The following is a 56301-nucleotide window of genomic DNA, read 5'->3' on the forward strand; positions in this document are numbered from 1 at the left end:
AATTTAGGGGTGGCTTTTTTTATGTGTTGGGAAACAGGAGCTAGGAGGCTCTTGTTTTTTGTTGTTATTTGTCGGTTGGTCGATACCCTTTGTCGAATCGCTGATATATTTGAATTTGCGCTGATATATGGTGAGAAGTGGTCGATATATTTGAAAAATCGCCGATAAAATTTCATTCACCATTTTATACGAACTACCCTTGGCAGTTCACCATAGTTCTTCTTATAGTTTTATAACATTTCCCGTTTACCATGGCATGAGAAAGCCGCTCTAATTAAGGTTTGCTACCATATGTACAATTGGAATTTCTTTTAGAAGTAGTTAAGGAAAAGTTAAGAAACCGACTTTATTATATGCATTGTATACGAAAGTGTACATGTTTTTGAAAAGATGAAGGAGGAAATTTTCTATGAAGAAGAAAAAAACAGTTGGATATTTAGTAGCTGCCGGGGCTTTATCACTAGGAATCATAGGAGGAGCAAGTATCCCTGCGTTTGCGGCAACTAACGATGCAAATACTACATCAGAGGCGGAACAAACGACAAAAGGAAATCAGAATCAAAAATTAGATGAAGCAACAAAACAAAAAGTACAAACGATTATGGAAAACGCCAAAAAGCAATTAGCCGAAATAGGTGTAACTCTTCCGGAAAAAGGGAAGCGAGAAGAGATGTTTGCGAATCTTGATGAAGCAACGAAAGAGAAAGTAAAAGCGATTATGGAGCAGAAGAAATCCGGTACATTAACGCACGACCAAGTAAAAGAGAAATTAGCGGAATTAGGTGTGAACCTTCCGGAAAAAGGGAAGCGTGGTGAAATGCTAGCAAACCTAGATGAAGCAACGAAAGAGAAAGTAAAAGCAATTATGGAGCAGAAGAAATCCGGTACATTAACACATAAGCAAGTAAAAGAGAAATTGACGGAATTAGGTGTAAATCTTCCTGAAAAAGGGAAGCGAGGAGAAATGTTTGCGAACCTTGATGATGCTACAAAAGAAAAAGCAAAAGCGATTATGGAGCAAAGAAAAGCAGGAACATTAACGCATGAACAAGCAAAAGAGAAATTGTCAGAACTAGGAGTGAACCTTCTTGAAAAAGAGAAACACGAGGAAATATTCGCTAATCTTGATGATGCAACGAAAGAAAAAGCGAAGGTTATTATGGACAAAGCAAAAGCACAATTGACTGAGTTAGGTGTTGATTTTCCAAGTAAGGATCGTAAATTTTTAATGGAAAAAGGCGAATAGCGAATTGAAATATAGAAAAAATGCAAACGATTGATAGAAGTCTCTTTCGTGTGGGCAACCGAAAGAAACACTAAAAATCTTATTTTAAGGATAGATTTCTCTCTTAAAGAAATCTGTCCTTTTTTATCGGAAATTAGAGAAATATATGAGGTTCTGTTATAATATAAGAGGAAATATTTTTTGTATGTTATATAAAAAAACATATTGATTATTTCTAAAAATTCAATATAATGAACAATAACTACCAAATTCGACATCAAGAAGTGATGATGAGGACACGATCAATTTTTTACGATTCTCAGAGAGGGAAGCCTTTGGCTGTGAGCTTCCTAATACGAAGAAATGGATTACCACCTCTGAACTGCAGCAGTGAATGAACATCTAGTAATTGCTTGCCGGCAAAAACCGTTATCTAGACTTGAGAAATTGGTGAAGTGTGTTTTATTTTATCAATTAAACAAGGGTGGAACCACGAATATAACACTCGTCCCTTTTTTAGGGAGGAGTGTTTTTTTATTTCATTTTTGCATCACACTAGAATTGGAAGGAGGAAATGCGGTATGCATCATGATGAGAAAAACAAAATTGGTTTAACTGTAGCGCTATCTATCGTTGTAGGGACTATTATTGGATCTGGTGTGTTTATGAAGCCAGGGAGCGTACTAGATTACTCAGGGAGTTCTAATATGGCAATTCTCGCTTGGGTAATTGGTGGATTGTTAACATTAGCTAGTGGTTTAACGGTAGCTGAAATTGGGGCGCAAATTCCGAAAAATGGTGGATTGTATACGTATTTAGAGGAAATTTACGGGAGCTTTTGGGGATATTTATCCGGCTGGATGCAAACAATTGTATATGGTCCAGCTATTATTGGGACATTAGGTTTGTATTTTAGTTCTTTAGTGGTTAACTTTTTCTATTTAGATAAATCATGGAATTTACCGATAGCAATTGGAACAGTTGTATTTCTTGGTGTTGTAAATAGTATTGGAACAAAATATGGGGGGATTGTCCAAACCGTTACAACAGTTGGAAAGATGATTCCGATCGTATTGATTGTTGTGTTAGGTTTTTGGAAAGGGAATAGTGATATCTTTAATGTAGTTGTACCAATATCAGAAAATCAAAGTATTGGGATGGCGATTTTAGCAACGCTATTTGCGTATGATGGCTGGATTTTACTTGCCTCTATCGGTGGTGAAATGAAAAATCCAACTAAGTTATTACCGAAGGCAATGACGGTAGGAATTTTAATTGTAACAGCTGCTTACGTATTAATTAATTTGGCATTATTAAACGTGTTACCAGCAACGAAGATTGTAGATCTTGGGGAAAATGCGACAGCGACAGCGGCAGGTATGCTTCTTGGAGAATATGGCGGAAAAATCATTAGTATCGGTATTATTATTTCTATTTTCGGTTGCTTAAACGGAAAGATTTTAACATTCCCGCGTATTCCAATGTCAATGGCAGAACGCGGACAACTTCCATTTTCTAAGTTTATTGCAAAAGCTCATGAGAAATTTAAAACACCTGCAAATGCAATTACTTTTGAAATTATATTAGGAATTATTTTAATGATTATTAGTGATCCGAATAAGCTATCTGAGATTTCCGTATTTATCATTTATATTTTCTATGTAATGACATTTATCGGTGTCTTCATTTTACGAAAACGCAATAAAGGGAAAGAACGTGCATACAGCGTACCGTTATTCCCAATCGTACCAATTTTAGCGATTTTAGGGTCATTATTCGTAATTGGAAGTGCGATTATTAATGATCCAGTAAGCTGTTTCTTATCAATTGGCATGGTGTTTACAGGACTACCAATTTACTGGTATTTAAATAGGAAAAAAGAAACTCAAGTGTAAAGAATGAGGATGATATAGATAAAAAACGCATGGAGCATTCATGCGTTTTTTTATTATTTTTATTCTGTTATTCATGAGAGGTAAGAGTTTCATCGTCTTGAAAATATTTGGTTTTAGTCAAAATCATTTTCTTCTTCGATTTTTAAGATTTTTCCTGTTTTTGCGAGTATTTCTACCTCGAATAATCTGTTTTGTGGTGTCAAAATGAATATTTCATAAAGTGAAACTTTAATCAGTGGGGGGTTTCTTCATCCCCCACTGATTATTAGTTGAACGAATCGGGCTTTTACGGGCAGTTTATCTCCCACCTACCTTCTTTGCTTTCGCTGAATTTTGAGGTGGGAGTATTACTGCCCGTTAATGCGGGATAAACTAAGACCCCATGTTCTAAATCCATGTCTACATGTAGAATTTGCCCAGGTATTTGTTTTAGGGCGATTTCTTTTGCTTGTTGTAGAGTGATTCTTTGTCTAAACATAGGTGCTGGGTTACCATGATAGGCATTTCTATACATTGAAAAACCCCCCTCATTTAATCATGTTATTTATCCATATGTATTAGACAAGGCAGTGGTGCAAATAGATAAATTCCATTTCATCTTTCCTTATTTTTGTTCTTCATTTTAGTTGTAAAAAATTTCTAAATGCATATAGGAGAATTTACACTTGATTGCTTTTGTTATTTTGGTTACTATTGTTGTAGTAACCAAAAGTGAACGAGAGAAAGTGTGGGGAAAAACTTGAATTTTCGTGTATATATTTTAGCCATTGCGGCATTCGTAGTCGGGACGGTTGAGTTAATTATTGGAGGAACGCTCGATTTAGTAGCGAATGATTTAGGTGTATCTATTAGTGCGGCAGGTCAACTTATTACAATATTCTCGGTGGTATTTGCTCTATCGGGACCTATTTTATTAGCGGTGACAGGGAAAATTGAGCGAAAAACATTATATATCGGGGCATTATCTATTTTCTTAATGGGTAATATCATTTCAGCATTTAGTGTGAATTACGGAATGTTAATGTTCTCAAGGGTTATTTGTGCGGCAAGTGGATCACTTATTATCGCGTTATCTGTAACATTAGCATCTAGTGTAGTAGAACCGCATTTCCGTGCACGTGCAATCGGAATTATTTTTATGGGGATTAGCGGGTCGCTTGTACTTGGTGTACCATTAGGTCTTGTACTTGGGAATGCATACGGATGGCGTGCGCCGTTTGTTTTAATTTCGGTATTAACGGTTATAGCAATTGCTAGTATCTCTTTATTTTTAACAAAGGTTCCACCGGTAGCTGTATTGTCTGTAAGAGAACAAATTGCTACTTTGAAAGATAAAAAAATCGTGAGTGCACAGTTAACATCGTTCTTATTTTTAACAGGGCATTTAACACTGTATGCATATTTAACACCGTTTCTAAAAGATGTGATGCATGTGGAAGCAAACTGGATTAGCGTGTTTTACTTTATTTTTGGTATTGCAGCAGTAATCGGCGGCGGATTTGGTGGTTGGCTTGCAGATAAATGGGGATCGAAGAAAAGTATTATCTCTATTATTATCGTCTTTGCATGTGCCATCTTTATCTTGCCGATGATGACATTCTCATTCCCGTTATTTATCATCATGATGGGACTTTGGAGCATGTTAAGCTGGGCGATTTCACCAGCTCAGCAAAACTATTTAATTGAAATTGCACCGGAATCAGCGGGTATTCAACAAAGTTTAAATAACTCAGCGCTTCATTTAGGTATCGCACTTGGCTCAACAGTGGGCGGAGCTGTTATTGAACAATCGTCTGTTATATATAATGCTTGGGTAGGCGGCGGTTTTGTGATTTTAGCATTACTTTGTGCAATTTTCTCAATTACGAGAGGACAATCTACTCATGTGGCAAAGAAAGAATCTATCGTTTGATAGGTTCTTTTTTTGTTGGGATTATGTAAAATATTGTTAATTAATAGAAAGTTCACTAAAAAGGAGTGATAGATATGATGAATACAATGGTATCTAGTATAGGAACTTTTTTGACGTTAATCCCTATTCTTTTAATTGTATTCGTTTTTCGATGGATTCGGCTTATGTATATCAATTCTGAAGAGCAATTAAAACAAAATGAAAAGATCATCAGATTGCTGGAGGAGATAAAGCAGCAAAACGAAAAATAGCAAAGGACAGCTCCTTTGCTATTTTTAATATCTCAACTTCATTAAAATGCTTCGTATCTCTTCATCATTCATAAAAAGATCGTTATGCTTCTGTGTAATTTTTGCAAGAGCAACATCATGATAGAAGAACTCTGTAAAGAACTTCACGAATGGCTGGGACATTGTTTTCATTGCTTGCCATGATTCTTGCTCTACCCCAGCAAATAAAATTTCACGATCATCAATAATAAGAAGTAAGTAGCGTTCTAGTGCGTTAGGTTCTTCCGTTGGGATAAGAAAATGAACGTTTTCAAGTTTTGTTTCTACATTACCGACTACAAGTGCCTCAATATCAACGCCTTGTGTTGTTTTTGTTTCAAGTAAAGGAAGATACTCCAAAAATGTATCATTCCAAGCGGAAATACGGATAGAGTGTTTCGCTTCTTCTACTAATTGTTTACTTTGTATTTGAATAGAAGATTGCATTTTTAAACTCCAAACGCGGTCATCTGTGAAGGATCTTTTTGAAATGTTTGTTTGAAGTTCTTTAATATTTGATTGAAACTCTGTCGTTAATTTTTGAATAGCAAGGTCTAGTGGCAGGGCGGTATATAACTTTTTCTTTTCTGAGACGGAATCCATGACCATTCCTTTATCGATGAGGCGCGCTAATACCTCATATATTTTTGCCTTTGGAACACCTGAATGTTTTACAATGGTTGTTGCATCTAGTGGCTCAACGCTTGAGACTACGACTTCATATGCCTGGCTTTCATATTGTGAGAAACCGAATTTTTGTAACATAATGCCTCCCGAACAAGATAGATTCTATATCTATACTAAGAATAAAGAAGTATATGCATTTACACAAGTGCTTCACTTTTTAACCAGGAAAAAGAAAGAATAGAGCCCGAATGGACCCTATTCTTTCTTGTCTATTTAATTATGAAGTGCCTTGAACATAAGTGCACCATTGTTTTCAGTAACAGTTAATGTACCGTTAATTGCTTGAGTTGAGAACTGCTTTGTTTGAAAGTAATCTTTTGAACCGAGTTTTTCTAATATGGTATTTAAATCTTGCTCGCTTAGAGATGAATCAATAGAGTGAATAACAGTCTTTATTGTAGAATAAAAGGCATCGATTTCTTCTTTAGATGTACCGGACCCAGCGATAGCAACAGCCGCAATACCACCAGTTGCTTTATAAATGGAAACGCCTAATCCAAATCTGGTATTAAATATTCCGTTATATGTTGCGATTTGTGCTGTTTCCGTAAAGAGTTTAACGTTGCTAATGCTAATGCCATTTGAACTGCCAACTGAGTTAATTGCATTTACTAGCTTTTGCATAATTTGTGCTGTATCTACTGAAGCTGGTGGTGGAGTTGGATTAGGTGGTGGAGTTGGGGTAGGTTGTGGGGTTGGACTAGGCGTTGGGGTTGGTTTAGGTGCTGGTTCTGGCTTCGGTTCAGGTTTTTCCACTGGTTTTGGATCCTTCTGCCATATGTCGCACGCTGTCGTTCCAAATAGAAGAGGAATAGCTAATAAAGTAAGAAACAACTTTTTCATGTGTCCACTTCCTTTCAAAGGGATAAGGTGATTAAAAAAGGGTAACATCAATATATGCACAACAGATGGAGAAGGATTACTGCGAATAAGCATATTATGAAAAATAAATTAAAAGTATAGTTATGGTTAGTAAAGTCGGAGAGAGTTTTGTACAATAGAAATGAAGCAAATATAGGAGGGAAACGATCATGGCAATTGTTGATGTATCGATTATTCCAGTTGGAACAGGTAATACAAGCGTAAGTGAATACGTAGCAGAAGTACAAAAAGTGTTAGAGAAAAATGCGGATCGCGTGAAGTATCAATTAACACCGATGAATACAGTAATTGAAGGAGAGCTTCCTGTATTACTCGAGGTGATTCAACAAATGCATGAGGTACCATATACAAAAGGTGCAAAGCGTGTAGCGACAACAATTCGTATTGATGACCGTCGTGATAAAGAAAGTACGATGGAGAAAAAATTAAATTCTGTTCGTTCGAAATTATAAGAGAAAAGCAGCGGATTTCGCTGCTTTTTTGTATGGATAAATTAGGCAAGACAGTGGTGGCCGTGATACACTTTTTTATTATGGATGGTGAAGGTGCAGGAAGGAGGCAGAAGAGATGAACAACAAATTTAATGAGCAGTTTGATGGCTTACTTGAAAAGTATACGGAATTATTGCTAGGAGAAAGCAGTCAAGAACGAAAAGAACAGGTGCAAAAGTGGGCGCTGTACTCTTACATTGCCAAGACGATGCCAGCTTTAGTTAAGCATTGGAATGAGACGTATCCAGATGGAAAAGAAGAAATGGTGAACTTAATTGCGGATATTAAAAGACTAAATGAAGAACATCGAAAAGATAAATAAGAGCTGATAACTTGGAAAAGTATGTGAATGGCTACTAAAAAAAGCTTGAGGGTGAATAGACCTCAAGCTTTTAATTTATTCGGCTGCCCGTAAAGGTCCGATTGGTGAGGGCTGATTAAAGTTTCACTTTATCCAACAAAATAACTATCTATAAAGGAATTGCTTTATGGTGTCGGAGTTATTTCTAAACGCCAGTCATTGCATTGCATGATACTCCCTGGCGGATATTCAAAATCACACTCACTAATAAATAAGAAGCCGAGTTTTTTGCAAATAGCGTTTGAAGCAGGATTACGGATGGAAGGAAAAGCATGAATGAATCTGTGCTTTTGGTCCATTCTAGCATGAGTGATAGCTTGTTCAATGGCTTTTGTTGCGATTCCTCTACCTTGAAATGCTGGTAGGACACTCCATCCAATTTCGTACACGGTTTCTTCTTGCCAGTAGTTGTCCCAATAGCCAACACTACCAACAATTTCGAGTTGCGGGAGTAGGACGATGTTAAACATACGTCCGGTCCCAAGTCTACTAATCTTAAGGTATCGTTCGTGACGGGCAAGGAGTTGTTCTTCGGTTTCAGGACCTCCTAGGTATTCTAACATCTCAGGTGTATTCATAAGACGAAGTAAAGTAAGGTTGGCTTCGTTCCAAGGTTTAATCTGAACTTGTTGTGCACTCATTCTTTCTGTCATTTTTCACACTCCAAATTATAAATTTCCATCCCGACAAAATTGTATGTGCTATGCAGATGAGTACCTTTAAGTGAAACTGGGATCTTATGTTTTTATACTTTCTATGCTTATTTCAACAGAAATCTTCTCTTACCTTTTACACTACTTAATTTTTATAGGAGTGAATTAAGTGCACTCAGGGTCTTATATTTGTATTCATCTTCAGTTACGTTAATATTTTTATATAATTTATAGAGGGAAGTAAGAGGTATGACGAGTAGTGTCGAATTTTTATTTTTAGGTTAGTTATTCACTTGTTTTTCTAGTTTCTTTTTAAATATCGAAAATTTTTTTAAAATATTTAAAAGCGACATTATAGGCTTTTAAACATTTTTATAGTATTTTATAAATTATCTAAATAATTATTTGTATCAAATAATTTTAAACAATGATATAATTTTGAAGAGGGGTAAAAAACAGATAAAGTACAGTCATAGGGGTGAATTACATGGAACAATTAATGCGCAATTCGTTTCTTTTTTTATCAAAAAATAAAGCGTTAACAAAACTGGCTAAAAAGTACGGTTTACGCTTTGGTGCAGGGCGCTTTGTCGCAGGGGAGACAATTGATTTAGCTGCTGCAGCTATTAAACAATTAAACAAGCAAGGCCTTTGTGTAACAATCGATTATTTAGGTGAGTTCGTTGATAATGAAGCAGAAGCAAATGAAATGGCGAGCCAATCGATTGAAGCAATTCGCGCAATTGGACGAGAAAAACTTGATTCACAGCTTTCTTTAAAAATGACTTCTATGGGATTAGATATCTCAGATGAAATCGTAATGAATAATATGCGCCGCATTTTAGAAGCTGCAAAAGAAAACGGTGTGTTTGTTACGATTGATATGGAAGACTATACGCGTTGCGGGAAAACAATTGATATCTTTAAGCAATTAAAATCCGAATACGATAATATCGGTACTGTTATTCAAGCGTACCTATATCGTACAGAAAAGGATATTGAAGATTTAAATGCATATAGCCCAAATTTACGTCTTGTAAAAGGTGCTTATAAAGAGCCTGAAGAAGTTGCGTTCCCGGACAAGAAAGATGTAGATGACAATTATAAAAAAATTATTAAAATGCACTTATTAAATGGAAATTATACTGCAATTGCTTCACACGATGAGGCGATTATTGAATATACGAAGAAACTTGCCGAAGAACATAATATTTCACGTGATCAATTTGAATTCCAAATGCTATATGGTATTCGTACAGAACGTCAACTTGAGCTTGTAAAAGAGGGCTACAAAATGCGTGTTTACGTGCCATATGGAAATGACTGGTACGGCTATTTCATGCGTCGCCTAGCAGAACGCCCAGCAAACGTTGCGTTCGTTTTAAAAGGAATGATTAAAAAATAACCAAGGAGAAAAATACTCCTTGGTTATTTTAATTGCTTGAATGCGTAATGTGCCATCTTTTTCGTATCTGGATATAACTGAGTACGAGTAGAAGACAGTACAACGTTAATAACTCGTTTACCATTTTTTTCATCGACTGTTACGACCGTATATTTTCCTAAAGCAGATAAACCACTTTTACTTCCAATTGCATATGGGTCATCGTAAAGTTCTTCGCGGCCATAGTTTGCGATTTTTGGAGACCGCTGTGAAGTATGTAATGTTGTGCGCGTTGTGTTCATATAATCTAGCACAATCGGATACTTCAATGCTTCTTTTGTAATGATTGCGATGTCATAAGGGGATACTTTATTGCCCATTGCATCAGCTCCGCTCGCATTTTTAAAAGTCGCATGCTTTGTTCCGAGCTCTTTGGCCCTCGCATTCATCATTTTTACAAATTCCTCTTTTGATCCTGCAATATGTTCCGCAATGGATTCAGAAATGGGATCGGCACTGATGATGAGCATCAGTTTCAGCGCTTCATCTCTTTTTAATTTTTCGCCGGCACGAAGCTTAATTTTCTTACTTTGACTCTCTGTTTTTATCGCGTTCTTTGTGATTGTAATTTCTTCATCTTTTTTCACATTCTCTAATAATAGAAGAGTTGTCATCATCTTTGCTATACTTGCTGGATAAGAGCGCTCTTGTTCACGTTTTCCATATAGAATTTCGCCAGTATTGGCATCAATTGTAATGGCGTATTTGCCTGTAATAGCAGGCTGATTAGCTCTTACGTCTTTTTGCCTGTTTGCATAAGAGCAGAAGATCATACTTGTAAACAGTGTAGCAATCATCACAATCATGATTATTGTTCGTTTCATTACTTAGTCCCTCTTTTACTTATGTATACAAATAAATTGGGCAGAGAAGCAGCCCAATACTCATTATGCCACGTTCTCTGCCCAAAAATATAGCGGAAGTTCAAAAAGTCCGGTAAAGATAGCTTTCGCATTTCTTCGTTACGTCGCCAGTCCGGTACTCATGTAGTTCCAGCTACACTCCGTATCCTCCCGGCTTCCGCGCCTCGAACTGCTCGGCTCTCTTTATCCTCCTTTTTGAACAAGCACATATAGGATTATTTTTCACCCATGTTATGCTTTTTGTATTGCTGGTTGTTACCTTGGCGACCTTTTTCGATACCGCGATCTACTGGTCCTGCATTTCCTGTTACACTTGCTGCGCTAACACCTGCTTTTGAAGGGTCTTTCTTAAGTTTTCCCATATATATTCCTCCGCTTTCGTCAAATTCTAAAAAAGGAAAAAGCGTATTTTATCGCGAAAATACACAGTTATAGGGTAACCGAATAAAAGAAAAGTATTTATTTCAGAAAATTTTATCAATAAATATATTGCGAAAATTTAAACAGTATCATATATTTATTAGTAGAGGCTCACTCATTGATTGCGACTTATGTCGAAAAATTGAATGAGCATTCATTCAAGAATAGGGGGAGAAATGAATGTTCCAAATTAAAAAGGCTGCTGTTCTCGGTTCTGGCGTAATGGGCTCAGGGATTGCTGCACATTTAGCCAATATCGGTATACCAACATTACTGCTTGATATTGTGCCACAGGCGCTTACGAAAGAAGAGGAAGCGAAGGGGCTTACATTAGAACATAAAAGTGTGAGAAATCGTTTTAGTAACGGGGCACTGCAAAAATTAGTAAAGCAAAAGCCAGCTCCTCTTACGGTGAAAGATAATTTAGCGCTGATTGAAGCAGGGAATTTAGAAGATGACCTTGAGCGTCTTGCTGATGTAGATTGGATTATTGAGGTTGTTGTTGAAAACTTAGATATTAAAAAGAAATTATTTGAAAAAGTAGATGCTGTTCGTAAACCTGGCTCGATTGTGAGTTCAAATACATCAGGTATTTCAGTTGAAAAAATGGCAGAAGGTCGTTCAGATGACTTCCAAAAACACTTCTTAGGAACGCACTTCTTTAACCCACCACGTTATTTAAAACTTCTAGAGATTATACCGACAAAGGAAACAGATCCACAAGTGTTAAACTTTATGAAATTATTTGGTGAAGACGTTCTTGGAAAAGGCGTTGTTATCGCAAAAGATACACCTAACTTTATTGGAAACCGCATCGGTACGTACGGATTACTTGTAACATTGCAAGAAATGATTAAGCGCGGTTATAGCGTTGGGGAAGTTGATTCTGTAACAGGTCCGTTAATTGGTCGTCCGAAGAGTGCAACGTTCCGCACGTTAGATGTTGTTGGTTTAGATACATTCGTTCATGTTGCGAACAATGTATATGAAAATGTACAAGAAGAAGAGCGCGATGTATTTAAAGTACCAGCTTTCATGCATGACATGCTTGAGAAAAAATGGCTTGGAAGTAAAACTGGTCAAGGCTTCTTCTTAAAACAAGGAAAAGAAATTTTAGAATTAAATCCTGAAACGATGGAATACGAAGCGCGTAAAAAATTAAAAGCTGCTTCCGTAGAGTTAAGCAAACAAGAAAAAGGATTAGCGAACAAATTGAAAGCGCTTGTATACGCGAAAGATCGCGCAGGAGAGTTGTTATGGAACATCATTACACCAACTCTTTTATACTCTGCAAAGCTTCATAAAGAAATTGCTGACGATATCGTTGCAATTGACCAAGCGATGAAATGGGGATTTGGCTGGGAGCAAGGACCGTTTGAAATTTGGGATGCAATTGGCGTAGAAAAATCCGTTCAGAAGATGGAAGAGAACGGAAAAATTGTTCCGGCATGGGTGAAAGACATGTTAGAGAAAGGATTTAGTACTTTCTATAAACATGATAACGGCGAAAGCTATTACTATGATAACGGCGAATACAAATTGATTGAACGTAATAAAAAAGCAATTTCCCTTAAACAATTAAAAGAGAAAAATGGCGTACTAAAGAAAAATAGCGGTGCAAGCTTAATCGATTTAGGAGATGGCATCCTTTGCTTAGAATTCCATTCGAAGAGCAATGCAATTGGTATGGATATTACGCAAATGATTAATTACGCTGTTGATGAAGTAGAAAAAAATTATAAAGGGCTTGTTATCGGAAACCAATCTAAGAACTTCTGCGTTGGTGCAAACCTTGCGATGATCTTAATGGAAGCACAAGATGACAACTACTTTGAAATTGAGTGGGTTGTGAAGAACTTCCAAGATGCAATGACAAAAATTAAGTACAGCTCTAAGCCGGTCGTTGCAGCGCCATATGGCATGACGCTTGGTGGCGGTACAGAAGTTTGTTTACCAGCAGCTAGCATTCAAGCTTCTAGCGAAACGTACATGGGATTAGTAGAAGTTGGCGTTGGTTTAATCCCTGGCGGTGGCGGTAACAAAGAACTATATATTAAACATTTAAACAAGATGGCAAACGGTGTAGAGTTTGACCTACAAAAAGTTGCGAATAAAGTGTTTGAATCAGTTGCGATGGCAAAAGTTTCAACATCTGCACAAGAGGCTGTTTCTCGCAACTTCTTAGGCGATAAAGATGGTATTAGTGTGAATGGTGATCACTTACTATACGATGCAAAACAAAAAGCTCTTGCTTTATATGAAGCGGGTTATAAAGCACCGATTCGTAAAAAGATACCGGTTGTTGGTGAGACAGGATATGCGACGCTTTTACTTGGAGCAGAAGCAATGCACTTATCTGGTTACATTTCCGAGTATGACTTACACATTGCGAAAAAGCTCGCATATGTCATTGCTGGTGGAAAAGTGCCGTACGGAACAGAAGTTGATGAGCAATACTTATTAGATGTAGAACGTGAAGCATTTATTAGCTTAGTAAGTGAGATGAAATCACAAGCAAGAATGCAGCACATGCTTGTAAAAGGAAAGCCATTACGTAACTAATAACGAGGGGAGATATCGTTCATGAGAGAAGCTGTCATTGTTGCGGGAGCAAGAACGCCAATTGGTAAGGCAAAGAGAGGTTCATTAAAAACAGTTCGTCCTGATGATTTAGGAGCATTAGTAGTAAAAGAAACGTTAAAGCGTGCGAATAACTATGAAGGACCAATTGATGATTTAATTTTTGGTTGTGCGATGCCAGAAGCAGAACAAGGCTTAAATATGGCGCGTAATATCGGCGGATTAGCAGGACTTTCTTACGATGTTCCGGCTATTACAATTAATCGCTACTGTTCTTCAGGTTTGCAAAGTATCGCTTACGGTGCAGAGCGCATTATGCTTGGTCATTCTGAAGCTGTATTATCTGGCGGAGCTGAATCAATGAGTTTAGTTCCAATGATGGGGCACGTTGTTCGTCCGAATAGCCGACTTGTAGAAGCGGCTCCAGAATATTATATGGGCATGGGACATACAGCAGAGCAAGTTGCTGTGAAATATGGAATTTCTCGAGAAGAGCAAGATGCATTTGCGGTAAGAAGTCATCAGCGCGCAGCGAAAGCTCTAGCTGAAGGGAAATTTGCTGATGAAACAGTACCTATCGATGTAACGCTTCGAACTGTTGGAGCAAATAATAAAATTCAAGAAGAAATGATTACCTTCTCACAAGATGAAGGCGTAAGAGCAGATACGACATTAGATATCTTAGGGAAATTACGTCCAGCATTTAACGTTCGCGGTTCTGTAACGGCTGGTAATTCTTCACAAATGAGTGATGGAGCAGCATCCGTTCTTCTAATGGACCGTGAAAAAGCAGTGAGTGATGGCATGAAGCCACTTGCAAAATTCCGTTCATTTGCGGTAGCGGGTGTACCACCAGAAGTAATGGGAATTGGGCCAATCGCAGCAATTCCAAAAGCGTTAAGATTAGCAGGATTAGAGCTATCTGATATCGGTTTATTTGAGCTAAATGAAGCATTCGCATCTCAATCGATCCAAGTTATTCGTGAACTTGGTCTAGACGAAGAAAAGATAAATGTAAACGGCGGTGCAATCGCACTTGGACATCCACTTGGTTGTACAGGAGCAAAATTAACATTATCTCTTATTCATGAGATGAAACGCCGCAACGAGCAATTCGGTATCGTAACAATGTGTATCGGCGGCGGAATGGGAGCTGCTGGGGTGTTTGAGCTACTATAAAAAACGGAAATGACCGAACATTCTAGCTATCGGGGCTAGATAAACAAAGAGTGGAAGTAACTAAAGGGTATAAAAAACAAAGGGAGAGCCAGCTTCTCTGAAGACGAGAGAAGCGGCTTATGAAAATATGGAGGAGGAATTTTTCATGGAGAAAACAGTAGGAAGCGCAGTTAAGGGCGGTAGCTTTTTAGTTGATGAGATTACGATTGATCAAGTATTTACACCAGAGGATTACAGCGATGAGCATAAAATGATAGCGAAAACAACAGAGGACTTTATCGTAAATGAAGTTCTGCCAGAGCTTGAATATTTAGAGCAACATGAATTTGATCGCTCTGTTCGCTTATTAAAAGAGGCAGGAGAACTTGGTCTATTAGGTGCTGATGTACCAGAAGAGTATGGTGGAATCGGTCTTGATAAAGTAAGTTCAGCGTTAATTGCAGAGAAATTCTCTCGCGCTGGCGGTTTCGCAATTACACATGGTGCTCACGTTGGAATCGGATCCCTGCCAATCGTTTTATTCGGTAACGAAGAGCAAAAGAAACAATATTTACCTGCCTTAGCAACTGGTGAAAAATTAGCTGCATACGCATTAACTGAGCCAGGATCTGGATCTGATGCATTAGGTGCAAGAACAACAGCTCGTTTAAATGCAGAAGGCACACATTATGTATTAAACGGTGAAAAACAATGGATTACAAACTCTGCTTTTGCTGATGTATTCGTTGTATATGCAAAAGTTGACGGCGAGCACTTCACAGCATTTATCGTTGAGAAAGAATATCCAGGTGTATCTACAAGTCCTGAAGAAAAGAAAATGGGTATTAAATGTTCTTCAACTCGTACGTTAATTTTAGAAGATGCATTAGTACCGAAAGAAAATGTACTTGGTGAAATTGGTAAAGGTCATGTAATCGCGTTCAACATCTTAAATATCGGTCGTTATAAATTAGGTGTTGGTACAGTTGGTTCTTCTAAACGTGCGTTAGAAATTTCAGCACAATATGCAAATCAACGTCAACAGTTTAAACAACCAATCGCTCGTTTCCCATTAATTCAAGAAAAGTTAGCGAATATGGCAGCGAAAATTTATGCAGCTGAAAGCTCCGTATACCGTACAGTAGGCTTATTTGAAAGCCATATGAGTACATTAACAGAAGAGCAAGTAAAAGACGGTAAAGCTGTTGCAGCTTCTATTGCTGAATATGCAATTGAGTGCTCTTTAAATAAAGTATTCGGTTCTGAAGTGTTAGACTATGTAGTAGATGAAGGCGTGCAAATTCATGGTGGTTACGGATTTATGGCAGAGTACGAGATTGAAAGAATGTACCGCGATTCTCGTATTAACCGTATTTTCGAGGGAACGAATGAAATTAACCGCTTAATCGTACCAGGTACGTTCTTACGTAAAGCAATGAAAGGTGAATTACCACTTCTTCAAAAAGCACAAAAATTACAAGAAGAGTTAATGATGATGATGCCTGAAGAAGTAGGCGATGAGCCATTAGCACTTCAAAAATATTTAGTAAATAATGCGAAGAAAATCGGTTTAATGGTAGCTGGATTAGCTGTTCAAAAATACGGTAAAGCATTAGATAAAGAACAAGAAGTTCTTGTTAATATCGCGGATATCGTAAGCAATTTATACGCAATGGAATCAGCTGTTCTTCGTACAGAAAAAGCAATTAAAGCAACTGGTCTTGAAAAGAATAAACAAAAAGTATTATACACAGAAGTATTCTGCCAAGAAGCGTTCAACCAAATCGAAGCAGATGCAAAAGAAACAATTATCGCAGTTGAAAATGGTGATATGCTACGCATGATGTTATCAGCGCTTCGCAAATTCACACGCCACACGCCGCTTAACGTAATTCCGAAGAAGCGTGAAATTGCAGCGAAGATTTTAGAAGATGAGCGTTATACAGTTTAATAAGTAAGGGGAAGCAGTAGCCACGTTTGGCTATTGCTTTTTTGTTGTTCTTTGTCGGAACGTCGATATCCTTTGTTGAATCGCCGATATATTCGGATTTGCGCTGATAAAATTTCATTTACTTTTGTCTACCACGCTGAAATATTGATATGTGAATCGTCACTGTCACCTTATGTATATATTAATCTTCGCTAATTACTCCATATCTCATTTTATCTCCCATCCACGAACTGACATCTCTCCATTTTACATTTTTCGCAGAAATCCAGCTTACTTCATATGGCGGCACCTTGTTAGGTTGCCAACCGATATCATCTGCCCAATAAAATAAATTGTTTTGTAATAGAAGAGATACACCGAAAATGATTGAATCATGATTTTCAGGTGGCGGAGTTAAATGAAATTGTGTGACACCTTCAAATAGTAATTCTATTGCGGAGGGATTCTCATATTGTCTTTGAAAAAGTACTCTTACGTTTGTACTAGATGATATCCTCATAGATAAATTCTCACCTACACAGCTATCTGTCCACATATATAATTCTTTCAAACAACTATCGTGGAAACCTCCAAATAAATGAAGGAGGTTATCAATATCTTCTTTTGTGTTGATTGTATTCCAACTCATATAGCACCTACTTTATACATATATTCACTCGGTTTTACTTCATTTCTATTGTACTAAAATTTTAAGTGATTGGATAAATTTAACTGATAAATTTGCTCATTAGAAGGTAATTTGTGTTATGAAAAAATGTTAAAAATAATTTACAACATGTTAAAAATAAATTACTGTAAAATATAGAAAATAATGTAAAAATGGAGGTTCTATGAATCAGAGAGGAACGTTACGAAATAATCTGATGGTATTTCGGGCAGAGAAACGTTGGTCACAAATGGAATTAGCAAACCGAGTGGGTGTTAGTAGACAAACGATAGCTTCTATTGAAGCAAATCGATACAATCCGTCTCTTATTTTAGCTTTTGAAATCGCCCATGTTCTTGGCAAGGAATTTCATGAAGTCTTTCAATATACGATAGAGGGGGAAGTGGAATGATCATTGTAATTGGCAGCATTGTATCAATTGTAGCGTTAATTGGAGTATTCTATTCTACTCGTTTTGAAAAGAAAGAAGGAAATGATGAAAGAGGGGACCAAATTACTGGGAGTGCTGCAAAAATCTCGCTATTTGTTTTTTTATTGTCTTACTTAATTATTTTTTTAATTGGTAACCTATATACATTGACAAGCGAACAATATAAATTAGCAAATGCATGTTTATTGGCCGGAGTGTTAAGTTCTTATGCACTATCTATTTTAGTTTTAAGAAGATATTAAAAACCTTAGAAGTAATTCTAAGGTTTTTTCTCTGCATACAATCCAAAAATAAATAAATACTAAATGATGAATGACCAAAGAAAGGAAGGGAATTATTATGCCAAATTTAACAGAGCTTGAGCTTGAAAATTTACGCCATCTTATTGGGGGACATGCGACAGTTGCGAACAAATTAGACCAGTATGCACAGCAGTGTACAGATCCTCAATTGAAGCAAATGCTGCAGCAAGATGCGCAAGCTGCAAGAAATACAAAACAGCAATTAATGTCCTTTTTAGGCTAGGAGGGTACCAATTATGAATGAAAAAGATATGGTAAACGATTATTTATCAGAATTAAATGCTAGTTTGACTAGTTATGCGAATTATATAGCAGAGTCAAATAACGAACAGTTACATCAAACACTGATTCACATTCGAAACCAGGATGAGATGAGACAACGTAATGTATATAAATATGCATTGCAAAAAGGGCATTATAAGCCAGCTGCTCCTGCAAATCCAGCGGTTATTCAGCAAACGAAAAGTCAATTAAGCGCACAGTAATGAATAAAAAAAGCGAGTGAATTATCCTCTGATATTCATTCGCTTTTTTATTTATCCCGCATTAACGGGCAGTAATACTCCCACCTCAAAATTCGGCGGGAGCAAAGAAGTTAGGTGGGAGATAAACTGCCCGTAACAGCCCGATTGGTTCAACTAATAATCAGTGGGGGATGAAGAAAACCCCCACTGATTAAAGTTTCACTTTATATATATGTCAATAAAGATGTATAAAATATTTTTCCAGTTGTAACAAATATGACGAAAACAGAGTAGCGTGTTTCACAAAATATACATAAACTTTGCTCAATATTTCACAAATAATCTATGGTTTCTATAGTGAGAATCTCTATAATAAAAAGTGTAAAGAACAAACAAAAACATTACAGAAATACTTAGGAGAGATTCTGATGAATAAAAACACAAGAAAAATCGCAATTATTGGTACTGGATTAGTTGGATCAAGCTGTGCGTATTCAATTGTGAATCAAGGCGTCTGCGAAGAGTTAGTATTAATTGATATAAATCATGAACGTGCAGTTGGAGAAGCGATGGATTTATCACATTGCATTAACTTTACAAATACAAGAACAAAAGTATATGCAGGTACTTATGAAGACTGCAAAGATATGGACATTGTGATTATTACAGCAGGCCCAGCCCCAAAACCAGGACAAAGTCGTTTGGATACTCTAGGAGCAAGCGCAAAGATTATGGAAAGTGTTGTAGCAGGTGTAATGGAAAGTGGATTTGATGGCATTTTCTTAATCGCATCAAACCCAGTTGATATTATTACTTATCAAGTTTGGAAATTGTCTGGATTATCAAGAAATCGTGTGCTTGGTACAGGAACATCTTTAGACTCTTCACGTTTAAGAACAATTTTATCTGAAATGCTTGAAGTGGACCCTCGTAGTATTGACGGTTACTCATTAGGTGAGCATGGTGATTCCCAAATGGTTGCTTGGTCTCATGTTACAGTTGGTGGGAAACCAATCTTACAAATTTTAGATGAACAAAAAGAGCGTTTTGGCGAGATTAACTTAGATGAAATTGTAGAAAAAACTGCAAAAGCTGGTTGGGAAATTTATAAACGTAAAGGAACTACTTATTACGGCATTGGTAACTCACTAGCTTATATCGCACGCTCAATCTTTAATGATGATCACCGTGTAATTGCTGTTTCAGCCATTTTAGATGGTGAGTATGGTGAATATAATATTTGCACAGGTGTACCAGCAATTATTACAAGAGATGGTGTGAAAGAAGTCGTTGAACTAAACTTAACAGAAGCTGAAGAAGGCCGATTTGCACAATCAAATGATATTTTACGTGACTATATGAAAATAATTGGCTACTAAACTAGGAGAAGGTGAAGCAGATGAAGGAATATATAATGTCTCGTGTCTTTAAAGGTTCTGCCGGAATTGCACAAGGTATTTTCGTATCCCTTGGAATTGGTTTACTTATCGAAAATATTGGAAGAATTGTTGATATTCCGATGTTAATTACAATTGGAGTTGTTGCGAAATCACTGATGGCACCAGCAATTGGAGCAGGGATTGCTTTTATGCTTGGAGCGAACGGCCTTGTCATTTTCTCAGCGATGGTTGCCGGGGCGATTGGAGCAGGATCCATTTCGATTACTGAAGCTGGTCTAATCATTAAAACTGGTGAACCAATCGGTGCATTATTAACAGCAACTTTAGCAGTTTATATCGGTAAACGATTAAGCGGAAAAACAGCTTTAGATATGATGCTCGTTCCATTTGCAGCAATATTAGGTTCTGGTATAGTCGGCATTTGGTTATCTCAAAATATTAGTCCTGTTTTAAATACAGTTGGTGCATTTATTAAAGATAGTTCAGCTGGTAGTCCATTTATTGCTTCTATCGTACTTGCGGTTGTTTGGGGACTGTTACTAATCTCACCAGCGTCATCAGCAGCTTTAGCGATTGCACTTAGCCTAGACGGCGTTGCAGGCGGTGCAGCACTTGCAGGATGCGTCGCTCAATTTATTGGATTCTCTGTTATCTCAGCAAAAGAAAACAATTTAGGTGGTATTTTAGCACAGGCACTTTGTACTCCGAAAGTCCAATTGCCGAACATTACTAAAAATCCAATGATTCTCGTCCCAACTGTCGTCGCCAGTGCCATTGTGGGCCCTGTATCTGCATTGATTTTCCAGCTAGAAGCAGGTAAAGAAATTGCAGGTCTTGGATTAAGTTCTCTGATTGCACCAATTAATTTAATTTCTAGCCAAGGGTTCGGTGTTGTACCGGCGATGGTTATCACTTATATCGTAATCCCAGTAGCTGTTTCTTATATAATATATATCGCATTAAAAAAAGCGGGTCGAATTCATTCTGGCGATATGACTGTGCCACAATCTTAATCGTCAAACAATGTATTGCACTTAAAAATCTCCTTTACAATAGATAAAAGCAGACTGAAGAAGCCACAGTCTGCTTTTTTGTTTACATTTTATGATTTTGTTTTACCGGTACTGTCACCGTCTCTTTTACTAATACTAGCTGAATATCAAAATATAGTATGCTTGCTAGCGTCATTCCAGAAACGGCATCTACGAATGCATGCTGTTTCGTAAATAGCGTTGATAAAATGATGAGTGTACCAAAGAAAGTAAGAATATAATATTCAAAAACATGTTGTTCTCGTCGTTTAAAGGCAGCTAACATAATGACAAATGTTGTAAGCACATGAATGCTAGGGAAACAGTTTACGGGTTGATCAATGCTATAAATATAGCGAACTAGTTCGGAAAATACGTCTGTTCCAACGATGGTTGGACGCGGTACAGTCGTTTGCCAAAAGTAATAAATAGAAAAACAAGCAAGCTTTCCAAGAATTACACTACTTAAAGTGACATAATATTGCTTTCGATCAGCAAAGCAGTAATAAATAAGTGCACCGTATAAGTATGGAAACCACAGCAAATAAGGAATAATAAATACTTTTACAAACGGAATCCAATCATCTACTACAGTTGTAACGTTTACAGCGTGAACAGTAGATTTATTTAATACATCGTACAGGGGACTTACGAGTACGAGTAGAAGTATATAACTTAATGGAACAAAAGATGAAAATTTATATTTTTTCATGAGTATCTCCTAGTATTTAGTAATGTAAGTAAACCCAGTTGATTATAATATAGAAACTCTAAATGAGCTATCGATTTTACTTACATTTTCTTGAATTTACCTTACATTTTTGTCAATTGACTTAATAAGGGGAGGGTGCTAAATGAAGCGTTTCTTTTATTTTTTCGTTTTTATATTGTTATGTCTAGTGGGTGCTGGATGTGCAAAGGATAAAGAAGGAGAGAAATTAGAATATAACGGGAGAGCACTCGTAATTGGAGTTGTTGGTGAAAATCCGAAAGATACGTTTAGAAATATAAAGTTTGAAAACATAAAATTAAACGAAATGAAAAAGAAATCCGGAGAAGTAGATGGTTTTCTTATAATGAAAGAGTACTTTCAAGAAGCGTCGAAAGAGCAATATAAAGACTTGTTTTTATCGTTAAAGAAACCAGTGTTTTTTATTGGCTTACAAGATAAATCGTATTCGATTTTTCTTAAAAAGAATATGGAGTATAATAACGCCCCGAAAGATGCGAATGCTATGTACACGCAAGGTTTCGCAAATATTGGAAGTGGCGAAGGGCAACAATGGGGAATTGGTTTAACGAACGGTGGTAATGCAGACGAAAGTATTCATAATATGTATATCGTAGTATTTCAAACAATTGCAGATTATTTGAATAGATAATGAGGAGCCTCTGTAGAGGGCTTCTTATTTTTTCTTTTTAAATAAACGTTTGTTTAAGACGTATGTTCGCTTTTGGAGTAGTTAATCTACTAATCAAACGTTTGTTTAACATATATGTTCGATTTTTAAATGAAAACGAAATGAGAGGAAAAAAATTTTATATATAGAAATGGCGGAAAATAGGGAAAATTTGCAGGACAAACGAAAATTGTGACGAAATAAGTCAAAGTTTAGAAAAGAATCGTTTGAAATAATAAAACGTTTTCTATATGATAAAGATAAAGGTTAGCAAAAAGTAGGTGAATTTATGACAGTAACATTTTATTCATATCCAAAGTGTGGCACATGTCAAAAAGCGAAAAAATGGTTTGAGGCAAACGATGTAGCATATGAAATGGTTCATATTGTTGAAAATCCACCGTCAAAAGAAGATTTGCGTAATTTACATGCGAAAAGTGAATTGCCATTAAAAAAATTCTTTAATACAAGTGGAATGCGTTACCGTGAACTTGGCTTAAAAGATAAGTTAAAGGAAGCAAGTGAGGACGAAATGTTCGAGCTTTTAGCATCTGATGGCATGTTGATTAAACGTCCAATCGTAACAGATGGCACGAATGTAACACTTGGTTTTAACGAAGAGCAGTTTGAAAGTGTGTGGAAAAAGTACCAATAAGGTATTTTTACATAATTAATACATTCACTGGAGGTACAGTCATGAGCATTCCAAATCATTTACGTTACTCTGAAGAACACGAATGGGTAAAAGCTGAAGGCAACCAAGTTGTTATCGGTATTACTCATTTTGCACAAAGCGAGTTAGGCGATATCGTATTCGTTGAACTTCCTGAAGTAGGTGCAACACTTGAAGCTGACGAGCCATTCGGAAGCGTAGAATCTGTTAAAACAGTTTCTGAATTATACGCACCTGTAAGTGGTAAAGTTGTAGCAGTAAACGAAGAATTAAGTGACCAACCAGAGCTTGTTAACGAATCTCCGTACGAAGGTGCATGGATGGTTAAAATTGAACTTTCTGATGAAAGCCAATTAGAAAAGTTATTATCTGCAGAAAAATATGCAGAAATGACAAACCAAGACTAATTCTAGTCAACAAAAAGGATAGCCTGTGTGCTGTCCTTTTTGTTTTGTATTGTGGAACGAAAGAGCGCCTCTACGTCAGAAGCTCCATCCCCCTCACATTCTGAACGAGCCGCCTCTGCTTTTCTTTGCAAAAATAAACAGGAAACAACATGAAAATATCGAATATACTATATACTAAAGTAAGGTTGTTTTATAGTATATGGTGATCGGGTGATGACATATGGTCTATGTAGAGAAAGTCATTATTGTCGAAGGAAAATCAGATAGAAGAAAGATTGAATCTATTATTCGTGAACCAGTGGAAATTGTTTGTACAAATGGTACAATTGGTTTGTCGAAAATGGATGAGCTCATTGATCAGTTTTTTGATAAAGAAGTATATGTGCTAGTGGATGCTGATGCTGCAGGTGAAAAACTTAGAAAACAATTTCGAAAAGAATTCCCGCAGGCCGAGCATATTTACATCGATCGTTCGTACCGTGAAGTGGCGACTGCTCCTTCTAATCATTTAGCGAACGTATTATGGGGAGCTGACATTGACGTTTATACAGAATATTTACGGTAAGGAATGATAGAAGTGATTGACTGGACAAGTGCTGAAGCTACAGCTCTAATAGCAGACCAAGAAAAAACAGTGTTATATGTATATACACCGATGTGTGGAACATGTCAATTAGCAAAGAAGATGTTAACAGTGGTAGAAGCGACTATATCTGAGTTGGAAATAGGAATGCTGGATTTAAACTATGCGCCACATTTAGCGCGAGAGTATGAGATAGAAAGTGTACCTTGTTTACTCATATTTGAGCGTGGAACACTTGTGAAGAAAATATATGCATTTCATTCGGTGGAATATTTATATATAGAATTACAGTAGGCGGCAAAGTTTTTGCCGCCTCGACATATTTCTTGGGAAATATGCCTGAACGATAGAAGGGATACGTTATTTGTCGAGAGAAAGTAACAGGATTGCTGTTTGAGAAGATGGAATGGTATTTAGTAGAAAGTGAGATGAAGGATGTGACTAGAATGGGATTATATTCGTTGCTTCAATCATTTGTTACGTATGCTAATAGCCAATATCATCTAGAACCGCTTCTTCGGCAAGGAGAAAAAACGATTAATTTTCGTTTTGGAGATGAGTATTGCTCACTTCAAATTTCAAGAGAGTATATACAGCTTTTGAAAGAGACACGGGGAACGGAGCAACTTATTTGTTTTCAGGAAGAAGATTTAAGACGATTAGTTACTGGAAAGGTTCGGTTGCAAACACTATTGCACAGCGGACGTGTGCAATATAACGGAACGTATCGTACGATGTTATTATTAGAATCCGTATTTCATATATGTAAGCCAATGCCAGTAGGCGCTTAATAGTCTGAAGTTTCGTTTTTTGAGAATTTTTTGTTGACATAGTGGATGTATGTTGATACAATTCAATTCATAAAATATAGACAATTTCATAAATTTTAAATCAGACGAAAATTAAATCTGATTTCTCTTATCAAGAGAGGTGGAGGGACTGAGCCCTATGAAGCCCGGCAACCGTCAATTTTTATATTGAAATGGTGCCAATTCCTGCAAAGCAAATGCTTTGAGAGATGAGAGGAAGGGATCATGTTGATATACGCATATAAACCTTTCTGCTCATTCTAAAAGCAGAAAGGTTTTTTTGTTGTTTGAATGAGGAGGACATTCGAATAATAAGAGGAGCGATAGCGATAGATTTCTTGCATGAAAAATAAAAAATTGTGGAGTAAATCTAAACGAGCTGCTTGCGCTTTTTAATTCAAAAAGGGGTGAACATCATGATTTTATTGGAAAACGTAAAGAAAATATATAAATCAAAAAGCGGTGATGTCACTGCTGTAGATGATGCCAATTTAAAAATAGAAAAAGGCGAGATCTTTGGTGTTATCGGATATAGTGGCGCTGGTAAAAGTTCTTTAATTAGATTATTTAATCAATTAGAGAAACCAACTTCTGGACAGATTACGATAGCCAATCGTGTTATTTCAGCAATTACTGGAAATGAACTTCGAAAAGCAAGACAAGAAATCGGAATGATTTTTCAGCACTTTAACTTACTTTGGTCAAGAACTGTACGTGAAAATATCGCTTTTCCACTTGAAATTGCAGGTGTCGATAAAGAGCAGCGAAAAAAGCGTGTGGATGAGTTGATTCATCTGGTTGGATTGGAAGGAAGGGGCGATGCATATCCATCTCAATTGAGCGGTGGACAAAAGCAGCGCGTTGGGATTGCAAGAGCATTAGCAAACAATCCGAAAGTACTCTTATGTGATGAAGCGACATCAGCACTTGATCCAGAAACAACAGATCAAATTTTAGATTTACTATTAGATATTAATAAACGACTTGGCTTAACAATTGTACTGATTACACATGAAATGCATGTAATTCGCAAGATTTGTAATCGCGTTGCGGTCATGGAAAAAGGAAAAATTGTAGAAAGTGGTCCTGTTCTAGATGTATTCCGTGACCCGCAGCAGGAGATTACAAAACGTTTTGTACAACAGCTTACGGATTCTGAAGATACAAATGAAACGATTGAGAGCTTATTAGAAAAATATCCAGATGGAAAAGTCATTCGTTTACAGTTTATTGGAGATTCTGTAGAACGCCCGGTGCTTCAAAGGTTAATGAGGCGAGAGGATCTAGAAGTAAGTGTTTTGCAAGGGAATATCGCTCAAACAAACAATGGATCTTACGGGAATTTAATTGTGCACTTAAATGGTTCAGAAGCAGCAATCCAGCAAGCGATAGCAGGAATCCATCAAGAACAAGTAGAGCTGGAGGTGATTGCACATGGATAAGTTATTAGCGAACGTTGATTGGAGTAAAATGCTAGAAGCGACAGGTGAAACATTATATATGACGGCAATCGCAGCGCTTGCTACATTTGTTTTTGGCCTTATTTTAGGATTATTACTCTTTATGACATCTAAAGATAACTTGTGGGAAAACAAAGCGATTCATACTATAATTGGAGCGTTTGTAAATATCTTTCGTTCCATTCCATTTATCATTTTAATTATTTTATTAATTCCATTTACGAAGATTCTCCTTGGAACAATTCTTGGAGCAAGTGCAGCACTTCCGGCTTTAATAATTGGAGCGGCACCGTTTTATGCAAGGATGGTTGAAATTGCACTTCGCGAGATTGATAAAGGGGTTATTGAAGCCTCAAAAGCAATGGGAGCAAAAACGAGTACGATTATTTGGAAAGTATTGATTCCTGAATCATTACCAGCGTTAACTTCTGGTATTACAGTAACGACAATTGCACTTGTAGGCTATACAGCAATGGCTGGTGTTGTCGGTGCTGGTGGTCTTGGTACACTTGCTTATTTAGAAGGATTTCAGCGTGGGAATAACGATGTAACAATCGTTGCAACAATTTGTGTATTACTCGTTGTATTTTTAATTCAGTGGATTGGTGATCGTGTAACAATTCGAATTGATAAACGATAATTAAAATGGGAGGGTGTTTCAAATGAAAAAATTATTACTTACAGCACTTATTACAACGTCAATTTTTGGGCTAGCTGCTTGTGGTGGGAAAGATAAAGATGAAAAAAAACTTGTTGTCGGAGCTTCTAATGTACCACACGCTGAGATTTTAGAGAAAGCAAAACCGTTACTTGAGAAAAAAGGTATCCAATTGGACATCAAACCATTCCAAGATTATGTATTGCCAAATAAATCTTTAGCAGATAAAGAGTTAGATGCGAACTACTTCCAGCATATTCCGTATTTAGAGAAAGAGATTAAAGATAAGGGCTACAAGTTTGAAGTGGCAGGGAAAATTCATTTAGAACCAATCGGTGTATATTCTCAAAAATATAAAAGTTTAAAAGAGCTTCCAAACGGAGCGACAATTATTATGAGTAACTCTGTTGCCGACCATGGACGTGGTTTAGCGATTTTACAAAAAGAGGGCATTTTAAAAATTAAAGATGGTGTAGACCCTGTTAAAGCGACTACAAAAGATATTGCGGAAAATCCAAAAAATTTGAAGTTTAAAACAGATATTGAGCCTGGCTTATTGCCACAAGTGTATAACAATAAAGAAGGCGATGCGGTTTTAATTAACTCAAACTATGCGATTGACGCAAAATTAAACCCAGAGAAAGATGCGATTGCGATCGAAGGAAACGACTCTCCGTATGCAAACGTAGTTGCGGTTCGTAAAGGTGATAAGGACAAAAAAGAAATTAAAGCACTTGTAGAAGTGTTACATTCTAAAGAGATTGAGGACTTTATAAATAAAGAATATAAAGGGGCAGTTGTTCCTGTGAAAGAATAATTGTTTTTCATAAGGGCTGGTAAATGCCAGCTCTTATTTTTCCTTTGGGAAGTAAGAAATCGAATGATAAGAAAAAGATCTGTATACAATATTTATTCTGAAAATTACAAAAAAGAAGGTGCCGTCATATGAAGAAAATCATACTATCAGTTTTTATAACAATATTTGTACTTGCGTTAGCAGCTTGCGGTGGGAAAGATGAAAGTACACTGGTTGTTGGAGCTTCTAACGTGCCGCATGCTGTTATTTTAGAAAAAGCACAGCCAATATTAGAGAAAAAAGGAATCAAACTAAAAATTAAAACATTCCAAGATTATGTGTTACCTAATAAAGCGTTAGCCGATAAAGACATTGATGCCAACTATTTTCAACACATTCCTTATTTAGATAAGGAGATCGAGGAAAAGGGATATAAAATTGTAAATGCAGGGAAAATCCATTTAGAGCCAATGGGAATCTATTCTAAAAAATATAAAAGTTTAAAAGACCTTCCGGATGGTGGGACTGTTATTATGAGTAATAACGTAGCGGAACGCGGCCGTATGCTTGCATTATTGCAAAAAGGTGGCGTCATTAAACTGAAAGATGGTGTAGATATCGTTAAGGCGACAGTCAAAGATATTGTGGAGAATCCCAAGAACTTGAAGTTTAAAACAGATGTTGAGCCAGGGCTTTCACCAAAGTTATACGAAAATAATGAAGGTGATGCTTTATTCATTAATTCAAACTATGCAATTGACGCAAAATTAAATCCTACAAAAGATGCAATTGCAATTGAAGGATCAGATTCTCCGTATGCAAATATTATTGCCGTTCGTAAAGGCGATGAAAAGAAAAAAGAAATTAAGGAATTAGTAGAAGTTTTGCATTCAAAAGAAATTCAAGATTTTATTAATAAAGAATATAAGGGAGCAGTACTTCCGGTAAATGAGTAGGCATGAAAGGGGCTAGGAAATTTCCAGCCCTTTTTTCTTTATATAAATAAGAAGAAAGGTGTATCATAATAGGATGTGAGAGAAATACTTATATACATTTGTGAAAAAATTGTTACATTTTCTCAGCGTTTGCGATATTATTTTATTTGATATAAAATTAGAATGAGAATAAAATGAGAATGTGAATGTTTTAGGAATTTTTAAAATGTATATAGAGGATTAATGGAGGTATTGAGATGGCTGGTTCTACATTAACGGTTAAAGACTTACATGTATCAATCGATGGTAAAGAAATTTTAAAAGGTGTAAACCTTGAAGTAAAAGGTGGAGAAATCCACGCAATTATGGGACCTAACGGAACGGGTAAATCAACTTTATCTTCTGCAATTATGGGTCACCCAAAATATGAAGTAACAGAAGGTAGCATCATCATCGACGGTGAAGATGTATTAGAAATGGAAGTAGATGAGCGCGCACAAGCGGGTCTATTCCTAGCAATGCAATATCCAAGTGAAATTAGCGGAGTAACAAACGCTGACTTCTTACGTTCTGCAATTAATGCACGCCGCGAAGAAGGCGATGAAATTTCTCTTATGAAATTTATACGTAAATTAGATAAAAATATGGAATTCCTAGAAATGGATCCAGAAATGGCACAACGTTACTTAAATGAAGGTTTCTCTGGTGGTGAGAAAAAACGTAACGAAATTCTTCAATTAATGATGATCGAGCCAAAAATCGCAATCTTAGATGAGATCGACTCTGGTCTTGATATCGATGCACTAAAAGTTGTATCTAAAGGTATTAACGAAATGCGCGGCGAAGAGTTCGGTTGCCTAATGATTACGCATTACCAACGTTTATTAAACTACATCACTCCAGACTTCGTTCACGTTATGATGAACGGTCGCATTGTTAAATCTGGTGGCCCTGAGCTTGCACAACGTCTAGAAGCTGAAGGTTACGACTGGATTAAAAAAGAATTAGGTATTGAAGACGAAACAGCAGAGCAAGAAGCGTAAGAGAGGAGCATAAACATGACAATCGGTACATTACCTTTCGATCAAGAAACAATCCGTCAGCGCGCTAGCGAAGTAAACGAAGCTGCTTGGTTGACTGAGTTCCGCTTACAAGCTCTTGCACAAGCAACTGAACTTCCAATGCCAACGCCTGATAAAACAAAAATCGATAAATGGGACTTTATCGGAAAAGGTCAAACTGCTAAGCAAGAGTCTGTAAGTTCTTTAACTGAACTTCCAGAAGCAGTGAAAAACTTAATCGATGAAAATAACAGCGTATTAGTACAACGCACTGGTACTACTGCATTCGTTTCTTTAGCAGACGAAGCAAAAGAAAAAGGTGTTATCTTTACAGACATCGTAACAGCTGCAACTGAGCATGCTGAATTAGTACAAAAGTACTTAATGAAAGACGGTGTGAAGGTAGACGAGCATCGTTTAACAGCACTTCATGCTGCATTAATCAACGGCGGTGCATTCGTATATGTTCCGAAAAACGTTGTTCTTGAAACTCCACTTCAAGCTGTATTCTTAGTAGACGGCGAAGAAGCTAACGTATATAACCACGTATTATTCGTAGCTGATGCGAACAGTACTGCAACTTATGTAGAAAACTACGTTGCAAATGAAAATGCTAAAGGTATTGCAAATATCGTAGCAGAAGTAATCGTGGAACAAGGGGCACAAGTGAAATTCGGTGCGGTTGATCTATTAGCAAAAGACGTAACAACTTACGTTAACCGCCGCGGCATTGTAGGACGCGACGGCCGCATTGATTGGGCTCTAGGCCTTATGAATGATGGAAACACAATTGCAGAGAACGTTACGAACCTAATGGGTGACGGTTCATTTGCTGATACGAAAACAGTAACAATTGGCCGTGGTAACCAAACACAAAACTTTACAACGAAAGTTGTTCACTTCGGTAAACACTCTGAAGGTTTCATCTTAAAACACGGTGTACAAAAAGATAGTGCAACATCTATCTTTAACGGAATTGGTAAGATTGAACACGGTGCATCTAAATCCAATGCACAACAATCTTCTCGCGTTCTTATGTTAGACGAAAAAGCTCGTGGTGATGCGAACCCAATTCTTTTAATTGACGAAGATGATGTAATGGCAGGTCACGCAGCTTCAGTAGGTCGCGTAGATCCAGTACAACTATACTACTTGATGAGCCGTGGTATTCCAAAACGCGAAGCAGAACGTTTAGTCATCCATGGATTCTTAGCACCTGTAGTAAATGAGCTTCCAATTGAAGGAGTAAAAGCACAGCTTGTTGAGGTAATTGAAAGGAAAGTTCGCTAATGAATATTCATGAAATACGCAAACAGTTTCCAATTCTTGATCAAAAAGTGAACGGCAAACAACTTGTTTATTTCGATAGTGCAGCAACTTCTCAAAAACCAATTCAAGTGATTGAAACGTTAGAACGTTATTATAAAGAATACAATTCTAACGTGCATCGCGGTGTTCATACGCTCGGTACGAAAGCGACCGATGCGTATGAAGGTGCACGTGAGAAAGTTCGCAAGTTTATTAACGCGAAATCAATGGAAGAGATTATTTTCACGCGCGGAACGACAACTGCATTAAATACAGTAGCGGCTAGCTATGGTCTTGAAAATGTAAAAGAAGGCGATGAAATCGTAATTTCTTACATGGAGCACCATAGTAACATCATTCCGTGGCAGCAAGTTGCGAAGAAAACTGGCGCAACTTTAAAATATCTTCCACTTCAACCAGATGGGACAATTTCGATAGAAGATGCTCGTCAAACAATTACACCGAATACAAAAATCGTTTCTATCATGTATGTGTCTAACGTACTTGGAACGATTAACCCTGTAAAAGAAATCGGAGCAATCGCACACCAAAACGGTGCAATCATGGTCGTTGATGGTGCGCAAAGTACACCTCATATGAAAGTAGATGTACAAGATTTAAACTGTGATTTCTACGCATTATCTGCTCATAAGATGTGCGGACCTACAGGTATCGGCGTATTATATGGTAAGAAAGAATTGCTGAACAATATGGAGCCAATTGAATTTGGTGGCGAAATGATTGATTTCGTAGATTTACAAGAATCTACTTGGAAAGAGCTTCCGTGGAAGTTTGAAGCAGGTACACCGATTATTGGTAATGCAATCGGACTTGGTGCGGCAATTGATTTCTTAGAAGAAATCGGTCTTGATAATATTGAAAAGCATGAGCATGAATTAGCGCAATACGCTTTAGAAAGACTATCAGAAGTAGATGGCGTTACAATTTATGGTCCAAAGCATCGCGCTGGTCTTGTTACATTTAATATCGAAGACGTACATCCTCACGATGTAGCAACGGTATTAGATGTAGAAGGTATTGCGGTTCGCGCAGGACATCACTGTGCACAGCCGCTTATGAAGTGGCTAAAAGCTTCTTCAACAGCACGTGCGAGCTTCTATTTATATAATACAAAAGAAGAAATTGATACATTTGTTGAATCGCTAATCAAGACAAAGGAGTATTTCACAAATGTCATTTAATAATTTAGATACGTTATATCGTCAAGTTATTATGGATCATTACAAAAATCCTCGTAACCATGGCGTGTTAGAAGATAGTGTTACTGTTAACTTGAACAATCCAACTTGCGGCGATCGTATTCAACTTACGATGAAAGTAGAAGAAGGTATTGTAAAAGAGGCGAAGTTTGAAGGCGAAGGATGTTCAATCTCAATGTCTTCAGCTTCAATGATGACACAAGCAGTAAAAGGAAAGAAAATTGAAGAAGCACTTCAGCTTTCTAAAATTTTCTCTGACATGATGCTAGGAAAAGAGTATGATGACAGCATTGATTTAGGAGATATTGAAGCATTACAAGGCGTATGCAAGTTCCCAGCACGTATTAAATGTGCAACATTAGCGTGGAAAGCGTTAGAAAAGGGCTTAAACGAAGATAAGTAATGTTAAAGGTTCCTAAAAACGAGGTTATCTAAGGAGGGACACACCAACATGGCGAAGCAACTGCCAGATATCGGCGATTACAAATATGGTTTCAAGGACAAAGACGTTTCGATTTTCCGTGCTGGACGCGGTTTAACAAAAGAGATCGTTGAAGAGATTTCACGTATGAAAGAAGAACCACAGTGGATGTTAGACTTCCGTTTAAAATCACTGGATAAGTTCTACGAAATGCCAATGCCACAATGGGGCGGCGATTTAAATGACTTAGATTTCGATGAAATTACGTACTACGTAAAACCATCTGAGAAATCTGAGAAGTCTTGGGATGAAGTACCTGATGAAATTAAAGCTACATTTGATAAATTAGGTATTCCAGAAGCTGAGCAAAAATATTTAGCGGGTGTATCTGCACAGTACGAATCTGAAGTTGTATACCACAACATGAAAGAAGACCTAGAAGCTCTAGGAATCGTATTTAAAGATACAGATAGCGCATTAAAAGAGAACGAAGACATTTTCCGTGAGCATTTCGGAAAAGTAATCCCACCAACAGACAACAAATTCTCTGCATTAAACTCTGCAGTTTGGTCTGGTGGATCATTCATCTACGTTCCAAAAGGTGTTAAAGTTGATACACCACTTCAAGCGTATTTCCGTATTAACTCTGAAAATATGGGACAATTCGAGCGTACGCTTATTATCGTAGACGAAGGCGCACACGTACACTACGTAGAAGGTTGTACAGCACCTGTTTACACGACTAACTCACTTCACAGTGCGGTAGTAGAAATCATCATTAAGAAAGATGCATATTGCCGTTACACTACAATCCAAAACTGGGCGAACAACGTATACAACCTAGTTACAAAACGTGCGGTTTGTGAAGAAAACGCAACGATGGAATGGATTGACGGTAACATCGGATCTAAATTAACGATGAAATACCCAGCAGTTATCTTAAAAGGCGAAGGCGCTCGTGGTTTAACATTATCTATCGCGATTGCTGGTAAAGGCCAACACCAAGATGCTGGTGCGAAAATGATTCACTTAGCACCAAACACATCTTCAACAATCGTTTCTAAATCGATTGCGAAGCATGGTGGTAAAGTAACTTATCGTGGTATCGTACACTTCGGACCAAAAGCGAAAAACTCTCGCTCTAACATCGAGTGTGACACGTTAATTATGGATAACCAATCTACATCTGATACAATTCCTTACAACGAAATCAAAAACGATTACGTTTCACTTGAGCACGAAGCGAAAGTATCTAAAGTATCAGAAGAACAATTATTCTACCTAATGAGCCGCGGTATTTCTGAGCAAGAAGCTACAGAAATGATCGTAATGGGCTTCATCGAGCCATTCACTCGCGAACTTCCAATGGAATACGCAGTTGAAATGAACCGCCTAATCAAGTTTGAGATGGAAGGTTCTATTGGTTAATATTTAAAGTGGAAGCGCCCTGATTACAGGGCGCTTTTTTACTTGGTGGTAAATATATCAGCACTATTTGTAAACTAATCGGGCTTTTACGGGCAGTTTTCTTCCCGGCTATTCTCTAGCATTTACTGCCCATTAATGCGGATAAAGACTTTGTGACGATGTTCGATCTGTGAAAAGCCACCTCATTTTGCAAAATGAGGTGGCTTTTCATACGATATTTAATTTGTCAGGATACTCGGGTATATGAAAGTAGCTGAAAAACTATCTAATTTGAATAAGTAAAAAAAATTATCAATATACAAAAATCGACATGATATGATATAATTTTCACAAAAAAGGAGGGAATTTTTTGAAAGTTATAAATTATTTTAAAGGAATAAAAATTCTAGTATGCTTCTTAGTTGGTTTATGCACTATTAATTATTCATCTATTTCTTTCGCGGAAACAAAAACAGGTAATTCAGCTGATGCAGCAAAAAATGCTAGTGGCATTGATACTGGCATAGCAAATCTAAAGTATAATAATCAAGAGGTTTTAGCAGTAAATGGTGATAAAGTAGAGAGTTTTGTTCCGAAAGAAAGTATAAATTCAAATGGTAAATTTGTTGTAATTGAACGTGAGAAAAAATCACTTACAACTTCACCAGTCGATATTTCGATTATTGATTCTGTGGCTAATCGTACTTATCCAGGAGCAGTACAACTTGCAAATAAAGCTTTTGCAGATAATCAGCCTAGTTTATTAGTGGCTAAAAGAAAACCTTTGAATATTAGTATAGACTTACCTGGCATGAGAAAAGAAAATACAATAACTGTTCAAAATCCAACATATAGTAATGTGTCTGGGGCAGTAGATGATTTAGTATCTACTTGGAATGAAAAGTATTCAACAACACATACGTTACCTGCAAGAATGCAGTATACAGAATCTATGGTTTATAGTAAATCTCAAATAGCAAGTGCTCTTAATGTTAACGCTAAATATCTTGATAATGGGCTAAATATTGACTTTAATGCGATTGCAAGTGGAGAGAAAAAAGTGATGGTTGCGGCATATAAGCAAATTTTTTATACCGTAAGTGCAGAACTACCTAACAATCCATCAGACCTTTTTGATAGTAGTGTTACTTTTGCAGAGTTAACTCGTAAAGGGGTAAGTAATACGGCTCCGCCTGTTATGGTATCAAATGTAGCTTACGGCAGAACAATTTATGTGAAATTAGAAACAACTTCTAAGAGCAAAGATGTACAAGCTGCCTTTAAAGCCTTAATTAAGAATAACAGCGTCGAAACGAGTGGACAGTACAAAGATATTTTTGAAGACAGTACTTTTACCGCTGTAGTATTAGGCGGAGGTTCAAAAGAGCATAACAAAGTTGTTACAAAAGATTTTAATGAAATAAGAAATATCATTAAAGATAATGCAGAATTAAGTCCTAAAAATCCAGCATACCCAATTTCATATACAAGCACTTTCTTAAAAGATAACGCAACTGCTGCTGTTCATAATAATACAGACTATATTGAGACTACATCTACAGAATATTCCGGTGGTAAAATGACGCTTGATCATTATGGTGCATATGTTGCTCAATTTGATGTATCTTGGGATGAATTCTCATATGATGAAAATGGAAATGAAGTACTATCTCATAAAACTTGGGAAGCAAACGGTAAAAACAGAACTGCTCATTTCTCTACAGTCATACCACTTCCACCTAATTCAAAAAATATAAAAGTCTTAGCATGGGAATGCACAGGTCTTGCATGGGAATGGTGGAGAACAGTTATTAATGAACAAAATGTTCCGTTAACAAATGAAATAAACATCTGGATTGGTGGGACGACATTATACCCAACCTCTAATATTAGTTATAATTAAAGGTGATGTATACGCTCGAAGCGCTCTGTTTGCAGGGCGCTTTTTTAATTGGCGGCAAATATATCAGCGCTTTTTACGATATATCGGCACAAATGGATCATTTATCGGCGCTTCGACACGATATAAAGACCCTTCAACCATATTGGACACATAGAAAGTCACCTCATCATCAAAATGAGGTGGCTTTATTGATGCGTTTATAGCGAATCCATAATTTTTTCATGCCGATGTAAATGCTATAGCCGATTAATCCACCCGTTACCGTGGAGTTCAAAAAGTAACTATACAAATAAGCTTAGTAATAAAGTAAATCCTAATCCAGATACGGAAATGATAGTCTCAAGTAAGGTCCATGTTGCAAATGTTTCTTTCATGCTTAAACCAAAATATTCTTTGAACATCCAGAAACCAGCATCGTTCACATGTGAAGCAATTAAACTACCAGCTCCTGTTGCAAGGACAACTAAGGCAAGGTTAACGTCTGTGTTACCTAACATTGGAATCATTAAACCGACAGTTGTTAATGAAGCAACTGTAGCAGATCCTAAGGAAATACGTAAGATGGCAGCGATAATCCATGCAAGCAAAATTGGTGATAATGAAGTTCCTTTGAATAATTCGGCTACATAGTTACCAACACCGCCATCAATTAATACTTGTTTGAAGGCTCCACCTCCACCAATGATTAAGAGCATCATCCCAATATTTGAGATAGCTGTTGTACAAGATTCCATCACGTTTTTGATTGGAATATTTCTTGCTAATCCCATTGTATAGATAGCAACTAATAAGGATATCAACATGGCAGTATCTGCATTCCCAATAAACTGGATAGCTGCTAGTAAACTATTATCTTCAAATCCTATTGTTTTTTGCAGCAAAGTAATAATCGTAGCGATTGCCATTAAAATAACAGGTAGTAAAGCGGTAAAAACACTGATTCCAAAACTAGGCGTATCTTCAAGTTTAAATACTTTCTGTTCACCTAGAGAGCTTATATTACCGGTTTTTTTGAATGCTTCAGGTACTAGCTTTTTCGCAATTTTAGTAAATACAGGTCCAGCTAAAATAACTGTTGGAATAGCTATAATAAAACCGTAAAGTAATACTTCACCAATGTTTGCACCAAGTTCACCAGCAATAGCGGTTGGTCCTGGGTGTGGCGGCAAAAATCCGTGTGTTACAGATAGAGCTGCTGCCATCGGAATACCGAGATACAAGATTGAAACTTTTAGTTCTCTTGAAATGGCAAATACAATCGGAATTAATAATACTAATCCTACTTCAAAAAATAATGCAATACCGATAATAAATGAGGCAGTCACGACAGCCCATTGAATGTTCTTTTTACCGAATTTGTTCACAAGAGTCATAGCAATGCGTTGTGCGCCCCCGGCATCTGAGAGCAATTTGCCTAACATCGCACCAAGTCCAAAAACGAGTGCTAAATGGCCAAGTGTGCCGCCTAATCCTGCTTCAATGGTTTTTACAATTTTTTCTGGTGGCATTCCAAGTGTTAAAGCAACACCGAACGATACAATAATTAATGAAATAAATGTGTTTAATTTAAAGCGCATGATTAATACAAGTAATGCTAAAATCCCAATTGCTACAATGACTAATGGCATCGTAATTTCCCCCCTAATATTAGCTTTATTTGTGTTTATCCCCTTATTTTTGAGCAGTAAGCCCCGACCTCAAGATTCAAAGAGAGATGAGGAGTGGGGGGGGGCACTGATAAAATTTTCACTTTATTAAGCTTCTTTGATAATTGGCAATCCGTGTATAATCGTCTTCTAATGCTCTTGATAGGTTGATAAATATCGGTAGTAATTGTCTGTATTCTTTTGTTGCTTCTTCTGTTGGTGTGTGTTTGTAGGTGCTGCCAACCATTTCGGAAACGATTTCAAAAGAATCGATTTTTCCCGTGGCATAGAGACCTAATATACATGCACCTAGACAGGAACTTTCGTAGCTTTTTGGAACAACGACTTCAGATGCGAAAATATCGGACATCATTTGTCGCCAAACGTCAGACCTTGCGAAACCTCCTGTTGCTTGAATCCTAGTTACAGGACCGTCCATGCATTCGGTTAATGCTAAAAATACAGTGTATAAATTATAAATAACGCCTTCTAAGGCTGCGCGAATCATGTGTTCCTTCTTATGTGACATCGTTAAACCGAAGAATGAGCCGCGTACATCTGGATTCCATAATGGCGCACGTTCACCCGCGAGGTATGGATGGAATAATAATCCGTCTGCACCAGGTCTCACACGTTCAGCAATTTTCGTTAATACATCGTATGGATCAATTCCTAGTCTTTTCGCAGTTTCTACTTCTGATGAGGCAAGTTCATCGCGAATCCAGCGAAGGACCATTCCGCCATTGTTTACTGGTCCACCAATTACCCAATGCTTTTCCGTTAAGGCATAGCAGAATATTCTTCCTTTTTTATCTGTTTGTGGCTTGTCAATTATGGTTCGAATGGCACCACTTGTCCCGATTGTGACCGCAATCTCGCCTTTTCTAATTGCATTCACACCTAGATTCGAAAGCACTCCATCACTAGCACCAATGACAAACGGTGTTTGTGGGTCGATACCAATTCTTTTCGCTACATCTGGATTACAGTTGCTGTATATTTTGGTAGTTGGTACGAGTTCAGATAATTGAGCAGGTGTTATACCAGCAATTTTTAAAGCTTCTTCATCCCAATCTAGTGTTTTTAAATTCATCATACCCATGCATGAAGCGAGGGAATGATCGACAACATATTGATCAAAGAATTTTTTAAATATATATTCTTTGATTCCGATATATTTTTTCGTTTTAACAGCGATTTCAGTATGGTCATTCACAATCCAAGTAATTTTACTTAATGGTGACATGGGGTGAATAGGTGTTCCTGTTCGTCTATAAACTTCATGACCATTCAGTTCATCTTTGATTTTATGTGCCCAGGCCTCACTGCGATTATCTGCCCAGGTGATACAAGGTGTCAGCGGCTGGTCATTTTCATCCATGGCAATGACACTATGCATGGCACTGCTAAATGAAATAAACGATGGTTTTTTATCTGAATGATGTTTCGTTATATTTGAAATCGATTGCAAAACAGCTTGAAAAATCTCTTCTGGATCTTGTTCCGCTGTGGATATATCCGGTGTGCGAAGTGGGTAACCAATATTCTCTGTTTGAATGACTTCGCCTTTTTCAGTAAATAATACTGCTTTGGTACTTGTTGTACCAATATCTATACCTAACATGTAGCTACTCATGTTCTTGCTCTACTCCTTTAGATAATATTTGTTGTGACATCCAGAGGTCTTCAACTTTCCCTTGAACATCATCAAAGTTTTGATGTAAGGCTTCAATCATGAGGGCTCGATCTTTTGATTCGATTGCTCTTATATAAAGCTCATGATTTTTGATAATACGTTCAAAGTCTTCGTACTTTTCTTTGAAACGGGTACGCATTGATAAAAGAATGAAGCCTTCCATAACAGGCTTTAAATTATTCCAAATCATCAAGATATAGGAATGCTGAATGGCGCGAATAATCGTTTCATGGAATAAGACATCTTGATAAGAAAACTCATCAGCATCATGATATTTGATGGCGATTTTCATCATTTCCATAATTTTATTCAGTTCCCTTACTAACTCATTTGTGTCTATCTTTACAAGCCGTTCAAAGATAAACGTTTCTATGAGTAAACGGACATCATATATTTCTTCGATTTCTTTTTCGGTTAAACCAATGACAACGGCACCCATTCTTTCTAAGCGAATGATATTTTCAGAAGCCAATACTTTTAGTGCTTCACGAACGGGTGACCGACTTACAGAAAAATCGGCAGCTAATTTATTTTCTGATAGAATGGTACCGCTTTCAATTTTGCCTGAAATAATACGCATTCTCAGTTCGCTTGCAACACGATCACCAGTAGAAGCTTTTGAAAGCCATTTTTCAGGATAAAGAAATTCCATTGATTCCGCCATAACTTCACCTTCTTATGTTAATCAAGTATACTTGTATACAAGTATTATAACTCGGATTTTTAATTATGCAAGCGCTTTTATTTTATGGGGGAATCGGTAATAAAATCCAATCTTCAAAACGTACAGGGCATAGCCTGGTTTAAGGTGGGGATGAAGAAAACCCTCACTGATGGAAAAATCGTTGCAATGTCCTTATGATCTAGGTTTACAGATCTCGACTGAATCTCATATTAAAATTAACAAAATATATTACTTGATTAAAGTTTCACTTAGGCTTATATATTATAATATAGTCAAGACAACATGCAGCATAGAAAGGAACGATGAAATATGCCAAAGCAACAAATTGGAGTTGTTGGTGTGGGCGTTATGGGAAAAAGCCTTGCACTTAACTTTGAGAGTAGAGGGTATTCTGTTGCCCTATATGATATTTCAAAGGAAAAAGTAAATGAAATCATTGAGGAAAACAGCGGTAAAAACTTGGTTGGTACTCATATGGTTGAAGAGTTTGTTAATGCACTTGAATCACCTAGAAAAATTTTATTAATGGTTAACGCAGGGGAAATTACAGATAAAGCAATTGATTCGCTGCTTCCTTATCTTGATAAAGGTGATATTTTAATTGACGGCGGTAATACATACTTTGTCGATACAATTCGCCGAAATAAACGTCTTGCCGAAAAAGGAATCAATTTCATTGGTGCAGGTGTGTCAGGCGGAGAAGAGGGTGCATTGAAGGGGCCGTCTATTATGCCGGGCGGACAGAAGGATGCATATGAAAAAGTGAAAGATATGCTTGAAAATATTTCTGCAAAAGTGAATGGTGAACCTTGCTGTTCTTATATCGGACCGGATGGAGCAGGTCACTATGTAAAGATGGTTCACAATGGTATTGAGTATGGAGATATGCAATTAATTTGTGAGGCATATTTCTTCTTGAAACAAACACTTGATTTGACTGCAGAAGAGTTTCACGAAATATTTGCTGAATGGAATAAGGGCGAACTGAACAGCTATCTAATCGAGATTACAGCAGACATTTTCACGAAGAAAGATGAAGAAACTGGAAAGCCATTAGTGGATGTTATTCTTGATACTGCGGGACAAAAGGGCACAGGGAAATGGACAAGCCAAAGTGCACTTGATTTAGGTATTTCTCTTCCGATTATCACAGAATCTGTATTCGCACGTTGTATTTCTGCTTTAAAAGAAGAGCGTGTGCATGCAAGCAAATTATTATCTGGCCCTAAAGATAAACCAGCGCTTGGAATTGAAAAAGCAGAATTAATTGAAGCAGTGCGCCAAGCTTTATATATGAGTAAAATTTGTTCTTATGCGCAAGGATTCACGCAATTAAAGGCAGCTTCTGAGGAATATGACTGGAACCTTGATTTTGGCAGCATTTCTATGCTTTGGAGAGGCGGATGTATTATTCGTGCAGCCTTTTTACAGAACATTAAAGAAGCTTATGAGAAGAACACTGACTTATCGAACCTTTTACTTGACCCATACTTTAAAGAAATTGTGGAGTCATACCAAGGCGGATTACGTCAAATTATCTCATTGGCTGTACAACAAGGTATTCCGGTACCTGCATTTTCAGCGGCGATTTCTTACTATGACAGCTATCGTACTGCAACACTACCTGCAAACTTGTTACAAGCGCAGCGCGATTATTTTGGAGCACATACGTATAAACGAGTAGATAAAGAAGGTACATTCCATACGAAATGGATATAAAATAAAAGATGGACCAAGATTGAAATCTTGGTCCATTTTTTTATCCCGCATTAACGGGCAGTAATACTCCCACCTCAAAATTCGGCGCAAGCAAAGAAGTTAGGTGGGAGATAAACTGCCCGTAAAGGCCCGATTGGTTCAACTAATAAGCAGTGGGGGATGAGGAAAACCCCCACTGCTTAAAGTTTCACTTTATTGAAATAATAACACACGCGCTGGTGCTGCATCTGTACCCATTAGTTTTAATGGAGCTGCGACCATAAAGTATGTTCCTGCTTCTACTTCTTTAAATGTTAATCCTTCGATTACAATAATATCGTGTGCAAATAGTGTTTTATGAGTTGGATGGCCTTCTTGTGCACGTTCAACACCTAATGCATCAATACCAACACCGCGAATGCCTTTTTCAGCAAGCAGCTTCGCACCGCTTTCAGCTAAATAAATAAAATCAAAGTTAAATTCTTCATCGAAGGAGTTCTTTGTTTTAAATAATACAAAATCCCCTTTTTGAATATCAAAATCTTTCAGGTCTTCAGCAGTAATGCCGCCTTCAACATGTGTCAGGTCAAAAACCTTTGCTTCGCCCACTAATTTCTCGATATCAAGTGTTTCAAACGTGTCTCCGTCATTGATCATATGTAAAGGCGCATCAATATGCGTTCCTGTATGAGCATCCATTTTTAATATGGATTCTGTTACATGGCCGTTTGTAACTTTAGAAAGTTGAGGCTGTTTTTCCGGTTTATTTTTATATACAGGCATTCCTTCGTAAATAGGTACTGTAATGTCATATACTTTCTTCATAAAAATTCTCCTTTCGCCTTTGCTATGATTAGATTGAGTAGTCACTATCATCTGAAATTGGCCACCAATGGAAGCCGTTTTCTGCAAGCAAATCATCAGAAGCTTGAGGTCCCATTGATCCTGATTCATAAGTAAGTAAATCGGTTGATACATCCTGTTTCCATGCTTTAGAAATAACATCAACAAATTTCCATGATAAGGCTACTTCATCCCAGTGAGTAAAGTTTGTTGCATCGCCTTGAATTGCATCATATAGCAGCTTCTCATAAGCTTCTGGTGTATTTACTCTGTCTAAGCAGTCATTGCAGTAATCAAGTTTAAATGGTGTCGTCTTTTCAGAAGTACCGATTTTCTTACCATTTAAAACAAGAGAAATTCCTTCATCCGGCTGAATATGAATAATAAGCAGGTTCGGATGAACGCTGTTTTCTGATTTAGAATATAAATTCATTGGCAATTCTTTAAACTGAATAACGATTTTTGTTGATTTCTCTTGCATGCGTTTACCTGTACGAATGTAGATCGGCACACCAGACCAGCGGAAATTGTCTATTAATAATTTACCCGCCACAAATGTTTCCGTTCTTGAGTTTGGATCCACCTTATTTTCGCTTCTGTACCCAGGAACTTCTTTTCCGTTGATTGTTCCTGTACCATATTGACTTCGCACAAAATATTGATCCACTTCTTCTACTGCTATTGGTCGAAGTGCACGTAATGCTTTAATTTTTTCGCTTCGGATTTCTTCTGTTGTTAAACGAATTGGCGGTTCCATTGCCAGTAAAGCAACCATTTGTAACATATGATTTTGTACCATATCTCTTAAGGCACCGGAATTGTCATAGTACCCTCCACGATCCTCTACACCTAAAGATTCACTGGATGTAATTTGAATATTAGAGATGTATCTATTATTCCACAATGATTCAAATATTGCGTTTGCAAAACGAATAACGCCAATGTTTTGAACCATTTCTTTTCCTAGATAATGGTCAATACGATAAATTTCATCTTCTGCAAATGCGTGACGAAGTTCTTCATTTAATTTTTGTGCGGATGGCAAGTCATGTCCAAAAGGCTTTTCAATAATCAATCGATTCCAGCCGCTTGAATTTGTCACGCCCTCTGATTTCAAGTAAGAAGCAATTGTTCCAAAGAATTCAGGAGCCATCGCCATATAAAACATTCTGTTTCCTGGAATATTGAATTGTTCTTCAAGGTTAGTAATTAATGCATTCAAATCTTGGTATGAAGCAGTATTCGTAACATCAAACGCTAAGTAGCGAAAATGAGTTAAAAATTCATCTAAATCATTCCCTGGTTCAATTTTTGACTCTTGAATAGAGGATAATACATTTTCACGAAATACATCGTCACTCCATTCACGTCTCGCTACACCAACAACAGCAAAATTTTTAGAGAGCTGTCCTTTTTTATATAGGTTATATATAGAAGGGAATAATTTTCTCTTCGCTAAATCTCCTGTTGCTCCAAATATAACCATAGTGCAATATGTATTGTTGTTATTGTTCACTGGGTACCCTCACCTTTATTAATGTATATTGAATAGTATCAAACAAAATTTTAACACAATTTGAAAGAAATCATCTCTACAATATGTAGTATGTAAGGAGATTATCTCATAGGTTATTTAAAAATTGTAGTTGGGGAATATTTGAAGCTTACTTTTATGTGTTATTTTAGATTTTTTCCACAAAAACGGAACTATTTAGTTTTTAACCCGGAATCTTTTCTATTTTCATGAAATCGCAGTACAATGTAAAATAGCAAGAAAAGGCGAAAAGTATTTACAGGATTATTGCACGCGTATAACGTAAAATGCAGTAAGGAACTGAGAGGAGGTTTTTTCTCTGGATATCAATAAAGAAACAATCATCCACCTTTATCATACAAACGATATACATAGTCATTTTGAAAATTGGCCACAAATTTCTCGGTTTGTACTCGAAGAGAAAAAGCGAAGACAGGAGGCTGGGGAGTCTGTTTTAACATTAGATATCGGCGATCACGTGGATCGTTTTCATAGTATTACGGAAGCGACAAATGGACTGGGGAATACGAAGTTATTAAACGAGGCGTTATATGATTATGTAACGATTGGAAATAATGAAGGGATTACATTAGCGAAGGAGCATTTAAACCATTTATATGATCATGCTGGATTTGAGGTGCTCGTAGCGAATTTATTTGAAAAAGAGGGCGTGCGTCCTACTTGGGCGAAGCCGTATAAACTTCATACAACTACAGAAGGAATTACTATAGCTTTGATCGGTTTAACAGTAGCCTATCCGGAGTTCTATAAGATGTTAGATTGGCATATTGAAGATCCGATGATGCATTTAGAATCCATTTTGGCAGAAGTAAAAGATAAAGCGCATATTACAGTTGTACTTTCCCATCTTGGGAAAAGTGCCGATGAGTATATGGCGGAGAATTATGATATCGATGTAATTTTAGGAGCACATACACATCATCTGTTTGAGCGCGGTGTTCTCGTGAATGGAACTTTACTTTGTTGTTGTGAAAAGTGGGGGCGTTACGTCGGCCATGTTCAGCTTACTGTGGATAAGGAAACAGGGCAGTTGTTGAAAAAAGATGGTAGAGCCATTAAAACAGAGCGTTTAAGTGCTTATAGTAAACCGTTATCCACAATTGAAATGTTGCAAAAAGAAAGTGAAAATATAATGGCAGAACCTGTGGTTGAGCTGAAGGAACCTTTACCAATTGATTGGTTTAAGGAAACACCATTTTCTAGTATACTGGCAAGCGCATTAAAAGAGTGGTGTAATGCTGAAGTTGGCATGGTGAATGCAGGGGTATTATTAGAAGGATTAAAAGAAGGGATTGTCACACGAGGCGATATCCACCGAATTTGTCCACATCCAATTAATCCATGTGCACTAAAAGTAAAAGGCAAAACATTACGGGAAGTTATTTTAAAAGCACGTCGTCCCAGTATGGAAGAGCTTGAAGTAAAAGGGCTCGGTTTTCGTGGGAAAGTGATGGGGAAAATGATTTATGATGGTATAGAAGTTATTCCGGATACGATTCCTGGAAATAAAATTTTGCTTAAAGATGTGCTCATTAATGGGGAGTCTTTAGAATTAGATCGCATATATACTGTTGGAACGATTGATATGTTTACGTTCGGGTACTTATACCCAGAACTATCCACACTTTCTGAAAAACAATATTATATGCCAGAACTCTTACGAGATGTGTTAACAGAGATGTTAATAACTTATACATCTTCCATTAAACTATAGGCTAGTTAACCTGTAACACTCATTTTTCTCTTTTCATAAAGATAAGAAAGAGAGGAGTGTGTGAACTATGGTGAATGTGGAACCGATTATAATTGATAACTATACGTTTATAGCGGTTAGTGTAAAGCTCCCAAAAACAAATTTGCTGGCTGTTATGAGCGATAAAGGATATATTATGTGTGGCGCTTTAGATGTCGGGCTCTTAAATGAGAAATTAGGAGACCGAGGAATTATTGCTGGTCGCGCAGTTGGTGTGAGAACAATTGAACAGCTGCTTGAAGCACCGCTTGAATCGGTTACGACTGGGGCCGAGGCTTTAGGCATTCCAGCAGGAACAATTGGAAAAGATGCACTATTAAAAATGATATAAGCATATATAAATACGGATTGAAAGACCGACATAAACTCATTCCTTTTAGGTAGTAGAGAGGATTCGCCGGTAGATAGAAGCGGTCGGTTCCTTTTTTAGTTCCATGCCATGTGAAAACAGAAGGAGAAAATGAGTGGAAGTCTCTTTTTATTTTATATAGCCGCAATGTATATGTTAGAAAATCAAATTGGATTTATATATATCGTCCCTCTTTCTTGCATAGAAATGATAATAGAAGGAGGGTTTTCTTATGCGTACATTTCGTCCAAAAGCTTCGCGGTTTCGAAAAGGGCCGCTTCCTTTTCGGCATGTACTACTCATTTCGTTTATCATTTTTTTATTGTTAACTTTACAAGGTTTCTGGATTGTGAATAAAAGTATTCAGCCGACATTGATTAAGTATGGAGAAGTGCAGACACATAAAATGGCAACGGTTGTTATGACGAAAGCAGTAAAGGATCGAATTAAGGAAGGATTTGATGTGGATTCATTAATGAAAGTACAAAACGATAAGAATGGAAAAGTATCCACAATCGATTTAAATACAAAGCAAGTAAATGAGATTTTAACATCAACTACTGCATACATAGAGAAATATTTGCATCAAGTGGAGAAGGGGGATATGAAGGCGCTCGGTCTTCCAGAAGAGACCGGGGTGTCGATGTCTGTTCCTCTTGGACGTATAACGGATAATGCACTCCTTGGTAATTTAGGACCAGATATTCCGATTGATTTTACAACAATCGGCCATGTGAATACGGATATTAAGCAAAATGTAAAACCGCACGGCATTAACAATACGGCAATTGAAGTGGTCATGGAAGTTGATGTGACGCTGCAGGTGATTATTCCCTTTCACACAAAAGAAGTTAAGGTAAAACAGCATATCCCAATTGCGACACGAATTGTACAAGGAGAGGTACCATCTTATTATGGAAGCGGTGGAGTTGTTGTGCCAGATAGTAAAGGAAAGAAAGCGGATGATTAACATATATATACTATAACGGATAAGTAAGTTTGAAAAAACATTATAGAATCTAAAAGGAAACAACCGTAGCAATTAGCTACGGTTGTTTTTTAAATTCGCGCGTTCTTTTCGCTCCCACAAACTTAAATGCATATATGGATCAAAAGCCCATTCTGTATAGCCGTTGTCTTTATACATACCAAAGTGTAAGTGCGGAGGGAATTTCCCAGATGTGCCAGGAGGGCCGTAGCCTGTGTTACCAACGAAGCCAATGACTTTTCCTGGTTCGACAATTTGCCCAAGTTGTATGTCTTTCGAAAATCCGCCTAAATGTGCGTAATAATGATAATTGTTATATAAATCGCGAATACCGATGCGCCAGCCACCGAGGCGATTCCAGCCCTTTGTTTCGATAATGCCATAGCAGGTAGACCTTACTGGTACGCCATGTCCTGCAAAAATATCGGTGCCTTCATGAATACGTCTTCCGCCAAAGCTGCGACCAGCACCGAATGTACTACGGTAGCTATTATCGCTATAAACAGGAAGAGGAAAAGCATTTCCTTGTAAGTTAATGCGATCATAGTGCTTATAGATGCGAGCATACTCGGTAATTAATTCAACCGTTTTTGCGCGTCTATAATATTCCCACAGCATAATTTTAATACGGTCTTCTGAAGTCCCTTGCTTCTTTATAATAGTTGCCATTGTGTGCAAAAGATCTCGGTCGTTATTTGCATTTGCAAATCCGTCTGTATCGCCATCTAAACCAATCCCGCCAAAGAGAGAAATCGTATGGGGCAATGTATCATTATAAGTGGCATTGGCAGGGCCAGACCACATTTCTGGTTTAAAGTAAATGGATATGACGGCATCAGGTTTTTTCGGAATATCTTTTCTTACGCTACGAATGTTACGTTCATATTGATCAATTGCGGCTACATAATACCAGGGAATATTAGTCTTTTGTTCAGTTTCCTTATATAATGTCATGCGCTGTTCATAAATTTGATTTTGATCCACTTCACCATAGGCAATACCTTGCCCAAGAAAAAAGTAAATAGAAAGAAATAGGGCAATCTTTCGAAGCATGAAAATAAACTCCTTTCACAACATCACTCTTTTTAGTGTGGGATATACGAGATATTTCATTATAGTAAATCATTGGTAAAAATTCTTGGAATCTTCATTTGAGCAAATCGCTTTCATACGTTAGAATAGATATGTTACATTGAAAGAAGCGAACACGGTAAACTATTTCATATTGTGCGGAGTTGATAACATGGCAAAACAAACAGAATATAAGCGCAAGCCCGAATGGTTGAAAATTAAGTTAAATACAAATGAAAACTATACAGGCTTAAAGAAAATGATGCGTTCTAAGCAGCTTCATACCGTTTGTGAAGAGGCAAAATGTCCAAACATTCACGAATGTTGGGCAGTAAGAAAAACAGCAACATTTATGATCTTAGGTGCGGTTTGTACACGTGCTTGTCGTTTTTGTGCGGTTAAAACAGGCTTACCAACAGAGCTTGATTTACAAGAACCAGAACGCGTAGCAGATTCTGTTGTACAAATGGGTTTAAAACACGTTGTTATAACAGCGGTTGCACGTGATGATTTAAAAGATGGCGGAGCAGCTGTTTTTGCTGAAACAGTACGCGCTGTTCGTCGTAAAAATCCATTCACGTCTATTGAAGTGTTACCATCTGATATGGGCGGGGTAGAAGAAAACTTAAAAATGTTAATGGATACAAAACCAGATATTTTAAACCATAACATTGAAACAGTACGTCGATTATCTGACCGAGTTCGCGCTAGAGCAAAATATCTTCGTTCATTAGAGTTTTTACGTCGTGCAAAAGAAATGCAACCTGATATTCCAACTAAATCTAGCATTATGGTGGGACTAGGTGAAACAAGAGAAGACTTAATTGAAGCAATGGACGACTTACGTGCGAACAATGTGGATATTTTAACACTTGGACAATATCTACAACCATCTAAAAAGCATTTACCAGTTATTAAATACTACACACCAGCTGAATTTGCTGAGCTGAAAGAAATTGCACTTAGCAAAGGGTTTAGCCACTGTGAAGCTGGTCCGCTTGTTCGTTCTTCTTATCATGCAGATGAGCAAGTACGTTCTGCAAAAGAAAATACAGCAGCAGCAAAATAATTGTAAAAAATCCTTCTTAGTGAGAATGCTAAGAGGGATTCTTTTTTAGGGGGAATCTTATGAAGGCTTTTTTATTTTTAGCGATTGCGATTGTAAGTGAAGTATTTGGGACAACGATGTTAAAGGTATCAAATGGTTTTACAAAAGTGCTTCCAAACATAGGAGTAGTATTAGGTTTTGCCTCAGCATTTTTCTTTCTGTCAAAATCGCTGCAACACATCCAACTGAGTACGGCTTATGCCATTTGGTCAGGAGTAGGAACAGCTTTAACAGCATTAATTGGTGTACTTATTTGGAAAGATGTCTTCACGTGGCAAACTGCTCTTGGAATTGCTCTTATTATAGGTGGGGTTATCGTACTGAATATGTCGGGCTCGGGTGCTCACTAAAAAGAGAGCTAAATTTAGCTCTCTTTTCGATATAAATTCATATGGATTTGCTGAAACACAAGCGGTGGCTATGAAAATAAAAGGGGAATCTCCACTTGTTAATTCCTTTTGTTTTCACATGGCATGGGGCGAAAAAAGGTCCTGACCGCATCTATCCACAGCAGGACGATCTCTCCCATCTAAAAGAAATGTTTTACCTGGATTTTTCAATTTGTTTTTCTATATTCTAAAACAGTATTTTGACATGTGGATAAAATCTTTTTTAATTCTTCTGTGGATAATTCAATTGTAAATTCTGGAACACCAGGTGTAATTAAAATTTTGTCATAGACATAGATGGAATGATCCACAATAATCGTTACATCCTGTGAATAACCAAATGGTGCCACGCATCCGGGAATACAGCCTGTTTGTTCTCTTAGTTCATCAGGTGAACAAATTGATAGGCGTTCTCCAGTGAGTTCTTTCATTTCATTTCTCTCGAGACGAGTTCCTTCCAGTGTGAAGAACACGTAATAGGATCCAGATTTTGATTTTAAAAATAAACTTTTACTAGGAGCCCCTTGCAAGCCGAGACGTTCACGAACGACTCGATCTGTCTCGTAATCGAGAACAGGTTCGTGCTCAAATTTTTCGTAGGAGGCATTTGTTTTATGTAATAAAGAGATAACTTCTTCGTACATATTTTGGTGATACCCCTTTCTATATTTGTTGCATATTCAACATCACTTTTTTAAATTTTTTCGCACTTAAAATTTCATGTGTCAAAAATTTTCCATTGTAAAAAGCTCCGTATGTTGTGAAGGCACAAGGAGCATGTTGTGCATCTTCTCGCGATGTCAACTGAATGCATTCAAAAGGGATATTATGTCCCCCACAATCTGTGGATTGTCGTTTGTTCATCGATTGTAATTTCATAAATATCGGGATTGCTTAAGCTTTTCCACTCTAGAAAACCAATTCGATCGTCAAAGTATTTTAAAAGGAGTGTTAATAAATTTCCATGTGTAACAAGTAATGTTACTTGTTGTTCTTGTTGTAAAATATCTTGAATAAGCGATGCACCGCGGTCCATCGCCTGCTTTGTTGACTCTCCACCTGAAAAGGCAATATCTATATTTGTAAACGTATATTCTAGTTTTTGTAGCCAATCGTCTAATGGAGCATTGCTCAATATGCGCTCTGCTAATCTTTCGTCTTCTTTAATTGGCAAATTTGCGCGCAATGCAAATGGTGCAATAGATTGAATCGTTCGGGTAAAAGGGCTTGAAATAATGGACTCTATTTGCAAGTTCTTCTGCATAAGAACATCAGCAAGGAATTGCGCCTGTTCCTCGCCTGCAATTGTTAACGCTGCATTTCTCTCTTGTCCAGTAGCTGAGCAGTGACGTACAACAATAACCTTTTTCAAAATTCATCCCTCATTTGTTCAAGTTGACGATACATACTTCGACAAAAAGGAAAAAAAATCCTCTATACAAAAAAACTAAGCTCAAGTAGGCTTAGTTTTTTTCTGGTTCAATTGTCAGTTTGTCTTTCATTTTACGAATGAGAATGAAGGCGGCAACTGCACAAATAAAAGTAATTCCTTCTGCAACAAATATATTGATAACTTGTTTCTGATAAAGAGCTGCAAAGAAGTCTATAAATGCATGGAACAAGGCGGCATATATAACAAAAATATATTTCTTATGTTTAACGCCGTATAATACAAGCATTGAGAAGGCGATTTGTAAGACAAGAGCTAAGATTCTTTCTAAGCCACCAAGTAGGTAGAGATAGGAAGGAGTACTAAGTAATAAATCTTGCAATTGACTGAGTTGAGGGGCCTTTTCAATAAGTTTTGAAAAACTCCCATTGTTAATTGAAATAGCAAAGTATAGAGTTTGCAGACTAGCTAGCGCTCCAATTGAAATAGATTCAATTCCTCCGTGTCCAATTCCGTACGCTAAACCATCTTTATATTCCCGGAATTTCTTCAGTAAGTAGAAGAAGGCAATGAATCGCCCTGCTTCTTCAAAGATAGCGGCAGTGAGTCCACCGTATAGGGCATAAAGAAATGGATTTTTTAATAACTCAGATGTCGTAGGGTTCCCAAGCATAAATACGTGAAAAGGTGTTTCAAGGATTTGCGCAAATCCGATAAAGATAAGAACACCAATACCAACAACTCTCCAGTTTATATGATATTTTTTTCGAAAATAAATAAGCACGATAATGGGGACGAGAACCGAAATCGTCAGTTGCAAAATCATACTAGTAATTACCGCATTTGAAATCATATTTTTCACCACTTTCTAATGTATGTACTCTTATATAAATCTAAATTATACCCCTTTTTTAGGGGAGAGAGGAGATCCGACCATGCGTAGAAGTGGTCAGTGCCTTTTTTCGCCCCATGCCATATAAGAACAATAGGAGGAAATGAGTGGAGATCTTCTTTTGTTTTCATAGCCACGAATGATATGGTGGAAAAACAAAATGGATAAAAACAACATAACCCCTTCTTCTTAGATAGGAGAGAGCATCCATCTGTGCGTAGAAGCAGTCAGTACCTTTTTTCTTCATAGCCGAAACTTATATGCCAGCAAATCAAAATGGATTTATATATATTATACAGGGAATTAGGGGAATCGTTTACCTTAACAAAAATATAGGTATTAAAAAAGGATTTTTTCTGTTGACTCTCACGTTGCGTAATACTTTATTGTATGTATTAAGGGAGGCGAAATAATGACAATGAGAGTAAAAGAAGTAGCCGATTTAGTTGGTATTAGTGTGCGCACACTACATCATTACGATGAAATTGGGCTTTTAACCCCAGACGAAACGACAGAGTCCGGTTATCGTCTGTATTCCAATGAAAACTTAGAGCTATTACAGCAAATTTTATTTTTTAAAGAGCTTGGCTTCCCTTTAAAGAAGATTAAAGAAATTATCAATAGTCCTTCTTTTGACAGGCAAGAGGCGCTTACGTTGCACCGGAAAATGTTACTTGAAAAGCGCGCTCGACTAGATAAAGTGATTGCGACAATTGATAAGACGATTCTGCATACAAAAGGAGAGATTGAAATGACGAATAAAGAAAAATTTGAAGGATTTGATTTTAGTCATAACCCATATGAAGAGGAAGCACGTGCACGATGGGGAGACGAAGCTGTGGATAAGGCAAATAAAGCAGCTACTGGTATGTCTAAGGAAAAGCAAGAAGAGTTTAATAACATTTATAGAAATCTTGCTACACTTCGGCACGGTGCGCCTGATTCTAAAGAGGCGCAAGAAGCGATCCAAGTATGGTATGATTATTTGCAAAACTTTGGTCAATATTCATTAGAGGCGTTTAAAGGGTTAGGACAAATGTATGTCGATGATGAACGTTTTACAAAAAATATTGATCAGTTTGGAGAAGGATTAGCACAGTTTATGTGTGATGCAATGGCAATATACGCAGATAACCGTAAAAAATAAAAAGATGGGGTTGCCCTAAGTGGGCAGCCGCCATCTTTTTTATTTTTTAATCATGTCATTTAGTGTAGCATTTTGACTATTATTTAAATGCGGATTTTTGCTCATTTCGCGTTTTAACATATCAAGGCTTTGCTCATATTCCTTATTGTTTAATGTACCAGATTGCAGCCCTTGAATTTGTGTAATCAATTTTTGGTCTGTTGATACATATGCTTTATAATAGCGAGGAACGATGGACAGGGCCGTTTTATATACTTGATCTGCTACTAACGCAGGGTCTGAAGTATTTGGGCGGTATACAACAAATACTTCATCATCAGTTACAAGCGTAGCGGCATTTGTGACGTCAGGAAGTTGTACGGTCATGTTTGTAATCATTTCTGCTACTTTCTCACGGTTAATTGCGCCTACTTGCTTGTTAGATACCTCGTCTTTTTGTTTAGAGGAGTAGCCGACTCTCGTGAGCCTTGTGTTTGGATTTTCTGTATGATACATGTCGTTTTTATTGGAAACAAGAACACGGCTGCCTTCCTCACGTTCCATTTCTGCTTTATTTGCTGTTTGGCAACCTGCAAATAAGGAAAGGGTGAGAAGAGAGAGTATTATTTGTTTTTTCACGATGTATCACCTCCTTCTCCATAGCATTTACTACTTTTCAATTTTTTGTATTTGAAATTGTTGGTTGTTAGGCTTTGTGATACGATAAAAAGAAGAATGCTTAGAAAGGAAGTTAGTGATGGAGCAAAAGCAAGAGATTCATGCTACGGTGAACATTAATAATGTTCAGTACGAAGTAATTAAAGACTATCGTGACGGTTTTCGTGAAGAAGCATTTAAAGAGCGCTACGCAGAAATTTTAAATAAATATGATTATATCGTTGGTGACTGGGGATACGATCAACTCAGATTACGCGGATTTTTTGATGATAGTAATCAACGTGCGACATATGATACGAAAATTAGCACTTTATCGGAGTACTTATATGAGTACTGTAATTTTGGTTGTGCACACTTTGTATTACGAAAAGTGAAGAAGTAAAAAAACTCCTCTTACGTAGATGTAAGAGGAGTTTTTCTACAAGCAAATTGAAATAAGGTCACCTTCAGAAAGCATTGTATTTGGTTTCATTCTCTGTCCGTTTAACTGAATGTGTCCGTTCTTTATTCTGTCTACAATCAAAGTACGACTCCAATCTGAAATATATGTTGATAAAGCTTTGTCAATGCGATGGGAGCCAAGGACTGTTTCTAATACAATGGTTATTTCTGTAGTACCATTTTCTTTATATTGCATAATGGAAATGGTAGAGGTCATTTCGTTTTCATCTTTTTGAAATACATCAATCGTTTCCACATGATCAGAAAACGATTTATAAATGTGAAGTTTTTTATTCCACGTATGGCCTTTCGGGCATTTATAAATAGCAAAGCGGTAAATGTTCTTTCCATTTGCGTTATGCCTGCGAATATTTGTATCAATAAAAAGGGTGGTATGCCCGCAATTTTTACAATGTTTTTCGATTGTCGTTTCAAATTCATTTTCATATAAATTCCAAGAAAGTTGTACTTTCTGCATTTTCCTTCACCTCGTATATATTGGGTAAAGGAACGTAATACAGCTATTTGGATGTTTTGCAGTATGAATAGGGAAGAAATAGATAAAAATAAAAAGAGGTTCCCTTAAGAGGAACCTCCGTACAACATCATACTACAGATGCGTTACGTTCCTTTGTAATGGGAAATGAACAGACTACTCCCTTGATAAAGCGCATAGCTTTTTTGAGAGTAATGCTATTCAATTGCTGATCCATTACAAAGTAAATGTTGGCATACGTAGTAGACGTCCTTTCTTCCAAATAGATTTGCTTTTAAGTATAACACAAAAGATAGAAAATTCAAAATTTATTACATATATCAACTTAATTTTCCAACATATACCCATGTCGATTTCAAGCACCTAAGTCGCGGCTATGAAAACAAAAGAACATCTCCACTCGCTTTTTCCTTTTGTTCTCACTAGGCATGGGGCCAAAAAAGGCACTGACCGCTTCTATCCATCGCTGGACGCTCTCTTCCCACCTAAAAAATGGTTGTATGTCAGTTTTTCAATTTGTATTTATCCCGCACTAACGGGCAGTAATCCTCCCACCTCAAAATTCGGCGGGAGCAAAGAAGTTAGGTGGGAGATAAACTGCCCGTAAAGGCCCGATTGGTTCAACTAATAATCCGTGGGGGATAAAGCCCCCACGGATTAAAGTTTCACTTTATATAAGTTCGAATAAGAATGAGCGTAGTTCCTCTGCAATTTCTTCAGAGACAGAAAATGCGTGCTCTAAGTAGCCGGGTTCGTTTAAATCGTCGGTTCCAATGATTGCGAATTTGTTGCGCTGCATATCAAGGACGATTGTTTTACCGTAATGACGATCGGAATATAAAAGCGCTAAATCGTGGCGCTCATTTTCTCCCATAAAGCTAACGAAACGTGTTTTTGTATCGACTGTGTCGTCGTAAAGAAAGAAACGTTCTTCCATACACATGGCTCCTTTTTTAAATATCTAAGTTTAAGTGAGGCTTATGATCTAAATGGTGATGCGTTTTAATAAAGCGTACTGTTCTTGTTTTGTAACGCATAACGATAGAATATGTTTCTGCTAAATCTCCGCCAAGGAATTTTACACCATCTAATAACTCGCCAGCAGATACGCCTGTTGCTGAGAAGATTGCGTCATCACCAGATACTAAGTCATCTAACATAAGAAGTTGGCGAGGATCGTCTAATCCCATTTTACGGCAACGTGCTTCTTCTTCTTCATTCATTGGAATTAAGCGTGCTTGCATTTCGCCTTCAAGACATTTTAGTGCTGCTGCAGAGATAACGCCTTCTGGAGCGCCGCCAACACCAACGAATAAATCAATACCTGTTCCAGGAAGAGCTGTTGCGATTGACGCACCAACATCACCATCA

Annotated in this window: 61 protein-coding genes, 1 pseudogene, 1 riboswitch and 1 other annotated feature (1 of these 64 only partly in view); of the genes and pseudogenes, 40 read left to right on the plus strand and 22 right to left on the minus strand. The window is 37.2% G+C overall.

Features of this window, described 5'->3' with window-relative positions; all coding sequences use genetic code 11:
• Positions 1–409 precede the first annotated feature (409 nt).
• On the plus strand, positions 410–1246 hold the full coding sequence (locus HRG09_RS18555) for a hypothetical protein (RefSeq protein WP_174102357.1): 837 nt from the start codon (positions 410–412) through the stop codon (positions 1244–1246).
• A gap of 257 nt (positions 1247–1503) precedes the next feature.
• Positions 1504–1741 (plus strand) — a binding site (T-box leader).
• Between the two features lie 65 nt (positions 1742–1806).
• Positions 1807–3120, plus strand: a complete 1314-nt coding sequence (locus tag HRG09_RS18560; RefSeq protein WP_174102358.1) for an APC family permease — start codon at positions 1807–1809, stop codon at positions 3118–3120.
• Between the two features lie 286 nt (positions 3121–3406).
• On the opposite strand, the gene HRG09_RS18565 is transcribed toward HRG09_RS18560, so the two are convergent.
• Positions 3407–3634: a PepSY domain-containing protein gene (locus HRG09_RS18565; protein WP_174102359.1), complete on the minus strand. Its 228-nt coding sequence runs from the start codon at positions 3632–3634 to the stop codon at positions 3407–3409.
• 225 nt (positions 3635–3859) lie between these two features.
• Here HRG09_RS18565 and HRG09_RS18570 point away from each other — a divergent pair, with 225 nt between their 5' ends.
• Both HRG09_RS18570 and HRG09_RS18575 read left to right on the plus strand, forming a co-directional pair.
• A complete protein-coding gene (locus HRG09_RS18570) occupies positions 3860–5032 on the plus strand; it encodes an MFS transporter (RefSeq protein WP_174102360.1) in 1173 nt (390 codons plus the stop codon).
• A 74-nt stretch (positions 5033–5106) separates the two neighbouring features.
• Positions 5107–5283, plus strand: coding sequence for a hypothetical protein (locus tag HRG09_RS18575; protein WP_174102356.1), 177 nt, complete (start codon positions 5107–5109; stop codon positions 5281–5283).
• Positions 5284–5307: 24 nt separating this feature from the next.
• On the opposite strand, the gene HRG09_RS18580 is transcribed toward HRG09_RS18575, so the two are convergent.
• Positions 5308–6066, minus strand: a complete 759-nt coding sequence (locus HRG09_RS18580; protein WP_174102361.1) for a TrmB family transcriptional regulator — start codon at positions 6064–6066, stop codon at positions 5308–5310.
• 135 nt (positions 6067–6201) lie between these two features.
• A complete protein-coding gene (locus HRG09_RS18585) occupies positions 6202–6831 on the minus strand; it encodes an adhesin (protein WP_174102362.1) in 630 nt (209 codons plus the stop codon).
• A 188-nt stretch (positions 6832–7019) separates the two neighbouring features.
• Between HRG09_RS18585 and HRG09_RS18590 the strand changes: the two genes are divergently transcribed.
• Positions 7020–7322, plus strand: a complete 303-nt coding sequence (locus HRG09_RS18590; protein WP_174102363.1) for an MTH1187 family thiamine-binding protein — start codon at positions 7020–7022, stop codon at positions 7320–7322.
• A gap of 115 nt (positions 7323–7437) precedes the next feature.
• The gene (locus HRG09_RS18595) at positions 7438–7683 is read left to right on the plus strand and encodes a YusU family protein (protein ID WP_174102364.1); all 246 of its coding nucleotides are present in this window, start codon (positions 7438–7440) and stop codon (positions 7681–7683) included.
• 164 nt (positions 7684–7847) lie between these two features.
• Here HRG09_RS18595 and HRG09_RS18600 read toward each other — a convergent pair whose 3' ends face one another.
• A complete protein-coding gene (locus tag HRG09_RS18600; RefSeq protein ID WP_174102365.1) occupies positions 7848–8375 on the minus strand; it encodes a GNAT family N-acetyltransferase in 528 nt (175 codons plus the stop codon).
• Positions 8376–8862: 487 nt separating this feature from the next.
• On the opposite strand from HRG09_RS18600, the gene HRG09_RS18605 reads away from it, so the two are divergent.
• Positions 8863–9780, plus strand: coding sequence for a proline dehydrogenase family protein (locus tag HRG09_RS18605; protein WP_174102366.1), 918 nt, complete (start codon positions 8863–8865; stop codon positions 9778–9780).
• Positions 9781–9803: 23 nt separating this feature from the next.
• Here the strand turns inward: HRG09_RS18605 and HRG09_RS18610 are convergent, their stop codons facing one another.
• Complete coding sequence (locus HRG09_RS18610; protein WP_174102367.1) at positions 9804–10643, minus strand: D-alanyl-D-alanine carboxypeptidase family protein; 840 nt, start codon at positions 10641–10643, stop codon at positions 9804–9806.
• A 254-nt stretch (positions 10644–10897) separates the two neighbouring features.
• Positions 10898–11044 carry a YuzL family protein gene (locus tag HRG09_RS18615; RefSeq protein ID WP_174102368.1) on the minus strand — a complete coding sequence of 49 codons (147 nt, stop codon included), beginning with the start codon at positions 11042–11044 and terminating at the stop codon, positions 10898–10900.
• A 238-nt stretch (positions 11045–11282) separates the two neighbouring features.
• Here HRG09_RS18615 and HRG09_RS18620 point away from each other — a divergent pair, with 238 nt between their 5' ends.
• The 3 genes from HRG09_RS18620 to HRG09_RS18630 all read left to right on the plus strand — a co-directional run bounded on the left by HRG09_RS18620 (position 11283) and on the right by HRG09_RS18630 (position 16791).
• Entirely contained in the window at positions 11283–13664 is a 2382-nt protein-coding gene (locus HRG09_RS18620) for a 3-hydroxyacyl-CoA dehydrogenase/enoyl-CoA hydratase family protein (protein WP_174102369.1), read from the plus strand.
• A gap of 21 nt (positions 13665–13685) precedes the next feature.
• Complete coding sequence (locus HRG09_RS18625; RefSeq protein WP_174102370.1) at positions 13686–14861, plus strand: acetyl-CoA C-acetyltransferase; 1176 nt, start codon at positions 13686–13688, stop codon at positions 14859–14861.
• Between the two features lie 145 nt (positions 14862–15006).
• The gene (locus tag HRG09_RS18630) at positions 15007–16791 is read left to right on the plus strand and encodes an acyl-CoA dehydrogenase family protein (RefSeq protein ID WP_174102371.1); all 1785 of its coding nucleotides are present in this window, start codon (positions 15007–15009) and stop codon (positions 16789–16791) included.
• A 181-nt stretch (positions 16792–16972) separates the two neighbouring features.
• Here the strand turns inward: HRG09_RS18630 and HRG09_RS18635 are convergent, their stop codons facing one another.
• Positions 16973–17419 carry a hypothetical protein gene (locus tag HRG09_RS18635; protein WP_174102372.1) on the minus strand — a complete coding sequence of 149 codons (447 nt, stop codon included), beginning with the start codon at positions 17417–17419 and terminating at the stop codon, positions 16973–16975.
• A 202-nt stretch (positions 17420–17621) separates the two neighbouring features.
• Between HRG09_RS18635 and HRG09_RS18640 the strand changes: the two genes are divergently transcribed.
• The 6 genes from HRG09_RS18640 to HRG09_RS18665 all read left to right on the plus strand — a co-directional run bounded on the left by HRG09_RS18640 (position 17622) and on the right by HRG09_RS18665 (position 21067).
• The gene (locus HRG09_RS18640) at positions 17622–17849 is read left to right on the plus strand and encodes a helix-turn-helix transcriptional regulator (RefSeq protein ID WP_174102373.1); all 228 of its coding nucleotides are present in this window, start codon (positions 17622–17624) and stop codon (positions 17847–17849) included.
• A complete protein-coding gene (locus tag HRG09_RS18645) occupies positions 17846–18130 on the plus strand; it encodes a DUF2178 domain-containing protein (protein WP_174102374.1) in 285 nt (94 codons plus the stop codon). The genes HRG09_RS18640 and HRG09_RS18645 overlap by 4 nt, the downstream gene beginning before the upstream one ends.
• 97 nt (positions 18131–18227) lie before the next feature.
• On the plus strand, positions 18228–18413 hold the full coding sequence (locus HRG09_RS18650; RefSeq protein ID WP_006096499.1) for a hypothetical protein: 186 nt from the start codon (positions 18228–18230) through the stop codon (positions 18411–18413).
• A 13-nt stretch (positions 18414–18426) separates the two neighbouring features.
• A complete protein-coding gene (locus HRG09_RS18655) occupies positions 18427–18675 on the plus strand; it encodes a spore coat protein (protein ID WP_174102375.1) in 249 nt (82 codons plus the stop codon).
• 407 nt (positions 18676–19082) lie between these two features.
• Positions 19083–20033, plus strand: coding sequence for an L-lactate dehydrogenase (locus HRG09_RS18660; protein ID WP_174102376.1), 951 nt, complete (start codon positions 19083–19085; stop codon positions 20031–20033).
• Between the two features lie 20 nt (positions 20034–20053).
• The gene (locus HRG09_RS18665; RefSeq protein WP_174102377.1) at positions 20054–21067 is read left to right on the plus strand and encodes a PTS sugar transporter subunit IIC; all 1014 of its coding nucleotides are present in this window, start codon (positions 20054–20056) and stop codon (positions 21065–21067) included.
• 82 nt (positions 21068–21149) lie between these two features.
• On the opposite strand, the gene HRG09_RS18670 is transcribed toward HRG09_RS18665, so the two are convergent.
• The gene (locus HRG09_RS18670; protein WP_174102378.1) at positions 21150–21797 is read right to left on the minus strand and encodes a phosphatase PAP2 family protein; all 648 of its coding nucleotides are present in this window, start codon (positions 21795–21797) and stop codon (positions 21150–21152) included.
• A 142-nt stretch (positions 21798–21939) separates the two neighbouring features.
• Here HRG09_RS18670 and HRG09_RS18675 point away from each other — a divergent pair, with 142 nt between their 5' ends.
• The 16 genes from HRG09_RS18675 (at position 21940) to HRG09_RS18750 (ending at position 36126) form a co-directional block, all read left to right on the plus strand.
• Positions 21940–22467, plus strand: a complete 528-nt coding sequence (locus tag HRG09_RS18675) for a hypothetical protein (RefSeq protein WP_174102379.1) — start codon at positions 21940–21942, stop codon at positions 22465–22467.
• Positions 22468–22774: 307 nt separating this feature from the next.
• Positions 22775–23140 carry an arsenate reductase family protein gene (locus HRG09_RS18680; protein WP_174102380.1) on the plus strand — a complete coding sequence of 122 codons (366 nt, stop codon included), beginning with the start codon at positions 22775–22777 and terminating at the stop codon, positions 23138–23140.
• A gap of 41 nt (positions 23141–23181) precedes the next feature.
• Positions 23182–23565: a glycine cleavage system protein GcvH gene (gene gcvH, locus HRG09_RS18685; protein WP_174102381.1), complete on the plus strand. Its 384-nt coding sequence runs from the start codon at positions 23182–23184 to the stop codon at positions 23563–23565.
• 220 nt (positions 23566–23785) lie between these two features.
• Positions 23786–24130, plus strand: coding sequence for a toprim domain-containing protein (locus tag HRG09_RS18690; protein ID WP_000263236.1), 345 nt, complete (start codon positions 23786–23788; stop codon positions 24128–24130).
• 3 nt (positions 24131–24133) lie between these two features.
• Positions 24134–24442, plus strand: a complete 309-nt coding sequence (locus tag HRG09_RS18695; protein WP_174102382.1) for a thioredoxin family protein — start codon at positions 24134–24136, stop codon at positions 24440–24442.
• 152 nt (positions 24443–24594) lie between these two features.
• Positions 24595–24939 (plus strand): hypothetical protein, encoded by a 345-nt coding sequence (locus HRG09_RS18700; protein ID WP_174102423.1) that lies wholly within the window; start codon positions 24595–24597, stop codon positions 24937–24939.
• Positions 24940–25063: 124 nt separating this feature from the next.
• Positions 25064–25173, plus strand: a riboswitch (SAM riboswitch).
• 200 nt (positions 25174–25373) lie between these two features.
• Positions 25374–26399 carry a methionine ABC transporter ATP-binding protein gene (locus HRG09_RS18705; RefSeq protein ID WP_174102383.1) on the plus strand — a complete coding sequence of 342 codons (1026 nt, stop codon included), beginning with the start codon at positions 25374–25376 and terminating at the stop codon, positions 26397–26399.
• Complete coding sequence (locus HRG09_RS18710) at positions 26392–27057, plus strand: methionine ABC transporter permease (protein ID WP_174102384.1); 666 nt, start codon at positions 26392–26394, stop codon at positions 27055–27057. The genes HRG09_RS18705 and HRG09_RS18710 overlap by 8 nt, the downstream gene beginning before the upstream one ends.
• Before the next feature lie 22 nt (positions 27058–27079).
• Complete coding sequence (gene metQ, locus HRG09_RS18715) at positions 27080–27892, plus strand: methionine ABC transporter substrate-binding lipoprotein MetQ (protein WP_174102385.1); 813 nt, start codon at positions 27080–27082, stop codon at positions 27890–27892.
• 128 nt (positions 27893–28020) lie between these two features.
• Positions 28021–28827, plus strand: a complete 807-nt coding sequence (gene metQ / locus HRG09_RS18720) for a methionine ABC transporter substrate-binding lipoprotein MetQ (RefSeq protein WP_174102386.1) — start codon at positions 28021–28023, stop codon at positions 28825–28827.
• A 236-nt stretch (positions 28828–29063) separates the two neighbouring features.
• Positions 29064–29849 (plus strand): Fe-S cluster assembly ATPase SufC, encoded by a 786-nt coding sequence (gene sufC / locus HRG09_RS18725; RefSeq protein ID WP_017153244.1) that lies wholly within the window; start codon positions 29064–29066, stop codon positions 29847–29849.
• 15 nt (positions 29850–29864) lie between these two features.
• Positions 29865–31157 carry a Fe-S cluster assembly protein SufD gene (gene sufD / locus HRG09_RS18730; RefSeq protein ID WP_174102387.1) on the plus strand — a complete coding sequence of 431 codons (1293 nt, stop codon included), beginning with the start codon at positions 29865–29867 and terminating at the stop codon, positions 31155–31157.
• A complete protein-coding gene (gene sufS, locus HRG09_RS18735; protein ID WP_174102388.1) occupies positions 31157–32377 on the plus strand; it encodes a cysteine desulfurase SufS in 1221 nt (406 codons plus the stop codon). Before sufD ends, sufS begins: the two co-directional genes overlap by 1 nt.
• Positions 32367–32798 (plus strand): Fe-S cluster assembly sulfur transfer protein SufU, encoded by a 432-nt coding sequence (sufU, locus tag HRG09_RS18740; RefSeq protein WP_098545586.1) that lies wholly within the window; start codon positions 32367–32369, stop codon positions 32796–32798. The genes sufS and sufU overlap by 11 nt, the downstream gene beginning before the upstream one ends.
• Positions 32799–32846: 48 nt before the next feature.
• Positions 32847–34244: a Fe-S cluster assembly protein SufB gene (sufB, locus tag HRG09_RS18745; protein WP_001118827.1), complete on the plus strand. Its 1398-nt coding sequence runs from the start codon at positions 32847–32849 to the stop codon at positions 34242–34244.
• A 349-nt stretch (positions 34245–34593) separates the two neighbouring features.
• Positions 34594–36126, plus strand: a complete 1533-nt coding sequence (locus tag HRG09_RS18750; RefSeq protein WP_174102389.1) for a thiol-activated cytolysin family protein — start codon at positions 34594–34596, stop codon at positions 36124–36126.
• Between the two features lie 281 nt (positions 36127–36407).
• Here HRG09_RS18750 and HRG09_RS18755 read toward each other — a convergent pair whose 3' ends face one another.
• The 3 genes from HRG09_RS18755 to HRG09_RS18765 form a co-directional block, all read right to left on the minus strand.
• Positions 36408–37754, minus strand: coding sequence for a GntP family permease (locus tag HRG09_RS18755; protein WP_174102390.1), 1347 nt, complete (start codon positions 37752–37754; stop codon positions 36408–36410).
• 118 nt (positions 37755–37872) lie between these two features.
• The gene (gene gntK / locus HRG09_RS18760; protein ID WP_174102391.1) at positions 37873–39408 is read right to left on the minus strand and encodes a gluconokinase; all 1536 of its coding nucleotides are present in this window, start codon (positions 39406–39408) and stop codon (positions 37873–37875) included.
• Positions 39401–40132 carry a GntR family transcriptional regulator gene (locus HRG09_RS18765; RefSeq protein WP_174102392.1) on the minus strand — a complete coding sequence of 244 codons (732 nt, stop codon included), beginning with the start codon at positions 40130–40132 and terminating at the stop codon, positions 39401–39403. The genes gntK and HRG09_RS18765 overlap by 8 nt, the downstream gene beginning before the upstream one ends.
• A 330-nt stretch (positions 40133–40462) precedes the next feature.
• Between HRG09_RS18765 and gndA the strand changes: the two genes are divergently transcribed.
• On the plus strand, positions 40463–41872 hold the full coding sequence (gene gndA, locus HRG09_RS18770; RefSeq protein WP_174102393.1) for an NADP-dependent phosphogluconate dehydrogenase: 1410 nt from the start codon (positions 40463–40465) through the stop codon (positions 41870–41872).
• Positions 41873–42064: 192 nt separating this feature from the next.
• Here the strand turns inward: gndA and HRG09_RS18775 are convergent, their stop codons facing one another.
• Together HRG09_RS18775 and zwf are read right to left on the minus strand one after the other, a co-directional pair.
• Positions 42065–42676: a cyclase family protein gene (locus tag HRG09_RS18775; protein WP_174102394.1), complete on the minus strand. Its 612-nt coding sequence runs from the start codon at positions 42674–42676 to the stop codon at positions 42065–42067.
• A gap of 28 nt (positions 42677–42704) precedes the next feature.
• Positions 42705–44180, minus strand: a complete 1476-nt coding sequence (zwf, locus tag HRG09_RS18780) for a glucose-6-phosphate dehydrogenase (protein ID WP_217448096.1) — start codon at positions 44178–44180, stop codon at positions 42705–42707.
• Positions 44181–44571: 391 nt separating this feature from the next.
• Here zwf and HRG09_RS18785 point away from each other — a divergent pair, with 391 nt between their 5' ends.
• The 3 genes from HRG09_RS18785 to yunB all read left to right on the plus strand — a co-directional run bounded on the left by HRG09_RS18785 (position 44572) and on the right by yunB (position 47321).
• Positions 44572–45963 (plus strand): bifunctional metallophosphatase/5'-nucleotidase, encoded by a 1392-nt coding sequence (locus HRG09_RS18785; protein ID WP_174102424.1) that lies wholly within the window; start codon positions 44572–44574, stop codon positions 45961–45963.
• Positions 45964–46030: 67 nt separating this feature from the next.
• Positions 46031–46333 carry a YunC family protein gene (locus HRG09_RS18790; RefSeq protein ID WP_026594181.1) on the plus strand — a complete coding sequence of 101 codons (303 nt, stop codon included), beginning with the start codon at positions 46031–46033 and terminating at the stop codon, positions 46331–46333.
• 250 nt (positions 46334–46583) lie between these two features.
• Complete coding sequence (gene yunB, locus HRG09_RS18795) at positions 46584–47321, plus strand: sporulation protein YunB (RefSeq protein WP_174102396.1); 738 nt, start codon at positions 46584–46586, stop codon at positions 47319–47321.
• A 72-nt stretch (positions 47322–47393) separates the two neighbouring features.
• Here yunB and HRG09_RS18800 read toward each other — a convergent pair whose 3' ends face one another.
• Positions 47394–48392: a M23 family metallopeptidase gene (locus HRG09_RS18800; RefSeq protein ID WP_174102397.1), complete on the minus strand. Its 999-nt coding sequence runs from the start codon at positions 48390–48392 to the stop codon at positions 47394–47396.
• 190 nt (positions 48393–48582) lie between these two features.
• Here HRG09_RS18800 and lipA point away from each other — a divergent pair, with 190 nt between their 5' ends.
• Positions 48583–49479 carry a lipoyl synthase gene (gene lipA / locus HRG09_RS18805; protein ID WP_174102398.1) on the plus strand — a complete coding sequence of 299 codons (897 nt, stop codon included), beginning with the start codon at positions 48583–48585 and terminating at the stop codon, positions 49477–49479.
• A 59-nt stretch (positions 49480–49538) separates the two neighbouring features.
• Positions 49539–49868: a DMT family transporter gene (locus tag HRG09_RS18810; protein WP_174102399.1), complete on the plus strand. Its 330-nt coding sequence runs from the start codon at positions 49539–49541 to the stop codon at positions 49866–49868.
• Positions 49869–50074: 206 nt separating this feature from the next.
• On the opposite strand, the gene HRG09_RS18815 is transcribed toward HRG09_RS18810, so the two are convergent.
• The 4 genes and pseudogenes from HRG09_RS18815 to HRG09_RS18830 all read right to left on the minus strand — a co-directional run bounded on the left by HRG09_RS18815 (position 50075) and on the right by HRG09_RS18830 (position 52150).
• On the minus strand, positions 50075–50551 hold the full coding sequence (locus tag HRG09_RS18815; RefSeq protein ID WP_174102400.1) for a YbaK/EbsC family protein: 477 nt from the start codon (positions 50549–50551) through the stop codon (positions 50075–50077).
• Positions 50552–50570: 19 nt separating this feature from the next.
• Positions 50571–50738: pseudogene (locus HRG09_RS18820) on the minus strand (YoaP domain-containing protein); the annotation flags it as partial.
• Positions 50734–51279 (minus strand): histidine phosphatase family protein, encoded by a 546-nt coding sequence (locus HRG09_RS18825; protein WP_174102401.1) that lies wholly within the window; start codon positions 51277–51279, stop codon positions 50734–50736. The gene HRG09_RS18825 and the pseudogene HRG09_RS18820, both read right to left, overlap by 5 nt.
• A gap of 91 nt (positions 51280–51370) precedes the next feature.
• On the minus strand, positions 51371–52150 hold the full coding sequence (locus tag HRG09_RS18830; protein ID WP_174102402.1) for a YhfC family intramembrane metalloprotease: 780 nt from the start codon (positions 52148–52150) through the stop codon (positions 51371–51373).
• 451 nt (positions 52151–52601) lie between these two features.
• Here HRG09_RS18830 and HRG09_RS18835 point away from each other — a divergent pair, with 451 nt between their 5' ends.
• Complete coding sequence (locus HRG09_RS18835; protein ID WP_174102403.1) at positions 52602–53336, plus strand: MerR family transcriptional regulator; 735 nt, start codon at positions 52602–52604, stop codon at positions 53334–53336.
• A 39-nt stretch (positions 53337–53375) separates the two neighbouring features.
• On the opposite strand, the gene HRG09_RS18840 is transcribed toward HRG09_RS18835, so the two are convergent.
• Positions 53376–53954, minus strand: a complete 579-nt coding sequence (locus tag HRG09_RS18840; RefSeq protein WP_174102404.1) for a YhcN/YlaJ family sporulation lipoprotein — start codon at positions 53952–53954, stop codon at positions 53376–53378.
• Positions 53955–54072: 118 nt separating this feature from the next.
• On the opposite strand from HRG09_RS18840, the gene HRG09_RS18845 reads away from it, so the two are divergent.
• A complete protein-coding gene (locus HRG09_RS18845; RefSeq protein WP_174102405.1) occupies positions 54073–54375 on the plus strand; it encodes a YutD family protein in 303 nt (100 codons plus the stop codon).
• A 36-nt stretch (positions 54376–54411) separates the two neighbouring features.
• On the opposite strand, the gene HRG09_RS18850 is transcribed toward HRG09_RS18845, so the two are convergent.
• The 3 genes from HRG09_RS18850 to glpX form a co-directional block, all read right to left on the minus strand.
• The gene (locus tag HRG09_RS18850; RefSeq protein WP_174102406.1) at positions 54412–54912 is read right to left on the minus strand and encodes a S4 domain-containing protein; all 501 of its coding nucleotides are present in this window, start codon (positions 54910–54912) and stop codon (positions 54412–54414) included.
• 688 nt (positions 54913–55600) lie between these two features.
• Positions 55601–55867 carry a DUF3055 domain-containing protein gene (locus tag HRG09_RS18855; protein ID WP_003208880.1) on the minus strand — a complete coding sequence of 89 codons (267 nt, stop codon included), beginning with the start codon at positions 55865–55867 and terminating at the stop codon, positions 55601–55603.
• A gap of 16 nt (positions 55868–55883) precedes the next feature.
• Positions 55884–56301, minus strand: the 3' portion of a protein-coding gene (gene glpX, locus HRG09_RS18860) for a class II fructose-bisphosphatase (protein ID WP_174102407.1). Its footprint extends 554 nt past the window's final position; only the last 418 of its 972 coding nucleotides appear in the window; its start codon lies off the right edge, out of view — the gene reads right to left on this strand; its stop codon occupies positions 55884–55886.

The sequence above is a fragment of the Bacillus sp. Xin1 genome (assembly GCF_013314535.1).
GTDB lineage: Bacteria > Bacillota > Bacilli > Bacillales > Bacillaceae_G > Bacillus_A.

What these genes read in the sequence shown, in the direction of transcription:
- HRG09_RS18555 (WP_174102357.1), top strand. Translation starts at nt 410, where the DNA reads ATGAAGAAGAAAAAAACAGTTGGATATTTAGTAGCTGCCGGGGCTTTA.
- HRG09_RS18560 (WP_174102358.1), top strand. Translation starts at nt 1,807, where the DNA reads ATGCATCATGATGAGAAAAACAAAATTGGTTTAACTGTAGCGCTATCT.
- HRG09_RS18565 (WP_174102359.1), bottom strand. Translation starts at nt 3,634, where the DNA reads ATGTATAGAAATGCCTATCATGGTAACCCAGCACCTATGTTTAGACAA.
- HRG09_RS18575 (WP_174102356.1), top strand. Translation starts at nt 5,107, where the DNA reads ATGATGAATACAATGGTATCTAGTATAGGAACTTTTTTGACGTTAATC.
- HRG09_RS18580 (WP_174102361.1), bottom strand. Translation starts at nt 6,066, where the DNA reads ATGTTACAAAAATTCGGTTTCTCACAATATGAAAGCCAGGCATATGAA.
- HRG09_RS18585 (WP_174102362.1), bottom strand. Translation starts at nt 6,831, where the DNA reads ATGAAAAAGTTGTTTCTTACTTTATTAGCTATTCCTCTTCTATTTGGA.
- HRG09_RS18590 (WP_174102363.1), top strand. Translation starts at nt 7,020, where the DNA reads ATGGCAATTGTTGATGTATCGATTATTCCAGTTGGAACAGGTAATACA.
- HRG09_RS18595 (WP_174102364.1), top strand. Translation starts at nt 7,438, where the DNA reads ATGAACAACAAATTTAATGAGCAGTTTGATGGCTTACTTGAAAAGTAT.
- HRG09_RS18600 (WP_174102365.1), bottom strand. Translation starts at nt 8,375, where the DNA reads ATGACAGAAAGAATGAGTGCACAACAAGTTCAGATTAAACCTTGGAAC.
- HRG09_RS18605 (WP_174102366.1), top strand. Translation starts at nt 8,863, where the DNA reads ATGGAACAATTAATGCGCAATTCGTTTCTTTTTTTATCAAAAAATAAA.
- HRG09_RS18610 (WP_174102367.1), bottom strand. Translation starts at nt 10,643, where the DNA reads ATGAAACGAACAATAATCATGATTGTGATGATTGCTACACTGTTTACA.
- HRG09_RS18615 (WP_174102368.1), bottom strand. Translation starts at nt 11,044, where the DNA reads ATGGGAAAACTTAAGAAAGACCCTTCAAAAGCAGGTGTTAGCGCAGCA.
- HRG09_RS18620 (WP_174102369.1), top strand. Translation starts at nt 11,283, where the DNA reads ATGTTCCAAATTAAAAAGGCTGCTGTTCTCGGTTCTGGCGTAATGGGC.
- HRG09_RS18625 (WP_174102370.1), top strand. Translation starts at nt 13,686, where the DNA reads ATGAGAGAAGCTGTCATTGTTGCGGGAGCAAGAACGCCAATTGGTAAG.
- HRG09_RS18630 (WP_174102371.1), top strand. Translation starts at nt 15,007, where the DNA reads ATGGAGAAAACAGTAGGAAGCGCAGTTAAGGGCGGTAGCTTTTTAGTT.
- HRG09_RS18635 (WP_174102372.1), bottom strand. Translation starts at nt 17,419, where the DNA reads ATGAGTTGGAATACAATCAACACAAAAGAAGATATTGATAACCTCCTT.
- HRG09_RS18640 (WP_174102373.1), top strand. Translation starts at nt 17,622, where the DNA reads ATGAATCAGAGAGGAACGTTACGAAATAATCTGATGGTATTTCGGGCA.
- HRG09_RS18645 (WP_174102374.1), top strand. Translation starts at nt 17,846, where the DNA reads ATGATCATTGTAATTGGCAGCATTGTATCAATTGTAGCGTTAATTGGA.
- HRG09_RS18650 (WP_006096499.1), top strand. Translation starts at nt 18,228, where the DNA reads ATGCCAAATTTAACAGAGCTTGAGCTTGAAAATTTACGCCATCTTATT.
- HRG09_RS18655 (WP_174102375.1), top strand. Translation starts at nt 18,427, where the DNA reads ATGAATGAAAAAGATATGGTAAACGATTATTTATCAGAATTAAATGCT.
- HRG09_RS18660 (WP_174102376.1), top strand. Translation starts at nt 19,083, where the DNA reads ATGAATAAAAACACAAGAAAAATCGCAATTATTGGTACTGGATTAGTT.
- HRG09_RS18665 (WP_174102377.1), top strand. Translation starts at nt 20,054, where the DNA reads ATGAAGGAATATATAATGTCTCGTGTCTTTAAAGGTTCTGCCGGAATT.
- HRG09_RS18670 (WP_174102378.1), bottom strand. Translation starts at nt 21,797, where the DNA reads ATGAAAAAATATAAATTTTCATCTTTTGTTCCATTAAGTTATATACTT.
- HRG09_RS18675 (WP_174102379.1), top strand. Translation starts at nt 21,940, where the DNA reads ATGAAGCGTTTCTTTTATTTTTTCGTTTTTATATTGTTATGTCTAGTG.
- HRG09_RS18680 (WP_174102380.1), top strand. Translation starts at nt 22,775, where the DNA reads ATGACAGTAACATTTTATTCATATCCAAAGTGTGGCACATGTCAAAAA.
- gcvH (WP_174102381.1), top strand. Translation starts at nt 23,182, where the DNA reads ATGAGCATTCCAAATCATTTACGTTACTCTGAAGAACACGAATGGGTA.
- HRG09_RS18690 (WP_000263236.1), top strand. Translation starts at nt 23,786, where the DNA reads ATGGTCTATGTAGAGAAAGTCATTATTGTCGAAGGAAAATCAGATAGA.
- HRG09_RS18695 (WP_174102382.1), top strand. Translation starts at nt 24,134, where the DNA reads ATGATAGAAGTGATTGACTGGACAAGTGCTGAAGCTACAGCTCTAATA.
- HRG09_RS18700 (WP_174102423.1), top strand. Translation starts at nt 24,595, where the DNA reads ATGGGATTATATTCGTTGCTTCAATCATTTGTTACGTATGCTAATAGC.
- HRG09_RS18705 (WP_174102383.1), top strand. Translation starts at nt 25,374, where the DNA reads ATGATTTTATTGGAAAACGTAAAGAAAATATATAAATCAAAAAGCGGT.
- HRG09_RS18710 (WP_174102384.1), top strand. Translation starts at nt 26,392, where the DNA reads ATGGATAAGTTATTAGCGAACGTTGATTGGAGTAAAATGCTAGAAGCG.
- metQ (WP_174102385.1), top strand. Translation starts at nt 27,080, where the DNA reads ATGAAAAAATTATTACTTACAGCACTTATTACAACGTCAATTTTTGGG.
- metQ (WP_174102386.1), top strand. Translation starts at nt 28,021, where the DNA reads ATGAAGAAAATCATACTATCAGTTTTTATAACAATATTTGTACTTGCG.
- sufC (WP_017153244.1), top strand. Translation starts at nt 29,064, where the DNA reads ATGGCTGGTTCTACATTAACGGTTAAAGACTTACATGTATCAATCGAT.
- sufD (WP_174102387.1), top strand. Translation starts at nt 29,865, where the DNA reads ATGACAATCGGTACATTACCTTTCGATCAAGAAACAATCCGTCAGCGC.
- sufS (WP_174102388.1), top strand. Translation starts at nt 31,157, where the DNA reads ATGAATATTCATGAAATACGCAAACAGTTTCCAATTCTTGATCAAAAA.
- sufU (WP_098545586.1), top strand. Translation starts at nt 32,367, where the DNA reads ATGTCATTTAATAATTTAGATACGTTATATCGTCAAGTTATTATGGAT.
- sufB (WP_001118827.1), top strand. Translation starts at nt 32,847, where the DNA reads ATGGCGAAGCAACTGCCAGATATCGGCGATTACAAATATGGTTTCAAG.
- HRG09_RS18755 (WP_174102390.1), bottom strand. Translation starts at nt 37,754, where the DNA reads ATGCCATTAGTCATTGTAGCAATTGGGATTTTAGCATTACTTGTATTA.
- gntK (WP_174102391.1), bottom strand. Translation starts at nt 39,408, where the DNA reads ATGAGTAGCTACATGTTAGGTATAGATATTGGTACAACAAGTACCAAA.
- HRG09_RS18765 (WP_174102392.1), bottom strand. Translation starts at nt 40,132, where the DNA reads ATGGCGGAATCAATGGAATTTCTTTATCCTGAAAAATGGCTTTCAAAA.
- gndA (WP_174102393.1), top strand. Translation starts at nt 40,463, where the DNA reads ATGCCAAAGCAACAAATTGGAGTTGTTGGTGTGGGCGTTATGGGAAAA.
- HRG09_RS18775 (WP_174102394.1), bottom strand. Translation starts at nt 42,676, where the DNA reads ATGAAGAAAGTATATGACATTACAGTACCTATTTACGAAGGAATGCCT.
- zwf (WP_217448096.1), bottom strand. Translation starts at nt 44,180, where the DNA reads ATGGTTATATTTGGAGCAACAGGAGATTTAGCGAAGAGAAAATTATTC.
- HRG09_RS18790 (WP_026594181.1), top strand. Translation starts at nt 46,031, where the DNA reads ATGGTGAATGTGGAACCGATTATAATTGATAACTATACGTTTATAGCG.
- yunB (WP_174102396.1), top strand. Translation starts at nt 46,584, where the DNA reads ATGCGTACATTTCGTCCAAAAGCTTCGCGGTTTCGAAAAGGGCCGCTT.
- HRG09_RS18800 (WP_174102397.1), bottom strand. Translation starts at nt 48,392, where the DNA reads ATGCTTCGAAAGATTGCCCTATTTCTTTCTATTTACTTTTTTCTTGGG.
- lipA (WP_174102398.1), top strand. Translation starts at nt 48,583, where the DNA reads ATGGCAAAACAAACAGAATATAAGCGCAAGCCCGAATGGTTGAAAATT.
- HRG09_RS18810 (WP_174102399.1), top strand. Translation starts at nt 49,539, where the DNA reads ATGAAGGCTTTTTTATTTTTAGCGATTGCGATTGTAAGTGAAGTATTT.
- HRG09_RS18815 (WP_174102400.1), bottom strand. Translation starts at nt 50,551, where the DNA reads ATGTACGAAGAAGTTATCTCTTTATTACATAAAACAAATGCCTCCTAC.
- HRG09_RS18830 (WP_174102402.1), bottom strand. Translation starts at nt 52,150, where the DNA reads ATGATTTCAAATGCGGTAATTACTAGTATGATTTTGCAACTGACGATT.
- HRG09_RS18835 (WP_174102403.1), top strand. Translation starts at nt 52,602, where the DNA reads ATGACAATGAGAGTAAAAGAAGTAGCCGATTTAGTTGGTATTAGTGTG.
- HRG09_RS18845 (WP_174102405.1), top strand. Translation starts at nt 54,073, where the DNA reads ATGGAGCAAAAGCAAGAGATTCATGCTACGGTGAACATTAATAATGTT.
- HRG09_RS18850 (WP_174102406.1), bottom strand. Translation starts at nt 54,912, where the DNA reads ATGCAGAAAGTACAACTTTCTTGGAATTTATATGAAAATGAATTTGAA.
- HRG09_RS18855 (WP_003208880.1), bottom strand. Translation starts at nt 55,867, where the DNA reads ATGGAAGAACGTTTCTTTCTTTACGACGACACAGTCGATACAAAAACA.